This window comes from Streptomyces fuscichromogenes, assembly GCF_014645815.1.
GTDB classification, from domain to species: domain Bacteria; phylum Actinomycetota; class Actinomycetes; order Streptomycetales; family Streptomycetaceae; genus Streptomyces; species Streptomyces fuscichromogenes.
This window is the reverse complement of record NZ_BMML01000010.1, coordinates 170538-227754: the sequence shown is the minus strand read 5'-3', so window position 1 is coordinate 227754 and position 57217 is coordinate 170538. Positions and strand designations below refer to the sequence as shown.

The 57217-nt window shown below is 72.8% G+C and carries 48 protein-coding genes (2 of these 48 only partly in view); 25 read left to right on the top strand and 23 right to left on the bottom strand.

All coding sequences use genetic code 11. The features are described from left to right. The 3 genes from tatA to IEZ11_RS23320 form a co-directional block, all read left to right on the top strand. Window positions 1-141, top strand: the end of a protein-coding gene (gene tatA, locus IEZ11_RS23330) for a Sec-independent protein translocase subunit TatA (protein WP_189264790.1). The gene continues 144 nt to the left of window position 1, outside the view; 141 of the gene's 285 nt are visible here — the last part of the coding sequence; its start codon lies off the left edge, out of view; the stop codon is at window positions 139-141. A 47-nt stretch (window positions 142-188) separates the two neighbouring features. After that, entirely contained in the window at window positions 189-1133 is a 945-nt protein-coding gene (gene tatC / locus IEZ11_RS23325; RefSeq protein ID WP_189264789.1) for a twin-arginine translocase subunit TatC, read from the top strand. An 83-nt stretch (window positions 1134-1216) separates the two neighbouring features. Next, window positions 1217-4069, top strand: a complete 2853-nt coding sequence (locus IEZ11_RS23320; RefSeq protein WP_189264788.1) for a DEAD/DEAH box helicase — start codon at window positions 1217-1219, stop codon at window positions 4067-4069. A gap of 72 nt (window positions 4070-4141) precedes the next feature. On the opposite strand, the gene IEZ11_RS23315 is transcribed toward IEZ11_RS23320, so the two are convergent. The 5 genes from IEZ11_RS23315 to IEZ11_RS23295 form a co-directional block, all read right to left on the bottom strand. Continuing rightward, window positions 4142-4690 (bottom strand): DUF1062 domain-containing protein, encoded by a 549-nt coding sequence (locus tag IEZ11_RS23315; RefSeq protein ID WP_189264787.1) that lies wholly within the window; start codon window positions 4688-4690, stop codon window positions 4142-4144. 229 nt (window positions 4691-4919) lie between these two features. Beyond that, window positions 4920-6590 carry an allophanate hydrolase gene (atzF, locus tag IEZ11_RS23310; RefSeq protein WP_189264786.1) on the bottom strand — a complete coding sequence of 557 codons (1671 nt, stop codon included), beginning with the start codon at window positions 6588-6590 and terminating at the stop codon, window positions 4920-4922. 17 nt (window positions 6591-6607) lie between these two features. Beyond that, on the bottom strand, window positions 6608-10117 hold the full coding sequence (locus IEZ11_RS23305) for a 5-oxoprolinase/urea amidolyase family protein (protein ID WP_189264785.1): 3510 nt from the start codon (window positions 10115-10117) through the stop codon (window positions 6608-6610). Next, a complete protein-coding gene (locus tag IEZ11_RS23300; protein WP_189264784.1) occupies window positions 10114-10752 on the bottom strand; it encodes an urea amidolyase associated protein UAAP2 in 639 nt (212 codons plus the stop codon). Before IEZ11_RS23300 ends, IEZ11_RS23305 begins: the two co-directional genes overlap by 4 nt. Beyond that, window positions 10749-11573, bottom strand: coding sequence for an urea amidolyase associated protein UAAP1 (locus IEZ11_RS23295; RefSeq protein WP_189264783.1), 825 nt, complete (start codon window positions 11571-11573; stop codon window positions 10749-10751). The genes IEZ11_RS23300 and IEZ11_RS23295 overlap by 4 nt, the downstream gene beginning before the upstream one ends. Before the next feature lie 220 nt (window positions 11574-11793). Here IEZ11_RS23295 and IEZ11_RS23290 point away from each other — a divergent pair, with 220 nt between their 5' ends. The 6 genes from IEZ11_RS23290 (at window position 11794) to IEZ11_RS23265 (ending at window position 17308) form a co-directional block, all read left to right on the top strand. Continuing rightward, the gene (locus IEZ11_RS23290; protein ID WP_189264782.1) at window positions 11794-12420 is read left to right on the top strand and encodes a TetR/AcrR family transcriptional regulator; all 627 of its coding nucleotides are present in this window, start codon (window positions 11794-11796) and stop codon (window positions 12418-12420) included. A gap of 323 nt (window positions 12421-12743) precedes the next feature. Then, on the top strand, window positions 12744-14366 hold the full coding sequence (locus IEZ11_RS23285) for an ATP-binding protein (RefSeq protein WP_189264781.1): 1623 nt from the start codon (window positions 12744-12746) through the stop codon (window positions 14364-14366). Continuing rightward, window positions 14363-14770, top strand: a complete 408-nt coding sequence (locus IEZ11_RS23280) for a roadblock/LC7 domain-containing protein (protein ID WP_046726726.1) — start codon at window positions 14363-14365, stop codon at window positions 14768-14770. Before IEZ11_RS23285 ends, IEZ11_RS23280 begins: the two co-directional genes overlap by 4 nt. After that, window positions 14767-15195 (top strand): DUF742 domain-containing protein, encoded by a 429-nt coding sequence (locus IEZ11_RS23275; protein ID WP_189264780.1) that lies wholly within the window; start codon window positions 14767-14769, stop codon window positions 15193-15195. Before IEZ11_RS23280 ends, IEZ11_RS23275 begins: the two co-directional genes overlap by 4 nt. Beyond that, the gene (locus tag IEZ11_RS23270; protein WP_189264779.1) at window positions 15176-15796 is read left to right on the top strand and encodes a GTP-binding protein; all 621 of its coding nucleotides are present in this window, start codon (window positions 15176-15178) and stop codon (window positions 15794-15796) included. Before IEZ11_RS23275 ends, IEZ11_RS23270 begins: the two co-directional genes overlap by 20 nt. A 33-nt stretch (window positions 15797-15829) precedes the next feature. Next, the gene (locus tag IEZ11_RS23265; RefSeq protein WP_189264778.1) at window positions 15830-17308 is read left to right on the top strand and encodes a cytochrome P450; all 1479 of its coding nucleotides are present in this window, start codon (window positions 15830-15832) and stop codon (window positions 17306-17308) included. Window positions 17309-17407: 99 nt separating this feature from the next. Here IEZ11_RS23265 and IEZ11_RS23260 read toward each other — a convergent pair whose 3' ends face one another. Both IEZ11_RS23260 and IEZ11_RS23255 read right to left on the bottom strand, forming a co-directional pair. Then, window positions 17408-18361, bottom strand: coding sequence for an RluA family pseudouridine synthase (locus IEZ11_RS23260; protein WP_189264777.1), 954 nt, complete (start codon window positions 18359-18361; stop codon window positions 17408-17410). A 105-nt stretch (window positions 18362-18466) separates the two neighbouring features. Beyond that, the gene (locus tag IEZ11_RS23255) at window positions 18467-19975 is read right to left on the bottom strand and encodes an amino acid permease (RefSeq protein WP_189264776.1); all 1509 of its coding nucleotides are present in this window, start codon (window positions 19973-19975) and stop codon (window positions 18467-18469) included. A 237-nt stretch (window positions 19976-20212) separates the two neighbouring features. Between IEZ11_RS23255 and IEZ11_RS23250 the strand changes: the two genes are divergently transcribed. From IEZ11_RS23250 to IEZ11_RS23240, 3 genes are all read left to right on the top strand, one after another. Beyond that, complete coding sequence (locus IEZ11_RS23250; RefSeq protein ID WP_189264775.1) at window positions 20213-20848, top strand: PadR family transcriptional regulator; 636 nt, start codon at window positions 20213-20215, stop codon at window positions 20846-20848. A gap of 198 nt (window positions 20849-21046) precedes the next feature. Continuing rightward, window positions 21047-22054 (top strand): ABC transporter ATP-binding protein, encoded by a 1008-nt coding sequence (locus IEZ11_RS23245; RefSeq protein WP_189264774.1) that lies wholly within the window; start codon window positions 21047-21049, stop codon window positions 22052-22054. Beyond that, window positions 22051-22827 carry an ABC transporter permease gene (locus IEZ11_RS23240; protein WP_189264773.1) on the top strand — a complete coding sequence of 259 codons (777 nt, stop codon included), beginning with the start codon at window positions 22051-22053 and terminating at the stop codon, window positions 22825-22827. Before IEZ11_RS23245 ends, IEZ11_RS23240 begins: the two co-directional genes overlap by 4 nt. A gap of 46 nt (window positions 22828-22873) precedes the next feature. On the opposite strand, the gene IEZ11_RS23235 is transcribed toward IEZ11_RS23240, so the two are convergent. Then, entirely contained in the window at window positions 22874-23719 is an 846-nt protein-coding gene (locus IEZ11_RS23235; protein WP_189264772.1) for a siderophore-interacting protein, read from the bottom strand. Between the two features lie 115 nt (window positions 23720-23834). Then, entirely contained in the window at window positions 23835-24764 is a 930-nt protein-coding gene (locus IEZ11_RS23230) for a 5'-3' exonuclease (RefSeq protein ID WP_229713309.1), read from the bottom strand. Between the two features lie 792 nt (window positions 24765-25556). Between IEZ11_RS23230 and IEZ11_RS23225 the strand changes: the two genes are divergently transcribed. Both IEZ11_RS23225 and IEZ11_RS23220 read left to right on the top strand, forming a co-directional pair. Further along, a complete protein-coding gene (locus IEZ11_RS23225) occupies window positions 25557-26129 on the top strand; it encodes a helix-turn-helix domain-containing protein (protein WP_189264771.1) in 573 nt (190 codons plus the stop codon). Window positions 26130-26163: 34 nt separating this feature from the next. Further along, window positions 26164-26937 carry a helical backbone metal receptor gene (locus IEZ11_RS23220; protein ID WP_189264770.1) on the top strand — a complete coding sequence of 258 codons (774 nt, stop codon included), beginning with the start codon at window positions 26164-26166 and terminating at the stop codon, window positions 26935-26937. Here IEZ11_RS23220 and IEZ11_RS23215 read toward each other — a convergent pair. Then, window positions 26849-27967, bottom strand: a complete 1119-nt coding sequence (locus IEZ11_RS23215; protein WP_189264769.1) for a TDT family transporter — start codon at window positions 27965-27967, stop codon at window positions 26849-26851. The genes IEZ11_RS23220 and IEZ11_RS23215 overlap by 89 nt on opposite strands. A gap of 71 nt (window positions 27968-28038) precedes the next feature. Between IEZ11_RS23215 and IEZ11_RS23210 the strand changes: the two genes are divergently transcribed. Further along, window positions 28039-28965 (top strand): LysR family transcriptional regulator, encoded by a 927-nt coding sequence (locus IEZ11_RS23210; RefSeq protein ID WP_189264768.1) that lies wholly within the window; start codon window positions 28039-28041, stop codon window positions 28963-28965. 265 nt (window positions 28966-29230) lie between these two features. Here the strand turns inward: IEZ11_RS23210 and IEZ11_RS23205 are convergent, their stop codons facing one another. Together IEZ11_RS23205 and IEZ11_RS23200 are read right to left on the bottom strand one after the other, a co-directional pair. After that, on the bottom strand, window positions 29231-29923 hold the full coding sequence (locus IEZ11_RS23205) for a gamma-glutamyl-gamma-aminobutyrate hydrolase family protein (RefSeq protein ID WP_189264767.1): 693 nt from the start codon (window positions 29921-29923) through the stop codon (window positions 29231-29233). Between the two features lie 71 nt (window positions 29924-29994). Then, complete coding sequence (locus IEZ11_RS23200; RefSeq protein ID WP_189264766.1) at window positions 29995-30729, bottom strand: FadR/GntR family transcriptional regulator; 735 nt, start codon at window positions 30727-30729, stop codon at window positions 29995-29997. A gap of 99 nt (window positions 30730-30828) precedes the next feature. Between IEZ11_RS23200 and IEZ11_RS23195 the strand changes: the two genes are divergently transcribed. From IEZ11_RS23195 to IEZ11_RS23180, 4 genes are read left to right on the top strand one after another with little or no spacing between them, the layout of a single operon-like run. Continuing rightward, complete coding sequence (locus tag IEZ11_RS23195) at window positions 30829-32193, top strand: glutamine synthetase family protein (protein ID WP_189264765.1); 1365 nt, start codon at window positions 30829-30831, stop codon at window positions 32191-32193. 8 nt (window positions 32194-32201) lie between these two features. Beyond that, window positions 32202-33593, top strand: a complete 1392-nt coding sequence (locus tag IEZ11_RS23190; protein ID WP_229713298.1) for an aldehyde dehydrogenase family protein — start codon at window positions 32202-32204, stop codon at window positions 33591-33593. Then, the gene (locus IEZ11_RS23185; RefSeq protein WP_189264764.1) at window positions 33590-34381 is read left to right on the top strand and encodes a 3-oxoacyl-ACP reductase; all 792 of its coding nucleotides are present in this window, start codon (window positions 33590-33592) and stop codon (window positions 34379-34381) included. The genes IEZ11_RS23190 and IEZ11_RS23185 overlap by 4 nt, the downstream gene beginning before the upstream one ends. A gap of 38 nt (window positions 34382-34419) precedes the next feature. Next, window positions 34420-35223, top strand: coding sequence for a DUF2510 domain-containing protein (locus tag IEZ11_RS23180; protein WP_189264913.1), 804 nt, complete (start codon window positions 34420-34422; stop codon window positions 35221-35223). A gap of 32 nt (window positions 35224-35255) precedes the next feature. Here the strand turns inward: IEZ11_RS23180 and IEZ11_RS23175 are convergent, their stop codons facing one another. Next, on the bottom strand, window positions 35256-36458 hold the full coding sequence (locus IEZ11_RS23175) for an amino acid deaminase/aldolase (RefSeq protein ID WP_189264763.1): 1203 nt from the start codon (window positions 36456-36458) through the stop codon (window positions 35256-35258). A 1428-nt stretch (window positions 36459-37886) separates the two neighbouring features. Between IEZ11_RS23175 and IEZ11_RS23170 the strand changes: the two genes are divergently transcribed. Both IEZ11_RS23170 and mycP read left to right on the top strand, forming a co-directional pair. Then, entirely contained in the window at window positions 37887-38990 is a 1104-nt protein-coding gene (locus IEZ11_RS23170) for a hypothetical protein (RefSeq protein ID WP_268239920.1), read from the top strand. Further along, window positions 38987-40150, top strand: coding sequence for a type VII secretion-associated serine protease mycosin (gene mycP / locus IEZ11_RS23165; protein ID WP_189264762.1), 1164 nt, complete (start codon window positions 38987-38989; stop codon window positions 40148-40150). Before IEZ11_RS23170 ends, mycP begins: the two co-directional genes overlap by 4 nt. A gap of 106 nt (window positions 40151-40256) precedes the next feature. On the opposite strand, the gene IEZ11_RS23160 is transcribed toward mycP, so the two are convergent. After that, window positions 40257-41249 carry a serine hydrolase gene (locus IEZ11_RS23160; RefSeq protein WP_189264761.1) on the bottom strand — a complete coding sequence of 331 codons (993 nt, stop codon included), beginning with the start codon at window positions 41247-41249 and terminating at the stop codon, window positions 40257-40259. Between the two features lie 150 nt (window positions 41250-41399). On the opposite strand from IEZ11_RS23160, the gene IEZ11_RS23155 reads away from it, so the two are divergent. Further along, window positions 41400-42164 carry an SseB family protein gene (locus tag IEZ11_RS23155; protein WP_189264760.1) on the top strand — a complete coding sequence of 255 codons (765 nt, stop codon included), beginning with the start codon at window positions 41400-41402 and terminating at the stop codon, window positions 42162-42164. On the opposite strand, the gene IEZ11_RS23150 is transcribed toward IEZ11_RS23155, so the two are convergent. Further along, window positions 42161-42535: a DUF1844 domain-containing protein gene (locus IEZ11_RS23150; protein WP_189264759.1), complete on the bottom strand. Its 375-nt coding sequence runs from the start codon at window positions 42533-42535 to the stop codon at window positions 42161-42163. The genes IEZ11_RS23155 and IEZ11_RS23150 overlap by 4 nt on opposite strands. A 374-nt stretch (window positions 42536-42909) precedes the next feature. Here IEZ11_RS23150 and infC point away from each other — a divergent pair, with 374 nt between their 5' ends. The 3 genes from infC (at window position 42910) to rplT (ending at window position 44419) form a co-directional block, all read left to right on the top strand. Next, window positions 42910-43605, top strand: coding sequence for a translation initiation factor IF-3 (infC, locus tag IEZ11_RS23145; protein WP_189264758.1), 696 nt, complete (start codon window positions 42910-42912; stop codon window positions 43603-43605). Between the two features lie 135 nt (window positions 43606-43740). Then, a complete protein-coding gene (gene rpmI / locus IEZ11_RS23140; RefSeq protein ID WP_189264757.1) occupies window positions 43741-43935 on the top strand; it encodes a 50S ribosomal protein L35 in 195 nt (64 codons plus the stop codon). Between the two features lie 100 nt (window positions 43936-44035). Then, complete coding sequence (rplT, locus tag IEZ11_RS23135; protein ID WP_020938960.1) at window positions 44036-44419, top strand: 50S ribosomal protein L20; 384 nt, start codon at window positions 44036-44038, stop codon at window positions 44417-44419. 132 nt (window positions 44420-44551) lie between these two features. Here rplT and IEZ11_RS23130 read toward each other — a convergent pair whose 3' ends face one another. The 8 genes from IEZ11_RS23130 to IEZ11_RS23095 all read right to left on the bottom strand — a co-directional run. Then, the gene (locus IEZ11_RS23130; RefSeq protein WP_229713297.1) at window positions 44552-47176 is read right to left on the bottom strand and encodes a family 78 glycoside hydrolase catalytic domain; all 2625 of its coding nucleotides are present in this window, start codon (window positions 47174-47176) and stop codon (window positions 44552-44554) included. Window positions 47177-47180: 4 nt separating this feature from the next. After that, window positions 47181-48785: a glycoside hydrolase family 140 protein gene (locus IEZ11_RS23125; protein WP_189264755.1), complete on the bottom strand. Its 1605-nt coding sequence runs from the start codon at window positions 48783-48785 to the stop codon at window positions 47181-47183. Next, window positions 48775-51297, bottom strand: a complete 2523-nt coding sequence (locus tag IEZ11_RS23120) for a beta-glucosidase family protein (protein ID WP_189264754.1) — start codon at window positions 51295-51297, stop codon at window positions 48775-48777. Before IEZ11_RS23120 ends, IEZ11_RS23125 begins: the two co-directional genes overlap by 11 nt. Before the next feature lie 65 nt (window positions 51298-51362). Beyond that, window positions 51363-52904, bottom strand: a complete 1542-nt coding sequence (locus tag IEZ11_RS23115; RefSeq protein ID WP_189264753.1) for a glycoside hydrolase family 43 protein — start codon at window positions 52902-52904, stop codon at window positions 51363-51365. Beyond that, window positions 52901-53884, bottom strand: a complete 984-nt coding sequence (locus IEZ11_RS23110; protein WP_189264752.1) for an ATP-binding cassette domain-containing protein — start codon at window positions 53882-53884, stop codon at window positions 52901-52903. Before IEZ11_RS23110 ends, IEZ11_RS23115 begins: the two co-directional genes overlap by 4 nt. After that, window positions 53881-56016 (bottom strand): dipeptide/oligopeptide/nickel ABC transporter permease/ATP-binding protein, encoded by a 2136-nt coding sequence (locus IEZ11_RS23105; RefSeq protein WP_189264751.1) that lies wholly within the window; start codon window positions 56014-56016, stop codon window positions 53881-53883. Before IEZ11_RS23105 ends, IEZ11_RS23110 begins: the two co-directional genes overlap by 4 nt. After that, the gene (locus IEZ11_RS23100; RefSeq protein WP_189264750.1) at window positions 56013-56954 is read right to left on the bottom strand and encodes an ABC transporter permease; all 942 of its coding nucleotides are present in this window, start codon (window positions 56952-56954) and stop codon (window positions 56013-56015) included. The genes IEZ11_RS23105 and IEZ11_RS23100 overlap by 4 nt, the downstream gene beginning before the upstream one ends. 49 nt (window positions 56955-57003) lie before the next feature. After that, a protein-coding gene (locus IEZ11_RS23095) for an ABC transporter substrate-binding protein (RefSeq protein ID WP_189264749.1) crosses the window boundary here: on the bottom strand, window positions 57004-57217 show its 3' portion. It continues 1316 nt past the right edge of the window; 214 of the gene's 1530 nt are visible here — the last part of the coding sequence; its start codon lies off the right edge, out of view; the stop codon is at window positions 57004-57006.

The window sequence follows — 57217 nt, the reverse complement described above, 5'->3', positions numbered from 1 at the left end:
GAAGAGGGAAACAGCACCACCTCCGCCCAGGCGCCCGCTTCCGGCGAGCAGTCCCAGGCCCAGCGCACCATCCAGGCTGCCCCCGGTGACGTGACCAGCTCCCGCCCGGTCAACGAGCCGTCGGACACCACCCAGCGCTGACGCAGGGCCGGTAGCCCCCGGCCTGCCGCACGAGATGAGGATGTGGGTTGCCCAAGTCCGCCCGCAAAGAGGAGAAGGATCCCGAGGGGCGGATGCCTCTCGCGGATCACCTTCGTGAGCTCCGCAACCGGCTCGCGAAGGCCATGCTGGCCATCGTCATCGTGACGGTCGTCGCCGCCTTCTTCTACAACGACATCATCAACTTCCTGACCAAACCGATCCTCGACTCGATCGGTTGCCATCAGACCTTCTCGGAGATCAACAGCGCGGGTGGCAGCGAGAAGTGCGCCACGATCACCATCGACGGCCTGCTCGCGCCCTTCACACTCGCCCTCCAGGTCTCCCTGACGGCCGGTGTGGTCTTCGCCTCTCCGATCTGGCTCTACCAGCTGTGGGCCTTCGTCGCCCCGGGTCTGCACAGGAACGAGAAGAAGTACGCCTACGCGTTCGTCTTCACCGGCGCCCCGCTGTTCCTCGCCGGTGCCTACTTCGCGTACGCGGTGCTGCCCACCACCGCCAAGGTGCTGATCGACTTCACTCCCAGCGGGAGCATCGCCAACCTGCTGCCCCTGGACGACCTGCTCCAGCTGGTCACCCGCATGGTGATCGTCTTCGGGCTCTCCTTCGAGCTGCCGCTGCTGCTGGTGATGCTCAACCTCACCGGGATCATCACCGGTAAGCGCATGCTCGGCTGGTGGCGGGCGATGATCCTCGGCATCACGGTCTTCGCGGCCGTGGCGACCCCGAGCACCGACCCGCTCTCCATGCTGGCGCTCGCCGGACCGATCTGGGTGCTGTACTTCGGCGCGGTCGCGTTCTCCCTCCTCAACGACCGGCGCAAGCGTCGCCGCGACGAGGACGGCCTCGACGACGACGAGGCCTCCGACCTCGACCTGACCCCCGAGGACATCGGCGAGATCGAGACCGTCTCCGCCAGCCGCGCGCTGCCCGAGGGCCCGGACCGGGTCAACGGCTACGACGACGTGACCTGACCGGACGGCCACCGTCACGAGGAGGTGCCCGCGTCCCACGACGCGGGCACCTCTTCGTCGTCCGTCGTCCCATGTTCCGGATAATGATCGTCCTGTTGTCAGTGGGGACCGGTACGCTCGAAAGCACGATGACAGAGGACCTCTCACCGGCCGAGCGGTATGCGGCGGCCCGCAGGCGGGCCGCCGAGCAGGCCACCGCGCTCGCGTCTTTCCGCGAGATGTACGACTTCGGCCTCGACCCCTTCCAGATCGAGGCCTGCCAGGCGCTCGAAGCCGGAAAGGGCGTTCTGGTCGCCGCCCCCACCGGCTCCGGCAAGACGATCGTGGGCGAGTTCGCCGTCCACCTCGCCCTCCGGCAGGGCAAGAAGTGCTTCTACACGACACCCATCAAGGCGCTGTCGAACCAGAAGTACGCCGACCTCTGCCGCCGCTACGGCGACGGCATGGTCGGCCTGCTCACCGGTGACAACAGCATCAACCCGGACGCCGCCGTGGTCGTCATGACCACCGAGGTCCTGCGGAACATGCTGTACGCGGGCTCCCAGACCCTCATCGGTCTCGGCTACGTGGTCATGGACGAGGTCCACTACCTCTCCGACCGCTTCCGCGGCGCCGTCTGGGAAGAGGTGATCATCCACCTCCCGGAGTCCGTGACCCTGGTCTCCCTGTCGGCCACCGTCTCCAACGCCGAGGAGTTCGGCGACTGGCTCGACACGGTCCGCGGCGACACCGAGGTCATCGTCTCCGAGCACCGGCCCGTCCCGCTGTTCCAGCACGTGCTCGCCGGACGCCGGATGTATGACCTGTTCGAGGAGGGCGAGGGCCACAAGAAGGCCGTCAACCCCGACCTCGCCCGGCTGGCCCGGACGGAGGCCACCAGACCGTCGTTCCAGGACCGCAGACGCGGCCGCGCCATGCGCGAGGCCGACCGGGAGCGGGAGCGCAGGCAGCGGTCCCGGGCCTGGACACCGGGCCGCCCCGAGGTGATCGAACGGCTCGACGCCGAGGGCCTGCTGCCCGCCATCACCTTCATCTTCAGCCGCGCCGCCTGCGAAGCCGCCGTCCAGCAGTGCCTGTACGCGGGACTGAGGCTCAACGACGACGAGGCGCGGGACAGGGTGCGCGCGCTCGTCGAGGAGCGCACCTCGTCGATCCCGTCGGAGGACCTCCACGTCCTCGGCTACTACGAGTGGCTGGAAGGTCTGGAGCGCGGCATCGCCGCCCATCACGCCGGCATGCTCCCGACCTTCAAGGAGGTCGTCGAGGAGCTGTTCGTACGCGGGCTGGTGAAGGCCGTGTTCGCCACCGAGACCCTCGCGCTCGGCATCAACATGCCCGCCCGCTCGGTCGTGCTGGAGAAGCTCGTCAAGTGGAACGGCGAGCAGCACGCCGACATCACCCCGGGCGAGTACACCCAGCTGACGGGCCGTGCGGGACGGCGCGGCATCGACGTCGAGGGCCACGCGGTGGTGCTCTGGCAGCGCGGCATGAGCCCCGAGCACCTGGCCGGGCTGGCCGGCACCCGTACGTATCCGCTGCGGTCCAGTTTCAAGCCGTCGTACAACATGGCGGTCAACCTGGTCGACCAGTTCGGGCGGCACCGCTCGCGGGAGCTGCTGGAGACGTCGTTCGCGCAGTTCCAGGCCGACAAGTCGGTCGTCGGGATCTCCCGTCAGGTGCAGCGCAACGAGGAAGGGCTCGCCGGCTACAAGGAGTCCATGACCTGCCACCTCGGCGACTTCGAGGAGTACGCGGGGCTGCGGCGGGAGTTGAAGGACCGGGAGACCGAACTGGCCCGGCAGGGCGTGTCCCAGCGGCGCGCCGAGGCCGCCGTGGCCCTGGAGAAGCTCAAGCCGGGCGACGTCATCCATGTGCCGACCGGCAAGTACGCCGGGCTTGCGCTGGTGCTGGACCCCGGGCTGCCCGCCGGGCGGTCCAACGGCCACCGCGGCTTCGAACAGCACGACGGACCGAGGCCGTTGGTGCTGACGGCCGAGCGGCAGGTCAAGCGGCTCGCCTCCATCGACTTCCCGGTGCCGGTCGAGGCGCTGGAGCGGATGCGGATCCCCAAGTCCTTCAACCCCCGCTCCCCGCAGTCCCGTCGGGACCTCGCCTCCGCGCTGCGGACCAAGGCCGGGCACATTCCGCCGGAGCGGGCCCGCAAGAAGCGGGCGCAGGCGGCCGACGACCGCGAGATCGCGCGGCTGCGCACCGCGATCCGGGCGCACCCCTGCCACGGTTGCAACGACCGTGAGGACCACGCCCGCTGGGCCGAGCGCTACCACCGGCTGATCCGGGACACCTCACAGCTGGAGCGGCGGATCGAGGGGCGGACCAACACCATCGCCCGGACCTTCGACCGGATCGTGGCGCTGCTGACCGAGCTGGACTACCTGCGCGGCGACGAGGTCACCGAACACGGCAAGCGGCTGGCGCGGCTGTACGGCGAACTCGATCTGCTCGCCAGCGAGTGCCTGCGCGCGGGTGTCTGGGAGGGGCTCGGCCCCGCCGAACTCGCCGCGTGCGTCTCGGCGCTGGTGTACGAGGCCCGGGTCGGCGACGACGCGATGGCACCGAAGCTGCCTTCTGGGAAGGCCAGGGCCGCGCTCGGCGAGATGGTGCGGATCTGGGGGCGCCTGGACGCCCTTGAGGAGGACTTCCGGATCACCCAGACCGAGGGGGTCGGGCAGCGGGAGCCGGACCTCGGTTTCGCCTGGCCCGCGTACATGTGGGCCTCGGGGATGGGGCTGGACGAGGTGCTGCGGGAGGCGGAGATGCCCGCCGGGGACTTCGTCCGGTGGTGCAAGCAGGTCATCGACGTGCTGGGACAGATCTCGGCCGCGGCCCCGGTGGCGGGGTCGGACGTGGCGAAGAACGCGCGCAAGGCGGTCGACCTGGTGCTGCGGGGAGTCGTGGCCTACTCGTCCGTGGGGTGAGCGACGGGCGCGAGCGGATGAGGGGCCGGTCCGGCGGATCCGCCGGACCGGCCCCCTGCTCTCGGTACGGGCTCAGCGTTTGAGCGTGAAGGTGAAGTCGTCGGAGAGTCTGCCGTTCAGCCGGACCGCCGACACGAGCTTCCCCTCCGCGACCAGCCGCTCGACCTCGGCCCGCGGCAGACCGCAGCCTTCGGCGATCAGCCGCACCGGCCGGACCGGGATCCGCGCCGCGAAGCGGACCGAGACGTCGATCACCTCGCGGTCCGGATCCACCGGTCCGCCGGTGTCGAGACGCCAGGCGCCGCCCCAGTCGAGGGCGATGCGGTTGCGGTGCCCCACGACCGGATCCCGCAGCAGCTCGGCGGTCAGGGCGGGGTCGTTGTCGTGCAGGCGTGCCAGCAGCTCGGGCCGTACGGAGCGCACGTTCGTCCGCTCCAGGAGCGTCAGCTTCGCCGTCTCCCCGCACCCGGTGCAGAGCACGAGCAGCCAGGCGTCGATGAGCTTGTGGTGGGCGTTGACGCGGAACCTGCCGCTCGCCCGGAAGCGTTCCGACGCGCACGTGTGGCAGCGGCGGCGGACAAGCGGCAGGCAGGTGGGCATGACCACCCAGTTGGTGAGCACAGAAGTACACCGGTTCCAGTGAGAAATCCGCAGCAAGAAGAGGCACGGCGCACAGCACAGGCGCGACGCGCGACCGATCAGCTCTCGGGAGGTCTCACAGGGTGTACAAGGCACGTCCTTGGTCAGACGACTGGGTCCGGCAGGACGGTAGCGGCGCACAGCGGCGCCGCTCCACTGGTTTTCCGGGTCTTCCGCGTGTTCCGGGGCTTTCGGCGGTCCGGCGCGGCGGTCAGTGCTCGGCCGGGTGGCGCTCCGCCAGGTAGGCCCGCCAGCCGCCGTGCCGCGTGATGTCCTCGGCGTCCGCCAACGCGCCCGGCTCGCACAGGAAGCCGGGGACGCCGGTGCCGTCGGCCAGCGCCACGCTGCCCAGGGCCATGGGGCGGGGGAGCGCGGCCAGCAGCCGGCCCAGGCCCTCGGCCGGCAGGCTCCACACCTCCGTCTCGATCGCCGCCCCGCCCTCGCCCACGTGCACCAGGCCCGGCTTGGGCGGAGTCGTCCACAGCGCGTGCAGGCGGTACGCCGGGGCCGTCGTCGTCGTCCGGTCCAGTACCGCCCCCAGCGCCAGGAGCTGGGCGTTGAGCGGCTGGCCGGTCAGGTGGGCGCCGACCACCGCCAGGCGCACCCGGGGTTCCAGGGCGCGGGCGATCGTGGCCAGACGGCCGTCGGTGAACGCCGGGCCGATCAGCATCACGCCGAACGGCAGCCCGCGCACCTCGCCCGCCGGTACCGCCACCGCCGCCAGGTCGAAGAGGTTCGTGGAGTTGGTGAAGCGGCCCAGGCGGGCGTTGGCGCCCAGCGGGTCGGCCGCCACCTCGGCGAGGGTGGGGTGGCCCGGAGCCGTGGGGAGCAGCAGGGCGTCGGCGTCGGCGAGTTCGGCCAGGGCGCGGGTGCGCAGTGCCGTCAGCCGCTCCTGGTCGGCGAAGAGCCGGTGGGCCGGGACGTCCCGGGCCCGGGTGATGATGCCGGCGACCGTGGGGTCGAGGCCCTCGCCGCCGGACGAGACCAGCTTGTCGATGAACGCGCCCACCGCCGTGTAGCGCTCGGCCACGAACCCGCCCTCGTAGAGCATCGCGGCCGCCTCCGTGAAGGGGGTGAGGTCGAGCGGGCGGATCGAGGCACCGGCGGCGGCCAGCCGGCCCACCGTCTCCTGATAGGCCTGCGCCCAGCCCTCGTCCAGCTCGCCGAGCTGGTCGAGCGGCGGGACGGCGATGCGCCAGGGGCCCGGGGCCCGCTGGGGGAGGGGCGGCAGGGGCCGGTCCGGCGGGGCCGCCAGGTACGACAGTGCCTGCTCCGCCTCCGGGAGGGTGCGGGCGAACACGGTCACGCAGTCGATGGACGCGCAGGCCGGCACCACCCCCGCCGTCGGCACCAGGCCACGGGTCGGCTTCAGGCCGACGATGCCGTTGAAGGCCGCCGGGATCCGGCCGGAGCCGGCCGTGTCGGTGCCGAGGGCGAGGTCGACGATGCCGAGGGCCACGGCGACGGCCGAGCCGGAGCTGGAGCCGCCGCTGATCCGGGTGGGGTCGATCGCGTTGCGGACCGCGCCGTGCGGGGACCGGGTGCCGACCAGGCCGGTCGCGAACTGGTCGAGGTTGGTGGTGCCGAGGGCGACCGCGCCGGCCGCGCGCAGGCGGGCCACCGCGGGAGCGTCGGCCCGCGGTTCGTACGCGTAGGCCGGGCAGCCCGCCGTCGTGGGCAGGCCGTGCACGTCGATGTTGCCCTTGGCGGCGAACAGCCGGCCCGCGAGGGGGAGGTGTTCCCCCGCGGCCACCCGCTCGTCGATCGCGCGGGCCTCCGCCTCCGCCTCCGCCGGCGGGCGCAGGTCGATCCAGATCTCGGGGCGGTCGACCGCTTCGATGCGCGCGTAGGCGGCACGGACACGGGAGACGGTGCTGGACATCCTCTTGCTCCTGTCGCTCAGTTCGCGGCCGGCGCCAGGACGAGCAGTGCCGTCCCCGCCTCCACCTGGTCGCCGGGCCGGGCCAGGATCTCCGTCACCACACCGGGCATCGGCGCGTGCACCCTGGACTCCATCTTCATCGCCTCCAGGGCGAGGAGCGGCTGGCCGGCCGTCACCTCGTCGCCCGGCGCGACGTTCAACTGCCATACCGAGGCCGCGAACTCGGCCTCCACCAGGCGGCCGCCCGGCGGGATCGACACCTCGGCCGGGGCGGCGGCCGGTGCGGCCGAGGCCTCCGCCCTCGCGAACTCGCCCGCCGCTTCCCACGCGTCCCGCTCCGCGCCGAAAGCCGCCTGCTGCCGTTCCCTGAACTCCGCTATGGAATCGGCGTGTTCGGCGAGAAACGCCTGATACGCGGCGAGCGAGAAGGTGCCCTCCTCGATACGCGGGACGAAGCGGCCGGAGGTGATGTCGGCGCGCAGGTCGAGGAGTTCCCCGGCGGAGACCGGATACCACTTGATGCGGTCGAAGAAGCGCAGCAGCCAGGGCGAGCCCGGCTCGAAGGCGCCGCGCTGCTGCCAGCCCGACCACACCTGGGTGGTACGGCCCACGAACTGGTAGCCGCCGGGGCCCTCCATGCCGTAGACGCAGAGGTAGGCGCCGCCGATGCCCACGGAGTTCTCGGCGGTCCAGGTGCGGGCCGGGTTGTACTTCGTCGTGACCAGGCGGTGGCGCGGGTCGAGGGGGGTGGCGACCGGGGCGCCCAGGTACACGTCACCGAGGCCCAGGACCAGGTACTCCGCGTCGAAGACGGTGCGGTGGACGTCGTCGACCGCGTCCAGGCCGTTGATCCGGCGGATGAACTCGATGTTCCACGGGCACCAGGGCGCGTCGTCGCGGACGCCCGCCATGTAGCGGGCGATCGCCTCACGGGTCGCCGGGTCGTCCCAGGACAGGGGGAGGTGGACCGTACGGGAGGGGACCACCAGTTCGTCGGTGGGCGGCAGTCCGAGGACGATCTCCCCCACCGCGCGCAGGAGTCCGGCCTGGGAGAGGACGCTCGGGTCGGTCCGGATCTGGAGCGAGCGGATGCCCGGAGTGAGGTCGGTGACCCCGGGCAGGTCCGCCGCCGTCACCGCCTCCATCAGGGCGTGGACACGCATCCGCAGGGCGAGGTCCAGCTGCATGGGGCCGAACTCGACCAGCAGGTTGTCGTCGCCGCTGCGCCGGTAGGTCACGTCACCGTCCCGGGCGAGGACGCCGCCGTCGACGATCTCCGGGCGCGGCGCGCCCGTCACGTCGACCGGGGTGAAGCGGACCGTGTCGCCGGGCCGGAGCTGGCCGAGCTTCCAGCGTTCGCCGCTCAGCACGGTCGCCGGGCACACGAACCCGCCCAGGGAGGGGCCGTCGGGGCCGAGCAGGACCGGCATGTCGCCGGTGTAGTCGACGGCGCCGACCGAGTACGGGGTGTCGTGGATGTTGGAGGGGTGCAGGCCGGCCTCACCGCCGTCGGTGCGCGCCCAGCGCGGCTTGGGGCCGACCAGGCGGACGCCGGTGCGCGCCGAGTTGAAGTGCACCTTCCACTCGGCCGCGTAGAAGTCGCGGATGTCGTCCTCGGTGAAGAACTCCGGGGCGGCATGCGGGCCTTCGACGGCCGCGAGGTGCCAGACGGTGGGGAAGTGCGGGCGGTCGGCGACCGGCTCGCCGTCCGTCACCGCTCCGCCGTGCAGGACGTCACCGGTGCGCAGGGTCCGGCCGCCGTGGCCGCCGAACCGGCCCAGGGTGAAGGTGCTCGCGCTGCCGAGGAAGGCGGGGACGTCCAGGCCGCCGCCGGCGAACAGGACGTAGGTGCGCAGGCCGGGTCCGGTGGGGGCGCCGATCTCCAGCAGGCCGCCGGCCGGGACCGTCACCGGCTCCCACTGGGCGACCGGGGTGCCGTCGACCGTCACGGGGGCGGGGGCGCCGGTCACGCAGACGGTGGTGGGGTGGGTGAAGCGCAGGGAGGGGCCCTGGAGGGTGCATTCGAGGCCGGGCGCGCTCTCCGGGTTGCCCAGGGCGCGGTTGCCGAGACGGAAGGAGCGGTCGTCCATCGGGCCGCTCGGGGGGACGCCGACCTGCCAGTAGCCGGTGCGGCCCGGCCAGTCCTGCACCGTGGTCAGCGTGCCGGCGGCGGTGACCTCGATCCGGGGGGTGGGGTCGGCGACCGTGGCGAGGGTCGCCGTGGAGTGCGCGGCGGCGCGGAACGCGGGGTCGGCGAGGGCCGCGCGCACCAGGCCGAGGTTGGTCTCGATGCCGTCGACGCGGCTGCCGGCCAGTGCCTCGTCCAGCCGGCGCAGCGCCTGGGCGCGGTCGGGGCCGTACGCGATCACCTTCGCGAGCATCGGGTCGTACGACGTGGTCACCTCGGTGCCGGTCTCCACCCAGCCGTCGACGCGTACGCCCTCCGGGAACTCCACCCGGGTCAACAGGCCCGCACTCGGCCGGTGTTCGCGGGACGGGTCCTCGGCGTAGACGCGGGCCTCGACGGCGTGGCCGCGCGGTGCGCCCGGGTCGCGGACGACGCCGGTCTCGCCCTGGGCGAGGCGCAGCATCCAGGCGACCAGGTCGACGCCGTAGATCTCCTCGGTGACCGGATGCTCCACCTGGAGGCGGGTGTTGACCTCCAGGAAGTAGGCCTCCTCGCGGGCCGCGTCGTACACGAACTCGACGGTGCCCGCGGAGCGGTAGCCGACCGAGGCGCACAGATCGCGGGCGGCGGTGGCGAGTCCGGCGCGCACATGCGGGGGCAGGCCGGGGGCCGGGGCCTCCTCGACCACCTTCTGGTTGCGGCGCTGGAGGGAGCAGTCCCGGTCGCCGAAGGTGACGACCCGGCCCGCGCCGTCGCCGAAGACCTGGACCTCGACATGGCGGGCGTGCTCGACCAGGCGCTCCAGGAAGACCCCGGCCAAGGAGAAGGAGGCGGCGGCGACCCGCTGCACGCGCTCCCAGGCCTCGGCGAGCTCGTCGTCCGACCGACATGCCGACATGCCGATGCCGCCACCGCCGCCGGTCGCCTTGAGCATGACGGGATAGCCGATGGCGGATGCCGCGCGGAGGGCTTCGGGCAGATCCGCCAGCAGGCCGGTGCCCGGTGCCAGCGGCACCCCGGCCGCCTCGGCCGCCGCCCGTGCGGTGTGCTTGGCGCCGAACAGCTCCAGTTGCTCCGGGGCCGGGCCGACGAAGACGATCCCGGCCTCCTCGCAGCGCCGGGCGAAGCCGGCGTCCTCGGAGAGGAAGCCGTAGCCGGGGTGGATCGCGCCCGCGCCGGTGTCCTTGGCGGCCTTCAGGACCAGGTCGGCGTCGAGGTACGACTCCTTCGCGGGGGCCGGGCCGAGGCGGACCGCCTCGTCGGCGAGGCGTACGTGCGGGGCCGAGCGGTCGGGGTCGGAGTAGACGGCGACCGTGCGCAGGCCCAGTTCGCGGGCGGTGCGGATGATGCGGACGGCTATCTCGCCGCGGTTGGCGATCAGCAGGGTGTCGAAGGTCATCCCGCGGCTCCGGTGATCGTCATCCGCACGGCCGTCGGGTCGAAGCCGTTGCAGGGGTTGTTGATCTGGGGGCAGTTGGAGACCAGGACGAGGACATCGCGTTCGGCGCGCAGGGCCAGCTTCCGGCCCGGGGCCGAGAGACCGTCGACGATGCCGAGGGTGCCGTCCTTCTCGACGGGCACGTTCATGTACCAGTTGATGTTGGAGACCAGGTCGCGCTTGCCGAGGCCGTGCCGGGCGCCCTCCGCGAGGAAGTTGTCCACGCAGGCGTGCTGGGACCAGGTGTGGTGGCCGTAGCGCAGGGTGTTGGACTCCTTGGAGCAGGCGCCGCCGACCGTGTCGTGGCGGCCGACCTCGTCCTCGGTCACGGTCATCAGCGCGGTGTGCTCGTTGGAGAGGAGCACGCTGCCGGTGGTGAGGAAGATGCCGCCCTGGGCGTGGACGGTGTCGGGCGCGCTGTAGCGGACGGCGGTGTCGTGGGCGTCGTAGACGAGGAAGTCGACGGCCTGGTTGCCGTGCAGGTCGGTGATGGTGAGGGTGTCGCCCGCGCGGATCACGGCGGACCAGGCGGCACGGGCCGGGACGACGACGGTCTGCGTGCTCGTGCTCGTGCTCGTGGTCGTGCTCGTGCTCATGCGAGCCCCCTCGCGGCGAGGAATCCGGCGGTGTTGAGGAAGGCGCGGCGGCCTTCGGGCGTGGCGTCCCAGAGCGGGTCACCGGGCGGGGTGGGGGCGGCGCGCCAGGCCAGCACCTCCAGGGGGGTGCTGACGTAGTCGGGGCGCGGGTCGGCCGGGTGCGGGACGTTGGCGATCAGCACGGTCAGGTCCTGCTCGGCGCGGAGCGTGACGCTGCCACCGGGGCCGGCCGAACCGGTGAAGTCCAGCGTGCCGTCGTCGCGCACCTCCACGCCCTGGAAGAACGACAGGGACGGCGGCAGGTCGCGCGGTTCCAGGCCGTTCTTCGCCGCCGCCAGCTTGAACAGCTCGCGGCCGGCGGGGGAGGGCGACTGCGGGGTGCCGTCGCCGTAGCGGTCGGTGTTGCGGACCAGGGTCGAGGTGCCGCACAGCGCGTCGTGCCGGCCGGAGGTGTCGGCGACGACCGAGGCCAGCACCCGGCCCTGGTCGGAGAGGAGCAGCACGCCCTCGCCGAGGTAGGCGTTCCACTGGACCTTGACCGTGTCGGCGACGTTCAGCCGCTCCCAGGGGCGGCCGTCGGCGTACAGCAGGAGGTGGGCGCAGGCGTCGCCGCGCAGGTCGGTCAGGCGCAGTTCGGTGCCGCGGGCCAGGACGCGGTGCGCGTAGTTGCCGCCGGCCACCGTCTCGGCCCACACCAGGTGGCCCGCCTCGCAGGGCGGGTCCGGCCAGTCGGCCGCCGGCACGACGGGCATGGCCTCGGCGCGGGTGCCCTCCTGGGCGCGGGCGTGTGCCCGGGCTCCGTACGTGGTCGCTGTCGCCATCGCTGACCTCCGGCTTCCTGGACTCGGCTGGGACTCGGGTGCGAGTCCGGCGCGACGCGGGGGAGATTTCTGTCGCCCGACAGAAATTAGGGGCGGGCCGGGTCGACGGCGTTGCCGCGGTGTTCCGGCCCGGTTACCGAGGGCTCACCGGGGGCCGGCGGCCCGGCGGGCGGGGCGTCGGCGTGATCGCCCTGCGACGTCGTGTGCGAGGATCGAACGCATGGGGACGAGCAGTGGCCGCCGGGTCGGCCGGCCGCGGGCCGCGCAGCGGCCGGACAGCGGGCTTGAGCCGCGGGCCGAACTGCTGACGGCCGCCGCCGAGTTGTTCACCACCCGCGGCTACGCGGCCACCACCACCCGGGCCGTCGCCGAGCGGGCGGGCATGCGGCAGGCGTCGATGTACCACTACGTCTCCGGTAAGGAGGACTTGCTCGCCGAGCTCCTTGAGTCCACCGTCACACCCTCCCTGGCCTGTGCGCGCGAGCTGCTCGCGGACGACGTGACCCCGGCCGAGGAGCGGCTGCGGGTGCTGTGCCGGGCCGACGTGGAGCTGCTGTGCGCCGGGCCGCACAACCTCGGCGTGCTCTACCTGCTGCCCGAGGTGCGGGCCGAGCGGTTCGCCGGCTTCCATGCCGTGCGGGCCGAACTCAAGGACGCCTACCGGCAGTTGATCGCCGCCACAGCGGTCGGCGGAGGGCTGGCCAAGGGGGAGCTGGAGCTGCGCACCGATCTCGTCTTCGGGTTGATCGAGGGCGTCATCCTGGTCCACCGCTCCGAACCGGAGCGCCCCGCCCGCGAGTTCGCCCGCGCCACGGCCGAGGCCGCGCTGCGGATCGTCGGGGTCTGAACCCGGCGGAGGGTTCGCCCGGGAACGCCGTTTCACCCATCACGGTGAGTCACTTTCGCATGCCCGTACGACATCACGGAACGTGTGCGAACAAGTGCTCTGTGTGCAAAACGATCGAGGGTACTCCACTCCTTTGGGCGTTTTCAGGCGCTTGCCGAATATGACACGGCGTTGATCCGGTCGGACTAAGCTCGCCCGCGGCGCACCGAGTTGGGATGAATTCGTGCGCTTGTTCCCAAACATACGGAAGATCCGGACTGCTCCATGAACCTTCCCCCCACGGACTCCTCCGACACCCAGCCGATTCGTCTCAGAAGGCATACATGGTGAGTGTGCAATCGCCTCCCGATGGCCGTGAACTTTCCCTGGCGCGCGTGCTGTTGCTGCCCGCCATACTGATGGCCGCGGTCACCGCCGCCGCCGTCGTCCTGGTGGCGGGGCCCGCCCGGACCGCCGTCGGCGTGTGCGGGACCGTCGGCACGCTGCTGGTGCTCGCGACGGCGGCGGAAGCGGTGCGCCGCGGCCGTGGGCTGCGGGACGCCCGGGCCGAGCACGCCCGTCACCGTGCGTATCTGGAACAGCGCCTCGCCACCAGCGACGAGGAGATCGACCGCCTCGGCCAGGAGGTCTTCCCGACCGCGCTCTACCGGCTGAAGGCCGGTGAGTCACCCAAAGAGGTGGTCCGCCAGGTCTTCGAGGTCGACCCGCGGATGCGGCACGCGCCCGAGTCGCAGCGCCGGCTGATCCGCATCATGCTCGACATCGTCGACGAGGAGGACCTCCAGCGCGACTCACTGGAGCGCTCGTTCGTCAGCATCGCCCGTCGCGTCCAGGCCATCGTCCACCAGCAGGCCCACGAACTGCGGGAGATGGAGGAGGACCACGGCCGCAACCCCGAGGTCTTCGACGACCTGCTGCGCATCGACCACGGCACCGCGCTGATCGGACGCCTCGCCGACTCGGTCTCCGTGCTCGGCGGCGGCCGGCCGGGCCGCCAGTGGCCCAACCCGGTCGCCCTCTACAGCGTGCTGCGCGGCGCCATGTCCCGGATCCTGGAGTACCGGCGCATCGAGCTGCACTCCATCTGCCAGGTCAACATCAAGGGCACCTCCGTCGAGCCGGTCATCCACGCGGCCGCCGAACTCCTCGACAACGCCACCCGCTACTCGCCGCCCTCCACCAAGGTGCACGTCACCGCCGTCGAGGTGCAGTCCGGGGTGTGCATCGAGATCGAGGACGCCGGCGTCATCCTCAACGAGGAGGCCCGCGACCGTCTGGAGGGCCTGCTGGAGAAGGCCAAGCAGGGCAAGGACATCCAGGTCCTCAGCGAGAACCCGCGGGTCGGTCTCTCGGTCGTGGGCCGCCTGTGCAGGACGTACAACATGGACGTCTCGCTGCGCGCCTCCGCGTACGGCGGCGTCCGGGCCGTCCTCATCGTGCCCAGCGACATGATGACCACCGACCCCGCCCCCGGCATCGCCCACGGCATCGGCGCCACCGGCATCCCCAAGCCTGAACTCGGCGCCCTCGAAGGCCCCAAGCGCCCGCCCAAGAAGCGCCGGCCCACCAGCCCCCGCATCCCCGCCGGGATCTCCATGGAGGACGACGTCCCCGAGGTCACCGAATGGACGGCGGGCGGGCTGCCGCAGCGCCGCAGCCGGATGAAGACCCCGCTCAGCCGGCGGCTCGCCGAACAGGCCGCCATCGACCGCGCCGAACGCGAGGGCAACCCGACCATCTGGTCGCAGCACAAGGAACCCGAGCCCGCGCAGCCGGAGCCGGAGCGCCGCGAGCCGGGCCTGTGGGTCGAGGCGTTCTGGGAGGGGCTCAAGAAGAACAACCCGGGTGTCCACCCCACCGACTTCACCCGGAACCCCACCAAGTACCTGCATCTGATCAATGATCCGGCCGGCACCGAGGCCGACGACGAGGGGGACCTCAAGTGATCCAGCAGCGAGGCAACTTCGACTGGATGCTCAAGCAACTCGCCGACGGCGTACCGGGCGTCGAGATGATCGTCGTGCTCTCCGCCGACGGCCTGCGCATCGCCCGGCACGGCGGCGACCCGGACGCCGCCGACCGGCTCGCCGCGGCCTGCGCCGGCGTGCAGAGCCTGGCCGGCGCCGTCGCCCAGGAACTCCCCATCAGCAACGGCGACATGAACCTCGTCCTGATCGAGATCGACAGAGGTTACTTCTACCTCATGTCCGCCGGTGCCAACGCCTACCTCGCCGTGCTCGCCGACGTGACCTGCGAACCGGGCCGGATGAGCGAGATGATGCGCGACCTCGTCGTGCGTATCGGCGCCCATCTCACCAGTCCGCCCCGGCGGAACGGGCAGACCGTATGACTCCTCCGCAACGCAAACGGCGCCGGCCCCGGCCGGAACACGTACCGCCGCCGCTCCCGTCCACGCCGCCGGCCGCCGAGGGCGGCGGTGAGGAGGGCGACAAGAAGAACCCCGAACGGCTCTACGTCATCAGCGGTGCCGACGGCGCCCGGGCCGAACTCGACCTGGTCACCTTAATCGTGGCGCGCGCCGCCGCACCGCCCTCCGTCACCCCGGAGCAGGCGGCGCTGCTCCGGCTCTGTCTCGCCCCGCTGTCCGTGGCAGAGCTCTCGGCCTACCTGGACCTGCCGTTCAGCGCGATGACGGCACTGATCACCGAGCTGATCACGGCCGAACTGGTACAGGCGCGCGCCCCGATCGTCCGCCAGGCGCTCCCCGACCGTTCACTTCTCGAAGCGGTGATGCATGGACTTCAAAAGCTCTGACACGGTCCCCGGCCCCCGCACCGAGGACCAGCTGCCGCACACCGCCCAGGCCGCCGTGAAGATCGTGATCGTGGGCGGTTTCGGGGTCGGCAAGACCACCATGGTCGGTTCCGTCAGCGAGATCAGACCGCTGACCACCGAGGAGACCATGACCCAGGCCGGCATCGGGGTCGACGACAACTACGGCTCCGAATCGAAGACCGCCACCACCGTCGCCATGGACTTCGGCCGGATCAGCATCACCGACCAACTCGTCCTCTACCTCTTCGGCACCCCCGGCCAGGAACGCTTCTGGTTCCTGTGGAACGGCCTGTTCGAAGGCGCCCTCGGCGCGGTCGTCCTCATCGACACCCGGCGCCTGGAGGTCAGCTTCGACGTCATGGGACGCCTGGAGGAGCGCGGGGTGCCGTTCGTCGTCGCCGTCAACTCCTTCCCGGACGGGCCCCGATACCCCATCGAGGAACTGCGCACCGCGCTGGACCTGTCCCCCGAGATCCCCATCATCGAGTGCGACGCCCGCCGCCGGGCCTCCAGCCGGGACGTCCTGATGACCCTGATGCGCTTCCTGCACTCGCTCGCCATGTCCGGCGCGCTCACCTGACACCTCTTCTCGGACCTTCCCGGAGCGATCACTGTGACGCCTGAATCCCCCTACCCGGCCGGCACCAGCACGGACCCGGTCCCGCCGCCCGGCTGTCCGGCGCACGACCGCGGCCCCGGCGGACTCCAGCGGCTCTACGGCGCCGACGCGGACCACCTGGGCGAGCTGTACGAGCGGCTGCGCGAGGAGCACGGGTCCGTGGCGCCCGTCCTGCTCCACGACGACGTACCGATCTGGGCGGTCCTCGGGCTCACCGAGAACCTCCAGATGGTCCGCACCCCCGCTGTCTTCACCCGGGACAGCCGTGTCTGGACCCCACTGCGCGAGGGCATGGTCAAGCCGGACCACCCGCTCATGCCGCACATCGCCTGGCAGCCCATCTGCTCGCACGCCGAGGGCGACGAGCACCTGCGGCTGCGCGCGGCGGTCCAGGGCGCCATGACCACCATCGACCACCGCAGCATCCGCCGCCTCATCGGCCGCTACACCCAGCTGCTGGTCAACGAGTTCTGCGAGCAGGGCCGTGCCGAACTGGTCTCCCAGTACTCCGAGCACCTGCCGATGGCGGTCATGTGCGAACTCCTCGGCATGCCCGAGGAGTACAACGACCGGATCACCGAAGCCGCCCGGGACGCGCTCAAGGGCACCGAGACCGCGATCGCCAGCAACGAGTACGTCATGGGCTGTCTGACCCGGCTCACCGCCCGCCGCCGGGCCCGCTCCGAGGACGACTTCACCAGCCACCTCGTCAACCACCCGGCCGGGCTCAACGACGACGAGGTCGCCCAGCACCTGCGGGTCGTCCTCTACGCCGCCTACGAGACCACCGCCAACCTCCTGGCCAACGCGCTGCGCATGGTCCTCACCGAGCCCGGCTTCCGCGCCCAGCTCAACGGCGGCCAGATGACCGTGCCCGAGGCGATCGAGCAGTCCCTGTGGGACGAGCCGCCGTTCAGCACCGTCTTCGCCTACTTCGCCAAGCAGGACACGGAGCTCGGCGGCCAGCGCATCCGCAAGGGCGACGGACTGCTCTACGCGCCCGCGCCGGGCAACGTCGACCCGCGCGTCCGGCCCGACCTCAACGCCAACATGCAGGGCAACCGCTCCCACCTGGCCTTCGGCGGCGGCCCGCACGAGTGCCCCGGCCAGGACATCGGCCGGGCCATCGCGGACGTCGGCGTCGACCAGCTGCTGACCCGTCTCTCCGACATCCAGCTCGACTGCGACGAGGACGAGTTGCGCTGGCGCGCCTCGATCGCCTCCCGGCACCTGGTGGAACTGCCGGTGCGCTTCGACCCGAAGCCGAAGCAGGATGTCACCCTCATGCCGAGCCCGGCCCTCGTGCCGCCGCAGCGCACCGACCGGCTGCCCGGCACGATGACCGGACCGGCACCGGCCGCCCCGCAGCCGGTGGCACCCCGCCCGGAACCCGTCGCCCCGGCCGCCCCGGAACCGGCGCCCGGGCCGCAGGGCATCTGGCCGCGGCTGCGCCGCTGGTGGCTGGGCCGCTAGGCGCTCCGCTGGAAGTGCCGCGATACGCGTCGGTCCGCCGCGGCGCCGTCGTGGCTGGGCGCGCAGTTCCCCGCGCCCCTTCGGGGCGCGGCCGAACCGCTACTCCCGCGGACCGGCCCAGTCCTGGTACGACTCCCAGGCCCGCAGCGTCCGTGCGCTGCGCAGCCGATGCTCCACCCCCGTGACCGGATCGGTGAACTCCAGCCGCCGTGCCAGCAGTTGCAGCGGACGCCGGAAGTCACCGTCCGGCACGGGGTCGGTCACCACCGGATACAGCGGATCGCCGAGAATCGGCACCCCCAACGCGCTCATGTGGACCCGCAGTTGATGTGTCTGCCCGGTGCGCGGGGTGAGCCGGTAGCGCCCCAGGTCGCCGCTGCGCCCGACCAGTTCGACGAGGGTCTCCGCATTGGGCTCCCCTTCGATCTCCCGGGCCGCGGGCACCCCGCGCTCCTTCAGGATGCGGCTGCGCACGGTCCGGGGAACGGCGAGCGTGGGATCGTACGGCGCGATCGCCTCGTACTCCTTGCGCACCTGCCGCTCGCCGAACAGCCGCTGGTACGCGCCGCGCTCCGCGGGCCGCACGACGAACAGCACGAGCCCGGCGGTGAGCCGGTCCAGCCGGTGTGCGGCCCCGAGCTCCGGCAGGTCCAGCTCCCGCCGCAGCCGGGCCAGCGCGGTCTCGGTGACGTGACTGCCGCGCGGGGTGGTGGCGAGGAAGTGCGGCTTGTCGGCGACGACGAGGTGCGCGTCACGGTGGACGACGTCGAGGGAGAAGGGGACGGGGACCTCGGGAGGCAGGTCGCGGTGGAAGAAGAGGTAGCGGCCGGGGACGTAGGGCGTACGGGCGCCGACGGGTTCTCCGTCGGCGCCCACGACGAGCCCCGAGTCCAGCATCCCCTCGACGACACCGGGCCCGGCTCCGGAGAGCCGGGCCACGAGATACTCGCCGACGGTGGCCCACTCCTCGCAGAAGGGCAACCGGATCCGCACGGGGTCCACCCCCTGGCGCTGGGGGAGAGGGGAGCGTGGGGCTGCGGTCTTACGTCTCATTTGCAGCCAAGGCTACGGGGAACGCCCTCTTCTTGGAGGCGCGGGGAACTGCTTGGGGGCGCGGGGAACCGCGCGACCAGCCCCCACCCACCCGCACCCGACCGACTACGCCACAGCCTCCTCCGGCACAGCGACCGCACTCCGCGACTCGGCCCGGGTGAGCCTCCAAACGCCGCCCACCACCAAAGTCCCGACCAGGAACAACACGGTGAACCACCGGAAGTACCAGTGACCCCCCGCCGGGTCGTACACCGCCGCCCTGGGCCATGCCAGATTCACGGTCATCACCAGCCCGTACAGCAGCGCGACCACGTTCACCGGCACCCCCCACCGTCCCAGCGAGAACAGCGGCGCCCCGGTCTCGTCCGTCCCCTCGACCCGGAACTCGCCCCGCAGCCGCCGTACCAGCAGCGGCCCGGTCACCATCGCGTAGGCGAGGTACAGCATCACGATGCACGTGGTCCCGATCGCCAGGAACGCGTCCGGCGAGGCGAAGTTGAGCAGCAGCAGCGCACCGGCGAGCACCCCGACCACCACGGCCGGCGCCCCGGGCATCCCGGTACGGGGATTCACCCGCGCCAGCCGGTCGGCGAACGGCAGCTGCCCGTCCCGGGCCATGGAGAACAGCATCCGGGAGGCCGCGGTCTGGATCGCCAGCGTCGCCACCGCGATCGCCACCACCACGTCGGCCAGCAGCGCCCGGCCCACCCCGTCCCCGAGGCTGCTGGTCAGGACGTAGCTCAGCCCGTCGACCCCCAGGTGCCCGTCGGTCAGGCTGGGCGCGGCCAACAGGCCGCCCAGGACGACCAGGCCGCCGAGCAGGCCCGCGGCGGACAGCGCCGTGAGGATCGTGCGCGGCGCGGTCCGTCGCGGCTGGTGCGTCTCCTCGCTCATCTCGCCCGCGCTGTCGAAGCCGATCATCACGTACGCGGCCGTGAACGAACCGACCAGCAGGGCGCCCAGCAGCCCGCCCTCGGCGGCCGTACCGGTGTGGAACGTGATACCCGGGGAGCGCCTGGAGTGGGTGAGCAGCAGCACGATGATCAGCACCGCACCGATGATCTCGGCGGTCACCCCGACCCGGTTGATCACGGACATCACCCGGTTGTCCAGGACGTTGACGAGGGTGGTCAGTACCAGCAGGACGACACCCAGCACGGCGGCGTTGGCGGCTCCGTCGGCCGAGACCGGCGAGGCGTCCGTGCCGATCAGCTGGAAGCCGGACCACAGTGCGGGCAGCACCATCTGGAGCGCGAGCGCGGCCGCCGCGACCACCACGATCTGCCCGATCACCATGATCCAGCCGGCGAACCAGCCGAAGGACGGGTTCGAGAGGCGTGAGGACCACTGGTAGATGGCGCCGGAGATGGGGTAGCGCCCGGCCAGTTCGGCGAAGCACGCGGCCACCAGCAGCTGGCCGACCAGCACGGCCGGCCAGGCCAAGAAGAAGACCGGGCCGCCGAACGCGTACCCGAAGGCGAAGAACTGGAAGACGGTCGTCAGTACGGAGATGAAGGAGAACCCGGCGGCGAACGAGGCGTACCGGCCGAGGCTGCGGTGCAGCTCCTGGCGGTAGCCGAACTCCTCCAGGGAGTGGTCGTCGAGAGTCGTCACGGCGGCACCTGCCTGTCAGGCGGACTTCCTGTCGGGCGACAGAAATTCCTGTCGGGCGACAGAAATTAGGGATGCGCTGTTTCGGACGCGTCACGTGGCCGTGTCCGGGGCGGGCCCAAGTCCTCACGCCCTTGCGGACTCCCTCGAAACGCGATACATCGTGTGTATTGACGGCCTCGACGCAGTCGCGATATGTTCGGGTACGGATATTCGGAGGCGAGGAGTTCGGAGGTCGGGATGGCGGCGAAGCGGCGCAAGCTCGGCAATCCTCTGGCGCTCGTCGTGCTGACGACCCTCTGGCAGAAGCCGATGCATCCGTACGAGATCGCCCAGACCATGCGCCGTCAGGGCAAGGACACCAGCACCCGCATCAACTACGGCTCGCTCTACACGGTCATGCAGAACCTGGAGAAGCACGGCTTCGTCGAGGTGGCCGACGTGGAGCGGCAGGGCAACCGCCCGGAGCGCACGGTCTACGGCATCACCGAGGCCGGACGCGAGGAGATGGTCCACTGGCTGTCCGACCTGATGGCCGTCCCGGCGAAGGAGTACCCGATCTTCGAGACGGCGCTCTCGTTGATGGGCGCCCTGCCTCCGGACGAGGTCGAGCGCCTGCTGGCGGAGCGGTTGAGCTCCCTGGAGGTGGAGGTCGCCGGCGGCCGGGCCGTACTGGAGAAGCTGCACGAGACGCTGCCCCGGCTCTTCGTCGTCGAGGTCGAGTACCACCTGCACATGCTGGAGGCGCAGACCGAATGGGTCCGCGGCTTCGTGCGGGAGATACGGGACGGTTCACTGCCGGGCGTCGAGGGCTGGCGCCGGTTCCACGAGACCGGCGAGTTCCCGTCGGAGTTCACGGAGGTGGAGCAGCAGTAGAAGGAGCTGCGAGAGAAAACAGACCCCGGCAGAGCTGTTGCAGCAGCTCCGCCAGGGTCTCGAACCCCGAGCTGAATCCGCCGTGAGGCAGATCCGGGCGACCGAGGTGCGGCACATCCAGGATAGCCCGGCGCTCCTCAGGCGGATCAGCTGTCATCCCCTGTCATCTGTCATCCGCTCGATCAGGAGAGCCCTGTCATGAACACCCGTGCGCCCGCAGTGCAGGCGCGCCAGCTGGTCAAGACCTACCCCGGTGACGTCACCGCGCTGAACGGCATGGACGTCACCGTCGAACCCGGCACCGTCTTCGGGCTCCTCGGGCCCAACGGCGCCGGCAAGTCCACCACCGTCAAGATCCTCACCACCCTGGCCCGCCCCGACTCGGGCACCGCCACCGTGGCCGGGCACGACGTGCTGCGCCACCCCGACCGGGTGCGCCGCGCGATCGGCGTGGTCGCCCAGAACTCCGGCGCCGACCCGGTCGCCACCGGCCGGGAGAACCTCCGGCTCCAGGGCAGGCTCTACGGCCTGCGCGGGGCCGCGCTGAACCGCCGGGTCGACGAGCTGCTGGACCGCTTCACCCTCACCGAGGCGGCCGGCCGCCAGGTCAAGGGGTACTCCGGCGGGATGCGGCGCCGACTCGACGTGGCGCTCGGCCTGGTCCACCGCCCCGAGGTGCTCTTCCTCGACGAGCCCACCACCGGCCTGGACCCGGAGGCCCGCACCGCGATGTGGGACGAGATCGGCCGGCTGGCCGGCGAGGAGGGCCTGACCATCCTGCTCACCACGCACTACCTGGAGGAGGCCGACCGGCTCGCCGAGCGGGTCGCGATCGTCGACCGCGGCCGGGTCGTGGTCGAGGGCACCCCGGACTCCCTCAAGGGCGAACTGCGCGGCGACGCCGTCCACGTGGAGCTGCGCGAGGCGCCCGGGGAGGCCGGCCGCACCCTGCTCGCCGGGGCCCTGACCGGGCTGCCGGGCGTGCACGAGGCGCTGTTCGACGGACGCCGGATCAGCGCCCGCGCCGACGACGGAGCCGCCGCGATGCCGGCGCTGCTGGCCGCCCTGGAGCGGGCCGGGGTGACGGTGGCGGCCGCGACCGTCGCCCGGCCCTCCCTCGACGACGTCTACCTGCGCTACGCGGGCCGCCGTTACGCGGAGGCCGACACCACCGACTCCCTCGCCCTGGCCGGAGGTGCCCGATGAGCAACGCGATGTCCCAGACCTGGTACATGACCCAGCGTCAGCTGCTGGTCTTCGCCCGGCAGCCCGCGTTCGCCGTGATCACCCTGATCCAGCCGGTGATCTGGCTGTTCCTGTTCGGCAACCTCTTCAAGAAGGTCATCGAGCTGGGCGGCTTCGGTACCACGTCCTACCTCGACTACCTGGTGCCGGGCGTGGTCGTGATGAGCGCCCTCAGCTCCAACATGTGGGCGGGCATGGGCACCTTGGAGGAGATACAGCGCGGCACCCTCAACCGCTTCCTCACCACCCCGGTCAGCAGGGCCGCGCTGATGAACGGCAACGTGGTGAACAACGGCCTGGTCACCGCCGGCCAGTCGCTGATCATCGTGCTGCTCGGCCTGCTGGGCGGTGCCGACTACCCGGGCGGGATCGCGGGCACGGCCGTCCTGGTGGTGGCCGCCGTGCTGCTCGGCACCGTCTTCGGCGCGCTCTCCAACGCGCTCGGCATGCTGGTGCGCGAGCGGGAGTCGATCATCGGGATCAACACCTTCCTGCTGCTCCCGCTGACGTTCCTGTCCAGCGCCTTCATGGCACCGTCCCAGATGCCCGGCTGGATGCGGCACATCGCCGACTTCAACCCGCTCAACTGGGCGATGGTGGCGGGCCGTTCGGCGATGTCGGCGGACCCCGACTGGGGTGCGGTGCTCGGCCGCGGCGGGGCGCTGCTCGCGCTGGCGGTCGCGGCCGTGTGGCTGTCGATCAGGACCTTCAGGTCGTATCAGCGGTCGGTGTGACCGACGCGGGGCGGCGGCATCTCCTGGTGAGGTGCCGCCGGTCCGCTCAGGCCGCGGCCGCGCCGCCCTCCTGCTCGGCCTCGATCCGGGCGTTCCACTCGCGCTTGGAGGCCTGCCAGCCGTCCTCGTTGTGCCCGAGCCGCCAGTAGCCGGAGATGGAGAGGTCCTCGCGCGGGATCTGGCGCTCGACGCGCAGCAGCGCCCGCAGCTCCTTCACGAAGCTCGCCTCGCCGTGCACGAAGGCATGCACCCGGCCCTCCGGGAACTCCAGCTCCCGTACCGCCGCGACCAGGGCCTCGCCGACCGGCCGCGTGCCCCGGTGCAGCCAGACGACCTCCACGTCGGAGTCGACCTTCTGCTCCTCCTCGGGGCCGGGGATCTCCACGAAGGCGAACGTCCTGGCCCCGGCCGGCAGGGACTCCAGGGCGCGGGCGATCGCGGGCAGCGCGCTCTCATCACCGACGAGCAGGTGCCAGTCGGCGCTCGCGTCGGGGGCGTAGGCGCCGCCGGGGCCCATGAAGCGCACCGTCTCGCCGGGCTGGACCCGGCAGGCCCACGGTCCGGCCAGGCCCTCGTCGCCGTGCACCACGAAGTCCAGGGTCAGCTCCTGGTGTTCGGGATCCCAGGAGCGCACGGTGTAGGTCCGGGTCACCGGCCACTGCTCACGGGGGAACTCGGCGCGGATCCGCTCCAGGTCGAAGGGCTCCGGGTAGGTGACGCCCGCAGGGCCGAAGAGGAGTTTCACGTAGTGATCGGTGCAGGTGTCCGCGGCGAAACCGGCGAGTCCGTCACCCCCGAGCACCACACGCTGCATGTGCGGGCTCAATCGTTCGGTGCGCACCACCTGAGCGGAATGGGGCTTACGCGGCTTACGTCCCGAGCGCTCCGCCATGACCGGCCTCCCTGCTCCATTGGTTAGGTTTACCTAAGTTAGCATCTCCTTCCCAGTTAACACCTCCTCCATGAACACTCGATGAGCGTGTTTTGCGCAAACAATTCCTTCGGGATCAGGCCTCCAGCGTCACCAGCAGGCGGTTCAGCGAGCCGCCCAGCCCCCAGCGGGCGGCCAGGGCGTCCAACCCCGCCTGGTCACGAGGGGCCTTGGGCAGCACGGTGTCGACGTCCGGCAGCGGCACGTCACCGGCGACCCTGACCACCTTCGGCGCCACGGCGACATACGGCCGGGCCTCGTCCAGCCGCTTGCGCTGCGACGGCGTGAGCTTCGCCTTCGGGTCGTCGACCGCGGCCATGATCCCCGCCAGGTCACCGAACTCGGCGAGCAGCTTCGCGGCCGTCTTCTCGCCGATGCCCGGCACCCCCGGCAGGCCGTCGCTCGGATCCCCGCGCAGCAGCGCCAGATCCGCGTACCCGCTTCCGTCCACCCCGTACTTCTCGCGCAGCCACGCCTCGTCGGTCGTCTGCAGTGTCCCGACACCCTTCAGCGGGTACAGCACCCGCACCCCGCGCGCGTCGTCCACCAGCTGGTAGAGGTCCCGGTCGCCGGTCACGATGTCCACCGGCCCCCCGGCCCGCGCGGTGAAGGTGCCGATCACGTCGTCGGCCTCGTACCCGGCGACGCCGACCCGGGCGATGCCGAGCGCGTCCAGCACCTCCTCGATGACCGGCACCTGCGGGGAGAGGGTGTCCGGCACCTCCTCCTGGTCCGGTCCCGTCGCGCGCTCCTCGGCGACCCGGTGCGCCTTGTAGGAGGGGATGAGGTCGACCCGCCACTGCGGCCGCCAGTCGGCGTCCATGCAGGCCACCAGGAGGTCCGGGCGGTGGTCCCTGACCAGCCGGTCGATGAAGTCCAGCAGCCCGCGCACGGCGTTGACCGGCGTGCCGTCCGGTGCCCTCACGGAGTCCGGGACGCCGAAGTAGGCGCGGAAGTACAGCGAGGCGGTGTCGAGAAGCATCAGTCGTGCGGTCACGCCACGCATCATGCCGTACGGCACCGACGGCAGCCGGGTGCCGATCGTGCCGACGGCGCCGGCAGCCGGGTCCCCGCCTACGAAAAGGATCCGGCCAACCACATAGCGCTACGGCCCTGCCCAAGCCTTTCCGCCTGCCGGCCGGAGCGGCCGACCACCCGTTCGACGCGCAACCATCCGGTCCCGCTGTGCCGGTGTCACCCCGACGGCATCGCGGTGCACGGCGACACCGCGGAACCGCCCGGCCACCGCACCGCCGGCTGCGCCACCGGTCGCCGACTCCGAGCCGCCCCACGGGACTTCACCCTTCCGGCCGCTCCGCCCGGAGCACCGCCTCGACCAGGCACTCCGGGTCTCGGGCGCGCGGCGAACACCGGTGCCCGCCCACGCGCCGAACTCCTGGGAAGGCCCCTCGTCCTGATCGAGGATCGGCGCTCGCGGAGCGGCCTCGGGAGCCGGTCGGCGGATCCCCGCGCCCCGGCCTCCGGCCGAGTCCCCGCATCCGCCGCCGCGGCCGGTCCTGCGCCCGCCCCGGGCCGCGCCGATCAGCGCGCCGACGGCCGTCCGGCCCCCCGGTCAGCGTGTTCGCCCCGAAGGGGGAGGCCGCGCCCGGAGGGTACGGCGAGCTCGCGCACTGGCGCGAACTGTGAGGGTCGCGCTCGCCGGACGTGACAGGGATGTGACGGCCGCCTGAAACGGTTTGCCGAACATGCGTAGGGTGCAGAGAACCCGTCAGGAGGGGCCCGGCCGTGGCGGGGCTCCCGAAGGACGGAACGACGAGCGAAGGAGGGAGCCGGAGCGATGGGCGACCACAAAGACCAGCAGCCCGTGCGGGTGGGCGCGGCAGTCCGGCGGCGCCGCCGTGCGCTGGAGCTCACCCTCGCCGTCGTGGCCGAGCGCAGCGGCCTGTCGGTGCCCTTCCTGAGCCAGGTCGAGAACGACAGAGCCCGCCCCAGCCGCACCTCCCTGGAGAAGCTCGCAGACGCCCTGCGCACCACGGCCGTCGAACTCCTCGCCGCCGCCGACCCGGCGTGCAGCGTCGACGTCGTACGGGCCGACGACGCCACCGAGCCGGACTTCACGCCCCGGGTACGGTCCCTGGTCCGCGGTCACCACCAGCTGCACGCCTCGGAGTTCACCGGCGACCACGATGCCGGCCGCGAATTCCAGCACCGCAACGACGAGTTGATGTACGTCGCGGACGGCGCCGTGGAGATCGAGGCGGAGGGCCGCGCCTACCGCCTCGGCCGCGGCGACACCCTCTACCTCACCGGCGGGGTCCGCCACCGCTGGCGCGCGACGGTCCCGGACACGAGGGTGATCGTGGTGGCGGTCGCGGAACACATCGAGGCGGTCCAGGATCGCCCCCGCTGAGGCGCCCCGAAAGGGGCGCGGGGCCGTATCCGACATGCGGCTGACGCCGCGTGGGCGCGACCAGCCGCAACGCACCCGCAGAGCACCACGGCGGGTGGTGTCCCTCGTCCCCTCCCTCACCGAGGCGATCGCGGAGACGCTCCCCGGAGTCCTCGTCGGCGCCACGGACTGGTGCACCCGTCCGGCCGACCTCGACGTCCCCCGCATCGGCGGTACCAAGAACCCCGACCTCGCCCGGATCCTCGCCCTCACCCCGGACCTGGTGATCGCCAACGAGGAGGAGAACCGCGCCCCCGACCTCGACGCCCTGCGCACCGCCGGCGTGCAGGTGCTGGTCACGGAGGTGCGGAACGTGCCGCAGGCCTTCCGTGAGCTGGACGGGGTCCTGACCGCGTGCGGCGCGAGCGGCCGCCCGCGCTGGCTGGACGAGGCGGAGCGGGCCTGGTCCGCACCGCTGCCCGCCGGCCCCCGCGCGACGGCGGTCGTACCGATCTGGCGGCGGCCCTGGATGGTCCTGGGCCGGGACACGTTCGCGGGGGACGTACTGGCGCGGCTCGGCGTGTCCAACCACTTCGAGGGCCACCCCGAGCGCTACCCGCGCATCCCCCTCGGGGAACTGCTCGACGCGGCCCCCGACCTGGTCGTCCTCCCGGACGAGCCCTACCGCTTCACCGCCGGCGACGGCCCGGAGGCGTTCCCCGGGCTGCCCTGCGCACTGGTCAGCGGACGGCACCTGACGTGGTACGGACCGTCACTGGCCGAGGCGCCACGGGTGCTGGGCGAGGCCCTGCGAGCAGCTCACCGCTGAGCAGCCCGCGCACCGTCCCGGCGGCGGCCGCGAGCCAGCCGGTGACGAGGACCGCGTACAGACCCACCGCCAGCCAGTGGTACACGGTGAGCCCGGTGTGCCGCCCCAGCGCGGCGGCGCCCGTGACACACGTCCCCACGGGGAAGGTGAACGCCCACCACGTCATGGCGAACCGCATCCCCTGCCGCCACGCCCGCGTCACGTGCGCGGCCGCCAGCGCCAGCCACAGCAGCGCGAACCCCATCACCGGAACGCCGTACAGCACGGCCAGCAGTCCGAAACCGGCGGCGTACGGCGTCGGTACGGCTCCGGGGGCGAGGTCCGCGAAGGCGCCCGCCGCCGTTGTCGACTGCCCGAGCGGGCCCAGCACCAGGAAGACCGTGGGGGTCAGCGCGAGCGGCAGCGGACCGCCGGTGACCAGCCGGCCGAAGACGAGCGTCAGCATCAGCAGGGTGGCCAGCAGACTCAGCCCGAAGAGCGCGACGCAGCCGTAGAGCAGGGTCGCGCGCGGCTGCCCGGCCGGCAGGTGCGGGACGAGCTGTGGCCCGAGCGCGGCCGACACCATCGGCGCGACCAGCGGCAGCAGCCACACCGGGGAGGCCTGACCCGGCTCGACCCGGTGCCGTACGGCCAGCAGGTACGGCACCGCGACGGCGGCCGCGAGCCCCACGGCGGTACCGGCGACGAAGAGCACGGAGTCGAGTGCGACGGCGGCCGGTTCGCCGATCCAGTCCCGCCCGAGGGCGAGGGCACCGCCGCCGACCGCGAGCAGGGCCATGGCGAGGCAGCCGTAGAAGGGGGCCACGGCGGGGTCGTGGAGGTGGGCGCGGGCCTGGTCGCAGTGGCGGCCCCAGTGCAGGGCCCGGGCGGACAGCAGCACCACGAGCTGCAGCAGGGACAGCGCCCAGACGCCGACGAAGAGCTCGCGCAGGCCGTCGACACCGAGCGCGGCGCCGCCCAGGGCGAGGGCGGCGGTGCCCATGACGGAGGCGTACCAGTTGGGGCCGAGATGACGGACAGCGGTGACCATGGCCCCCACGCTGCCGCTGCCGCGCGCCGCCGACCAGGGACTCCGTCCCTATGAGGGCATAAGCTGGTCTTATGAGCGAGAAGGAGGAACGGGAGCGGACGGCCGGGGGCACGCTCGCGCACCGGGTGCCGGACCTCGGCGCGCTGGAGCTGCTGCTGGCGGTGGCACGGCTGGGCAGCCTCGGGGCGGCGGCGCGGGAGGTCGGCATCACCCAGCCGGCGGCCAGCAGCCGGATCCGCTCCATGGAACGGCAGCTGGGCGTGGCCCTGGTCGACCGTTCGCCGCGCGGGTCCCGGCTGACGGACGCGGGGGCGCTGGTGACCGACTGGGCGCGGCGGGTGGTGGAGGCGGCGGAGGCCTTCGACGCGGGTGCGCAGGCGCTCCGGGACCGGCGGGACTCGCGGCTGCGGGTCGCGGCGAGCATGACCATCGCGGAGTACCTCCTGCCCGGTTGGCTGCTCGCGCTGCGCGCCCAGCGCCCCGACACGGCGGTGTCCCTGCTCGCCGGGAACTCGGCGGCGGTGGCGGAGCGGCTGCTCGCCGACGAGGCGGACCTGGGCTTCGTGGAGGGGCTGACGGTGCCGCACGGTCTGGACTCGGCGGTGATAGCCCATGACCGCCTGATCGTCGTGGTCGCCCCCGCCCACCCCTGGGCCCGCCGCCGGCGCCCGCTGGCGGCGGAGGAGCTGGCGGCGACCCCGCTGATCCTGCGCGAACGCGGCTCCGGCACCCGCCAGGTCCTCGACGCGGCGCTGGGCGGCCTGGCCCGGCCGCTGATCGAACTGTCGTCGACCACGGCGGTGAAGGCGTCGGCGGTGAGCGCCGCGGGTCCGGCGGTCCTCAGCGAGCTGGCGGTGCGGGAGGAGTTGGCGATACGACGCCTGGTCAGCATCCCCGTCGACGGCGTCGCCCTGCGCCGCGACCTTCGGGCGGTATGGCCGACAGGCCACCGCCCGACCGGCCCGGCCCGCGAACTCCTCTCCCTTACCCGCGGCTGACCGACCCAGGGGGTTCCGCCCCCTGAACCCCCGAATCCCTCGCCCACCCACCACCCGCCTCGGTCACTTGAAGAGGAGAGGTCTGAAAGACAGCCCTTCCGGCCGGCGAGCGGCGGTCCGAAAACCAGCCCGTCCGGCGTTTGAGGACGAGGCCGTTCAGGCCGAAGCGGGGGTCCGGGGGCGGCAGCCCCCGGAGCGGGCGGTCGAAGGGGGGCCACCCCCTGGAGGATGGGACGGGTAGGGGCGGCGGGGGCGAGAAACCGGCTCAGGACCCCGATGCGGCGGTGACCAGCGCCCGCATCACCCGCAGGTCCTCGCCCATCTCCGGATGCCACTGCACCCCGAGGACCCAGCCGCGTTCGGCGGGGAGTTCGACCGCCTCGACCGTGCCGTCGGCCGCGTACGCGGACGGCAGCAGACCGGTCCCGAGGCGGTCCACCGCCTGGTGGTGGAAGGTCGGGACCGAGGTCTCCTCCGGGACCGTGGCGGCGTAACGGGTCCCGGGGACCGGCTTGACCGAGTGGCTCCCGAAGACGCCCGGCACCTCCGCGTGGCCGTCGACGTGCTGGACGAGGGTGCCGCCCAGCGCGACGTTCAGGAGCTGCAGGCCCCGGCAGATGCCGAGCAGCGGCACGCCCGCGGCCAGCGCCGCGTCGATGAGGGCCAGTTCCCAGGCGTCCCGGGCGCGGGCGGGAGGTCCGGTGCGGGGGTCGGGCTCGGCGCCGTAGCGGACCGGCTCCACGTCCGGGCCGCCCGCGATCACCAGGCCGTCGAGCCGGGCCACCGTCGCCGCCGCGTGCTCCGGTGCGTCCGGCGGCAGCATCGCCGCCAGGCCGCCGGCCCGCTGGACGAGACGCGGGTAGCCCGCCGGCAGCAGGGCCGCCTCCAGCTCCCAGACGCCCCAGCGTGTCCCGGCCTCCAGGTATGTGCTCACGCCGATCAGCGGCCGTCCGGTCATGGACCCTCCCCTGCGATAAAGGTGTGCGTGCACACCTTTATCGCACACCTTGGTGACACGCCGGAGGGGTGTCAGGCCAGGAAGCCCCGCAGCAGTGCCGCCGTCCCCGCGCAGTGCTCCCGCATCATCTCCCGCGCGCCGTCCGCGTCCCCGTCCAGTACCGCCTCCACCAGGGCGATGTGCTGGCGCTGCGAGTGCTCCAGGTTGCGGACCAGGAGCGGGATGCAGTCGAGGAGGTCGTTGACCGTGGCCCGTACCGCCGCGTACTGCGCGGTGAGGGTGGGGGAGCCGCACAGCTCGGCGATCGTCAGGTGCAGCAGGGTGTCCAGGCGGCGGTAGTCCGCCAGCGGCGCCTCGTGGGTGCGGGCCAGCGCCTCGCGGAGACGGAGCGCCTGCTCGCCGGTCAGGCCGTGCGTCGCGCACAGACCCGCCGCGCCGACCTCCAGGACCTCCCGGAAGCGCAGCACGTCCTCGATGTCGACCTCGGTGCTGCGGCGCCGCAGCTCGTCCTCGCCGCCCGCGTCCGCGCGCGGCAGCACGAACGTCCCACCGTACCGGCCGCGCCGGGACTCCACCAGGCCCTGGTCCTGGAGCACCTTCAGCACCTCGCGCAGCGTCACCCGGCTGATCCCCAGCCGCTCCGCCAGCTCCCGCTCCGCGGGCAGCCGCTCGCCACCCGGAACCAGGCCCAGCCGGACCACCTGCAGGATCTGCTCCAGCGCCTCCTCGAAGCCGTTGCCCGCCCGCACCGGCCGCAGCACCGGAGTCAACGGGTCGTCGAGGGCGCCGTCCGCGTCCAACGACATATGGCCGTACCCCCTTCCCAAGCAATGGTTCTCTTCAATACCTTAGAGCTTCCCGATCGGCCCCAGAAGCGCTGCGTGAAAGAAGCCCAAGGAGCTCCCGTGGCAGACCGCACACCCCCGTTGAGCGTCGAGGAACTGCACACCCTCGTCGCCGGCGGTGAGATCGACACTGTCGTCCTGGCCTTCCCCGACATGCAAGGGCGGTTGCAGGGCAAGCGGTTCGCCGCCCGCTTCTTCCTCGACGAGGTCCTGCGGCACGGCACCGAGGGCTGCAACTACCTCCTCGCCGTCGACACCGAGATGAACACCGTCGACGGCTACGCCATGTCCTCCTGGGACCGTGGCTACGGCGACTTCGCCATGCACCCCGACCTCTCCACCCTCCGCCGCGTGCCCTGGAACGCGGGCACCGCCATGCTCGTCGCCGACCTCGCCTGGAACGACGGCTCCCCGGTCGTCGCCGCACCCCGGCAGATCCTCCGCCGCCAGCTGGAGCGCCTCGCCGAACTCGGCTACACCGCACAGGTCGGTACGGAGCTGGAGTTCATCGTGTTCAAGGACACCTACGAGGCGGCCTGGGACGCGAACTACCGGGGGCTGACCCCGGTCAACCAGTACAACATCGACTACTCGGTGCTGGGCACGGGGCGGATCGAGCCGCTCCTGCGCCGGATCCGGAACGAGATGGCGGGCGCGGGCCTGACCGTCGAGTCCGCCAAGGGCGAGTGCAACCCCGGCCAGCACGAGATCGCCTTCCGCTACGACGAGGCCCTCGTCACCTGCGACCAGCACGCCATCTACAAGACCGGCGCCAAGGAGATCGCCGCCCAGGAGGGCGTCTCCCTCACCTTCATGGCCAAGTACAACGAGCGCGAGGGCAACTCCTGCCACATCCACCTGTCGGTCACGGACACGGACGGCCACAACGTCTTCGCCGCCCCCGACGGGACCGGGATGTCCGACGTGATGCGGCACTTCCTCGCGGGGCAGCTGGCGGCCCTCCGCGACTTCTCGCTGCTCTACGCGCCCAACATCAACAGCTACAAGCGGTTCCAGCCGGGCTCCTTCGCCCCGACCGCCGTCGCCTGGGGCCAGGACAACCGCACCTGTGCGCTGCGCGTCGTCGGCCACGGCCGCTCGCTGCGCTTCGAGAACCGGCTGCCCGGCGGCGACGTCAACCCGCACCTCGCCGTCGCCGGCCTGGTCGCGGCCGGACTGTACGGCATCGAGCAGCAGCTGGAGCTGCCCGAGGCCTGCGCCGGCAACGCCTACACCGCCGACTTCGCCCATGTCCCCACCACCCTCCGCGAGGCCGCCGAACTCTGGGAGAACAGCCCCGTCGCCAAGGCCGCCTTCGGCGACGAGGTGGTCGCGCACTACCGCAACATGGCCCGCGTCGAACTGGAGGCCTTCGACGCCGCGGTGACCGACTGGGAGCTGCGCCGCTCCTTCGAACGCATGTGAGGCACGCCTTGTCGCAACAGCAAGAGCAGGAGTACGAACTCGACATCCTCGACCCGGCCACCGAGCAGGTCATCGCGACCGTCCCGGGGGCCGTGGCGCAGGACGTCGACACCGCCGTACGACGGGCCGCCCAGGCCCAGCAGCGGTGGGCCGCGCTCGCGCCCGGCGAACGGGCCCGGCTGCTGCGCCGGTTCGCCGTCGTCGTCGACGAACACCGCGAGGAACTCGCCCAGTCGGAGGTCCGCGAGGCCGGACACACCGTCGGCAACGCCCGCTGGGAGGCGGGCAACGTCCGGGACCTGCTCGACTACGCGGCCGGGGGAGTGGAGCGGCTGACCGGCCGGCAGATCCCGGTCCCCGGCGGCCTCGACGTCACCCTTCTCGAACCCCTCGGGGTCGTCGGCGTCATCGCCCCCTGGAACTTCCCCATGCCCATCGCGGCCTGGGGCACCGCTCCCGCCCTCGCCGCCGGTAACGCGGTCATCCTCAAGCCCGCCGAGACCACCCCGCTCACCGCGCTCCGGCTCGCCGAACTCGCCCTGGTGGCAGGCCTTCCCGAGCACCTCTTCCAGGTGCTGCCCGGCCGCGGCGACATCGCGGGCGAGGCGCTCGTGAACCATCCGGGCGTCGCCAAGATCGTGTTCACGGGCTCCACCCGCGTCGGCAGGCGCATCATGGCGCTCTGCGCCGACCGGATGAAGCGCGTCACCCTCGAACTCGGCGGCAAGAGCCCCAACCTCGTCTTCGCCGACGCCGACATCGAGGCCGCCGCGGCCGCCGCCCCCATGTCCTTCCTGGACAACTCCGGCCAGGACTGCTGCGCCCGCACCCGCATCCTCGTCCAACGGTCCGTCCACGACCGCTTCCTGGAGCTCCTCGCCCCCGCGATCGAGTCCGTCACCGTCGGCGACCCGGCCGACGAGAAGACCGACATGGGGCCGCTGATCTCCAAGGCCCAGCTGGAACGCGTCCGTTCGTACGTCGACGCCGACGCGCCCGGCATCCGCGGCAAGGCCCCCGAGGGCCCCGGCTTCTGGTTCCCGCCGACCGTCCTCACCGGAGTCGACCCGCACGCGCGGGTGGCCGCCGAGGAGGTCTTCGGACCGGTCGCCGTCGTCATCCCCTTCGACGACGAGGCCGACGCGGTCCGGCTCGCCAACGACACCGAGTACGGCCTCTCCGGCTCGATCTGGACCCGGGACGTGGGCCGCGCCCTGCGCGTCTCCCAGGCCGTCAAGGCCGGCAACCTGTCCGTCAACTCCCACTCCAGCGTCCGCTACTGGACCCCCTTCGGCGGCTTCAAGCAGTCGGGGATCGGCCGTGAACTCGGCCCGGACGCGCTCACCGCCTTCACCGAAACCAAGAACGTCTTCATCAGCACGGAGGGCCCCGCACAGTGACCGCTGAGACCCCTGACATCGTCTGCCGCCGGCTCGTCGGCCGTACCGCCGTCATCACCGGAGCCGGCAGCGGCATCGGCCTCGCCACCGCCCGGCGGCTGGCCTCCGAGGGCGCCCACGTCGTCTGCGGCGACGTCGACGAGGCCCGCGGCAAGGCGGCCGCCGAGGAGGTGGGCGGCATCTTCGTGAAGGTCGACGTCACCGACGCCGACCAGGTCGAGGCCCTGTTCAAGACCGCCTTCGACACCTACGGCAGCGTCGACATCGCCTTCAACAACGCCGGTATCTCGCCCCCCGACGACGACTCCATCCTGGAGACCGGCCTGGAGGCCTGGAAGCGCGTCCAGGAGGTCAACCTCACCTCCGTCTACCTGTGCTGCAAGGCCGCCATCCCCTACATGCGGCAGCAGGGCAAGGGCTCCATCATCAACACGGCGTCCTTCGTGGCCCGGATGGGCGCGGCCACCTCGCAGATCTCCTACACCGCCTCCAAGGGCGGGGTGCTGGCCATGTCCCGCGAGCTGGGCGTGCAGTTCGCCCGGGAGGGCATCCGCGTCAACGCGCTCTGCCCCGGACCGGTCAACACCCCGCTGCTCCAGGAGCTGTTCGCCAAGGACCCGGAGCGGGCCGCCCGCCGCCTGGTGCACATCCCGCTCGGCCGGTTCGCCGAGGCCGAGGAGATCGCCGCCGCCGTCGCCTTCCTGGCCAGCGACGACTCCTCGTTCGTCAACGCCAGCGACTTCCTGGTGGACGGCGGGATCTCTGGGGCGTACGTCACACCCCTGTAGGAGCCCGTCAACTCCCGTCCTACAGTGCGGGAGTGAGCATGACGCCGCCCGGCTGGTACTCCGACCCGCAGGCTCCGCACCTGGAGCGCTGGTGGGACGGCGGAGCCTGGACCGAGCACCGGCGCACCCCGGCCGGCCACCCCGCGCCGCCGCCCCCGGCGGCCGGGGCGTCCGGCCGACGGGCCAGGGCCGTCGCGCTGCTGTCCGCCGGGGCCGTGCTCGCGGCGGCGATCGTCACCGGGGCGACCGGGCTGCGCACGGACGGGGTGCGCGGCACGGGCGACACCACGATCGACACCGCCCCCAGCGGCCCGTCTGCCCCGTCCCTGGTCGTCGACCAGCTCAACGGCATCGCCCTGCCGGTCCCGGCCGGCTGGACCAGCCCGTCGTCCGTCGCCCAGGACGACGTCGTGATGACGACCGACGGCACCTACGCCTGCCCCGCCGACACCGGCCGGTGCCGCCACGGCCAGGTCAGCAGCGGTACGGCCGGCCGCGCGGACGGCGCCTCCCCGCGCACCGTCGCCGAACGGGACGTACCCGACGCGGCCGAGGCTGCGTACGGCCACGATCCCGGCGGACGGCGGCCCTTCGGGGGCATCCGCTCCCACCAGGTCGTCAAGGCCGGGCGGGTCGCGGTGGCGGGCCGCGACGGCTATCTGGTGCGCTGGCGGGTACGGACGGCCGACGGACCGGGCGGCTACGTCCAGTCCCTGGCCTTCCCGTCCGCCGGCGGCGTCCCGGCCCCGGCCGTCGTCCGGTTCGTCTTCGACGCGGGCCCGGACGGACCGCCGCTGTCCGACATGGACGAGATCACGCGGGGCATCCGCCCCGCGCGCTAGCCGCTCGGGGGCCGGAGCCCGCAGGCCGACGGTCAGAGGAAGGTGTGGCCCTCGCCGCGGTACGTCGGTACGGTCGCCGTCACCCGGTCGCCCTCGACCAGCTGGAGCTCGGCGAACCGCTCGCACAGCTCGCCCGCCTTGGCGTGCCGGAACCACACCTTGTCGCCGATCAGCAGGTCGTCCGCGGCGGCCCCGAGCAGCGGGGTCTGCACCTCGCCGGGCCCCTCCTGGGCGTCGTACGACAGCCCCTCCGGCAGGTACGGCACCGGAAGCCGGTCCGGGCCCGCGACGCCCGAGGCCGGGTAGCCGCCGCCGAGGACCGTGACGACCCCGACACCGGGCCGCCGCACCACCGGCATGGCGAAGAGGGCGGCCGGGCGGCCGGTGAACGACGTGTAGTTGTCGAAGAGGCGCGGCACGTACAGACCCGAGCCCGCCGCTATCTCGGTGACCGCGTCCTCCGCCGCCGTGGTCTGCACACTGCCCGTGCCGCCGCCGTTGACGAACTCCAGGCCCGGCACCACCGCCCGGACCGCCCGCACCACCGCGGCGCGCCGCTCGGCCAGCTCACGGCGGGCGGTGGCCTGCATCAGACGCACCGCGCGCGAGCGCAGCGGCCGGCCGGCGACATCGTCCCCGACCCCGGCGATGTGCCCCTCGTACCCCATGATGCCGACCAGCTCGAAGCCCGGCCGCCGGGCCACGGTCCGGGCGAGCTCGGCGAGCTGGGCGGGGGAGTACAGCGGCGAGCGCCGGGCCCCGACCCGCACCCGCCCCCCGAACAGCTTCAGCGAGGTGTCCAGCTCCAGACAGACCCGGACCACCTCGCTCCCGCCGTCGCGGGCGGCGTCGATCAGGTCGAGGTGTGCCGGGTCGTCGATCATCACGGTCACGGCGGCGGCCAGCTTCGGATCGGCCGCCAGTTCGGCGAACGCGCTCCGGTCGGCGGACGGGTACGCCAGCAGGATGTCGTCGAACCCCGACCTCGCGAGCCACAGCGACTCCGCGAGCGTGAACGACATGATCCCCGCGAAGCCCTCCTTCGCGAGGACCCGCTCCAGCAGGTGGCGACAGCGCACCGACTTGCTGGCGACCCGGACCGGCTTGCCGCCGGCCCGGCGCACGAGATCGTCCGCGTTGGCGTCGAAGGCCTCCAGATCCACGATCGCGAGAGGTGCGTCCAGGTGGGCTGTGGCCCGGTCGTAACGGGCCCGGTCGGCGGCGCGCGCAGTCATGAAGGAAGCCTGCCAGACAGGATTACCGCAGGGTAGGGGGACGATCCGGGCAGATGCCGCGGGGGCGCGGACTGGTTCCCGTTCGGCCTCCGACAACCCGTAGAGTGACGCGCACGTACGGCGGAACGAACCCGGCCGCCTGACCCGCGCCGGGATGCGGGTCCGCGCGTGCGGGTATGCGTGCCCGGGGGTGGACGACCCCGCGCGGCGGAGCACGACGGCCCGTACGAGAAGTTGGCCCGGGTACGAGGAAACGGGGGGCGCATGAGCAGTGAAGCGCAGCACGCCCCGATCCCACGGCGCCCCTCACCCGGCCCCATCCCGGCGGACCCCATGGGGGAGCCCGCGCAGGCGGCCGACGGGGCCCTGCCGGGGAACGCCGGGACCGGCGGCAACGGCGCGAACACCCGAGGCGATGTCCCGCAGGCGGCCGACGCGTCCCGCCGGGCGGACCGGCCGGGGTTCTTCGACCGGCCGAACCGGGTGAACCGCACGCAGCGGCCGCACGTATCCACTGGCGGGGCCGACACCACCGGGCAGGACCAGCTGCCGGGACGGCCCGACGGGCAGCAGAGTCGTGATGACCGGACGAGTCGGGGCGGTGCGGTGGCGCAGGGCGAACAGAGCACGGGGGACCGGACCACAGGCCGCCCGGCGTCCGCCGAACGCGTCGTCAGGCCCCGCTATCCCAACTTCCGGCCGCCGCAGGGCCCGCCGCCTTCCGACCGGGAGACCGGCCGGGGTGTGCCGCAGGCGCCCTCGGGCCGGGAGCCCGGCCGACCGGTGCCGCCCGGGGCCTCCGGGCGCACCGCGCCGTTCCGGCTGTCGTACGGTCCGGGGCCCTCGGCACGGCGGGTGCGGACCGGGGCGGAACCGACCGCTCCGCCGCGCCCCGTCCGCGCGGCGGAGGACGCGGAGCCGACGCCGGACGAGCGACGGGGACCCGCGGGACCGTCGGCCACGCCGTCGAGCGACACGTCTGGCACCACCAGACCCAGACGGCTCGAACGACCCCGCGGCGACTTCCCGGCCACCGGCATCGGCATGCCCGACTCGGGCAGCGCGTGGAGCCCCCACATGCGGACGTTCCCGGTCCCGACGGCCCCACCCCGCCCCACGACACCCCCCAGGCCCCCGGCCGACGCCACTCCGCCACGCCCGCCCCACCCCCCGAAGCCCGGCACGGCACCGCGTCCGCCGGAGCCCACCACACCACCGCGCCCCTCGACCCCTCCGCCCTCGGACACCCCACCGCGCCCGGCGGAGGCCACGACGCCCCGTACTCCCTCACGACCGAGGGGCGTTCCGGCGGCCGGTATGCCGCCGCGGCCGGTCCGTCCTTCGGGGCCCGGTGCTTCGCCGCGGCCGGCCGAGCCCTCGGTGGCCGGTGGCCCGGCGGCCGGTGGTCCGTCGCGTCCGGCGGAGTCGGTGGCTCGTTTCGGTGGGGTGCCGGGGGCCGAGTCGGAGGACTGGTCGGCCGACCCGGTGCGTTCCGTGGCTTCGGCGGCGGCCGGTGCGGTGTTTCCGGTCGTGGACGGGGTGGCGGGGGCGCCGCCGCGGCCCTCGGTCGCGCCGGAGCGTGCGGACTCCGGTGCCGTGCCGTATCCCGCCGCCGCGTCCGATTCCCGTCACGACACCGCACAGGGCCCCGGGCCCGGCCCCGACCCCGCGATGTCCTGGAGTTCCCTGGGAACTCCCGGCCGGGACCGGCCCGTTGTGACCTTCGGTGAGCCGGAGGGGTACGACGAGCGTGGGCGGGGGCTGTCGTTGGTCGGTCGCGTGGCGCCTCGTACCGTCGTCGCCGCCGCCTGCATGGTGCTGGGCCTCGGCCTCATCGGCGGCGCGGTGACCGGGGGCTGGCTCGTCGACGACGGCGACGACACGGGCACGGCGACCAGCTTCAGCTCCGCCGCCGGCCTGTGGCACGACGTGCCCGTCGACGAACTGTTCCCGCGCACCGTGCAGGGCACCGGTGCCGGCCCCGGCGGAGCCGACCGCTCCTGGACCAGGATCGCCGTCGCCCCGGCCACCGGCTGCACCGGCGCCTTCGACCCGCTGCTGCGCAAGGCACTCGCCCCCGTCGGCTGCCAGCGCCTGATCCGCGCCACCTACACCGACGCCACCCAGAGCTACGTGACCACCGTCGGCCTGCTGTTCACGAAGGCCGACCCGGCCGGGATGACCGCCCTCGCCAAGCGGTTCACGGCCGAGCGCCTGGACCGCCGTACCGACCTGCTGCCCCTCCCGTACGCCGCGAAGGACACCGCCGCCGAGCGGTTCGGCCCGCACCAGCGCGCCTCCTGGACGATCTCCGTGCTCACCGACGCCCCGGTCGTCGCCTACGCCGTCTCCGGCTGGGCCGACGGCCGTACCGTCGACACCCCGCAGCCCGCCGCCGACGCCGAGGTGTCGGGCGCCACCACGGCCGCGGCCCAGGCCGGTCTCGGCAACGAGGCACAGGGCCTGGCCGACCGCATCGAACGGCGACTGCGCCAGAACATCACCGGCCCGGCAACGGAGAAGCCCTCATGAAGCGCCGCGCAACCGGAGCCGCGGTGAGCCTGCTGCTGGCCGGCTCGCTCGCCCTGCTGCCGTCCACCACCGCCTACGCGGACAGCATCCGCGCCCAGCAGTGGGGCCTGTCCGCCCTGCACCTCGACGAGGCCTGGCGGACCACCAAGGGCAAGGGCATCACCGTCGCCGTCCTGGACACCGGCGTCGAGGCCGACCACCCGGACCTCGTCGGCAACGTCCTGGCCGCCAAGGACATGATCGGCTTCGGGGCCAGTCCCGGCGACCGCACCTGGGCCCGGCACGGCACCGCCATGGCCGGCATCATCGCCGGTCACGGCCATGGGGTGGGCAACCAGGACGGTGTGATGGGGGTCGCCCCTGAGGCCAGGATCCTCCCCGTCCGGGTCATCCTCGAAGACGGCGACAGCGCCCGCAGCAAGGCCCGCTCCACCCGGGGCAACGCCCTCGCCGAGGGCATCCGCTGGGCCGCCGACCACGGCGCCGACGTCATCAACCTCTCCCTCGGCGACGACTCCGCCTCCGCGCACCCCGAGCCCAGCGAGGACGAGGCCATCCAGTACGCCCTGCAGAAGGACGTCGTGGTCGTCGCCTCGGCCGGCAACGGCGGCGACAAGGGCGACCACATCTCCTACCCGGCGGCCTACCCGGGCGTCATCGCCGCCACCGCGGTCGACAAGTTCGGCACCCGTGCCGACTTCTCCACCCGCCGCTGGTACGCCACGGTCAGCGCGCCCGGCGTCGACATCGTCATCGCCGACCCGGACCACAAGTACTACGAGGGCTGGGGCACCAGCGCCGCCTCCGCCTTCGTCTCCGGCGCCGTGGCCCTGGTCAAGGCCGCCCACCCGGGTCTCAACCCGGCCCAGATCAAGAAGCTCCTGGAGGACACCGCCCGCGACGCCCCGGCCGGCGGCCGTGACGACTCCCGAGGCTTCGGCATGATCGACCCGGCGGCGGCGATCAAGGCCGCGGCCAAGCTGAGGACGCAGAACCTGGCGTCGGCGTCCTACGGCAAGGAGTACTTCGGCTCCGGCCCGGACCCGAAGGAGGAGCCGGCCGGTGCGACGGACTGGGCGGCCCCGCTGGCGGGCGGCACGGGCGGGGTGCTGGCGGTGGCGGCGGTGGTGCTGTGGCGAGGCCGCCGCAGATCCGTCTGAAGAGCCCTGGCTCTTGCAGCGCCCCGGGATACAGCGCCCCGAAAGGGGCGCGGGGAACTGCGCGACCGGCCCCCACCGGGCCCGCACCCGCCGGCGAACCCTCCCCCTACTGCGAAGCCGAGGCAGACGCGGACGCATCAGCTCCGGTGAAGGAACTCACCGCCGCCTTCGCGGCCGCCTCCACCAGCGAGATCCCCCTCGCCTGGCTCACGGTCCCCTTCGACAGCACGGCGACCAGGTAGTCCGTCCCCGCCACCGTCACCCGCCCGATGCTGTTGACGTCCCACAGCCCCGTCGTGCTCCGCGCCAGCCACCCGTTCTTCAGCGCGAACGCCGAACCGTCGGCGGCCGCCGAGACCCCCCACCGCTGGTCCGACTCGACCGTCCTCATCAGCCCCTGGAGGTACGTCCGGGAGGCCTCGCTCAGCTTCGAATCGTCCCCGAACACCTGCTGGAGCAGGGTGAGTTGATCGGCCGCGGTGGTCTGTGTGAGCCCCCACAGCGCCCCGTCGCCGCCCTCTGTCCCGGTCAGCCCGAAGCGCTTGTTCGCCGCGTCCAGCCCGGATGCCTTGCCGATGATGTCCCACAGCTCGGACGCCGACGTGTTGTCGCTGTTCTCGATCATCTTCGTGGCGTACGCCTTCTCCGTCGCCGTCAGATGCCGGCCGGCGTCTTGCGCCTGCAGCAGCAGCGTCGCCAGGATGTCGACCTTGACGATGCTCGCGGTGTCGAAGGCCGAGTCGCCGTAGGCCGCGCTGTCGCCGGAGTCCAGGTCGAGGACGGCCGCCGAGACCTTCGCCCCGGACGGCACGGTCACCTTCCCCATCGCCGAGCTCAGCAGCGCGTCCCGGTCCACGGCCGGCTCCGTCACGGGTTCCACCGATGCCTCCTCATGGGCCGAGGCCGAGGAGGACGGCGACGGCGACGGCGCCGAGGATACGGCGTTCTCGCGCGCGTGCGCCTTCACGTACACGGTCCCCGCCGCCGTGACACCGACGACGGCGACCGCGGCGAGGCAGACGTAGAGAAGGGCCCGGCGCCGGGGCCGACCGCGGCGCCGGGCCCGGCGGGATCCTGAGGTGGCTCTGGGGGACTCCATGCCCGCGATGCTCGGGCCGCGGACTGTGTGAGCCGTTTGCTGGACGTTAGAACCAGGTCAGGGAAATCTGAGATTCCCGTGAAACCCGTGTCCAGGCGGTTTCGGGGGCCGCACAACCGCAGCAGCATCCCACCGATAGGGTCGGGGACCGTGGCGAACAAGAACATTCCCGACTCCGGCTACTCCGACGACGACGGCTCCGCCGACCCCCGGCTGACCGCCGCGCTGGCCGCCTGGGCCGCGGACCGCGGTGCCGTCGGACCGGTCCTGGAGGCGCTGAAGGGCGCCCGGCTGCTGGTCCCGGTGGTCGCCGTGCTCGGCGAGGTGGAGGAGGACGAGAACGGGCTGCGCCGCGAGAAGACCAGCGACATGGCCGTCCCCACCCTGAAGGCGGGCCACCGCACCGCGCTGCCGGCCTTCACCTCCACCGCCTCGCTGGCCCGCTGGGACCCGGCGGCCCGGCCCGTCGCCGTACCCCTGCACCAGGCGCTGCGGGCCGCCGCGCACGAGAAGGCCGACACCGTGGTGCTCGACCTGGCGGGGCCGGTGCCGTTCGAGCTGACCGGCGCCGCGCTGCTCGCCCTCGCCGAGGGGCGGACGACCACCGACCCGCTCGCCGATCCGGCCGTGGTCGGGGCGGTCCGGGCCGCCTTGGCCGCCGAGCCCGCCGTGCTCCGCGCCCACCTCGGGCCCGGGGCCGCCGACGGGACGCTGGCGCTGGTCCTCGATCCGGCCGCCGCGCCGCCCGCCGAGGCCGCGCGGGCCGTCGCCGAGCGGCTCGCCGCCGACGGGACGCTCCGGGCCCGGCTGGTGCGCGGCCTCGACCTGGCACTGCTGCCGGCCGGGACCACGCCGCCGGGCGAGCCCCTGTACGTCAGGGACCGACCGCCGTACACGAAGGGGAGCGACCGCTAGCCGTAGACCGGGCCGGTGTACTTCTCGCCGGGGCCCTGGCCGGGTTCGTCGGGGACGATCGAGGCCTCGCGGAAGGCCAGCTGGAGCGACTTCAGGCCGTCCCGCAGCGGGGCCGCGTGGAAGGAGCTGATCTCGGTCGCGGACGCGTCGAGCAGCCCGGCGAGGGCGGTGACCAGCTTGCGGGCCTCGTCCAGGTCCTTGTACTTGTCGCCCTCCTCGGTCAGACCGAGCTTCACGGCCGCGGCGCTCATCAGGTTGACGGCGACCGTCACGATCACCTCGACCGCGGGGACCTCGGCGATGTCGCGGGTCATCTCGTCGAAGTCGGGCTGCTCGGCGTCGCCGGGGCCGGTAAGGGGCGTCTCACTCATGCCCCACACGATAGGCGCAGGGCGCGGGGGGCTCTTACATAGCCCCAGGCCGTCTCAATTAGCCCTGTCCCGGCTTTGCTGCTAGCCTTGTGTGACGACCGGCCGGACAGGTATGCCTCACAGCTAGCTGAACCGGCCCACAAGTGGAGGCTTCGAACTCCCACCTGACTGCCCCTCGGGCGGCGGGTCACCGGTCAGACGGTCGCTTCGCCGTTACGGCGACGGCGTGCCGTCCGATTCTGCGCCCCGCGATCCCCGCGGCGGTGTTCCGGTAGTTCGAGGAACCCGCCTGTGATCGTCTGGGGCATTTTTTCTGCTTCGGTGCGGTTAGGTCTTACGAAAACAGACGTTACGCGGCTGTCCGCCAGACCGCCGTGTGGTGCTACCGAGGAGGATCCATCAGCACCGAGCCCCGCATCAACGACCGGATTCGCGTTCCCGAGGTGCGACTTGTCGGTCCCAGCGGCGAGCAGGTCGGGATTGTTCCGCTTGCCAAGGCGCTGGAGCTTGCGCAGGAGTACGACCTCGACCTGGTTGAGGTGGCGGCGAGCGCGCGTCCGCCGGTCTGCAAGCTCATGGACTACGGGAAGTTCAAGTACGAGTCGGCCATGAAGGCCCGTGAGGCGCGCAAGAACCAGGCGCACACGGTCATCAAGGAAATGAAGCTCCGGCCGAAGATCGACCCGCACGACTATGACACCAAGAAGGGTCACGTCGTCCGGTTCCTCAAGCAGGGCGACAAGGTCAAGATCACGATCATGTTCCGTGGTCGCGAGCAGTCCCGGCCCGAGCTGGGCTACCGACTGCTCCAGCGGCTCGCGGAGGACGTCCAGGACCTCGGTTTCGTCGAGTCGAACCCGAAGCAGGACGGCCGAAACATGATCATGGTGCTCGGTCCGCACAAGAAGAAGACCGAGGCCATGGCCGAGGCCCGGCAGGCGCAGGAAGCCCGCAAGGCGGACGCGAAGGCCAACCCCGGCCGCTCGCAGAACGCCGCGGAGTTCGACGCCGCCGAGGTCGAGGGTGAGGTCGAGGCCGAGGTGCCTGCCGAGGAGCCCGCGGAGGCGTGATCCCGGGGGTCAACGCCCCAGGTCAGCACCAGGGGGCGCAAGCCCCAGGATGTAACCGATACAAGTACGACGTTCCACCGTGCCCGGTTTCACGACCGGGCACCGGAGCGCCACCGACGAGGAGATAACGGCGCTATGCCGAAGAACAAGACGCACAGCGGTGCCAGCAAGCGCTTCAAGATCACCGGTTCCGGCAAGGTCCTGCGTGAGCGTGCCGGCAAGCGCCACCTGCTCGAGCACAAGTCGTCCCGCGTGACGCGCCGCCTCACCGGCAACGCCGAGATGGCCCCGGGCGACACCGCGAAGATCAAGAAGCTTCTCGGCAAGTGACCCGAGGGCGCCGGTCGGCGCCCTGAGTCAGAAGTACCGGGACCCAAGTCGTTTCCGGGCCGCGTGAGTCCAACCGCGGCCCCGCTACAAGGAGTAAAAAGTGGCACGCGTCAAGCGGGCAGTCAACGCCCACAAGAAGCGCCGGGCGATCCTCGAGGCGGCCTCCGGCTACCGCGGTCAGCGTTCGCGCCTGTACCGCAAGGCCAAGGAGCAGGTCACCCACTCGCTGGTCTACAACTACAACGACCGCAAGAAGCGCAAGGGCGACTTCCGTCAGCTGTGGATCCAGCGCATCAACGCCGCTGCCCGCGCCAACGGCATCACCTACAACCGCTTCATCCAGGGTCTGAAGGCCGCGAACGTCGAGGTCGACCGCAAGATCCTGGCGGAGCTGGCCGTCAACGACGCCAACGCCTTCGCGGCGCTCGTCGAGGTGGCCCAGAAGGCGCTGCCGTCGGACGTGAACGCCCCCAAGGCGGCGTGACGCTGCGCTGGCTTCGGCCGACGTGACGCGAGGACCCGCAGGCTTCAAGCCTGCGGGTCCTGTTGTTGAGGCCCGGGGGTTTCCTGTCCGGCCGCGGGCCGGTGGGGGCTGGTCGCGCAGTTCCCCGCGCCCCTAGGGGGTCACTGTCACCGGTGGTGTCCAGGTGTGCCGGAACGTGTGGTGGCCTGAGCCGATCTCCTTTGGGGGTTCGCCGCCCGGGAGGTGGACCTCGGCGCTGGTGCCCGGTGGAATCAGGGCCTCGACCACCAGCACGCGCCCCCCGGGCGTCTCCTCGATGCGCCAGCCCGCCTCCGCCCTGCCGTACGGGGTGAGGTGCGCCGCCTTCGCCCAGGTCAGGTCCCCTCCCGGTACCGGGGCGATGCGCAGGCGTCGCCAGCCCGGTCCGGCGGCCGCCAGACCCGCCACCGTGCGGTGCAGCCAGTCGGCGACCGCGCCCAGCGCGTAGTGGTTGAACGAGGTCATCTCACCCGGATTGACGCTGCCGTCGGGCAGCATCGAGTCCCAGCGCTCCCAGATGGTGGTGGCGCCCATGGTCACCGGATACAGCCAGGACGGGCACTCCTTCTCCAGCAGCATCCGGTAGGCCAGCCGCGGCTCGCCCGCCGCGCACAGGGCGTCGCAGATCAGCGGCGTACCCGCGAAACCCGTGGCGATCCGGAAGGAAGCGCGCCGCACGACCTCGGCCAGCCGTTTCGCCGCGCCCCGCCGCTGCCGCTGCGTCGGCAGCAGCGCGAACTCCAGGGCCAGCGCGTACGCCGTCTGCGCGTCGGAGGAGAGCAGGCCGTCCGGCGTGACGAAACGGTCGGTGAACCGCTCCCGCACCGCCCGCGCGTGCGCCCGGAAGCGGGCCGCGTCGTCCTCGTGACCGAGCAGCGCGGCGGTGTCGGCCAGCACCTCGGCCGAGCGGACGACATAGGCGTTCGCCACCAGGTCGCCGTCGGTGCGGGCGTCGCCCGGCCGGTCCGGCGGGGCCGCCGGGTCCAGCCAGTCCCCGAGCTGGAACTCCTGCCGCCACAGGCCGCCGCCCGCCGCGACCAGCCGGATCGTGGCCTCGCCCCAGGCCAGCATGCTCGGGTACTGGTCGCGCAGCACCCCCAGGTCCCCGAACCGCTGGTACAGCGTCCACGGCAGCAGCACCGCGACATCGCCCCACACCGCCTGCGCGGTCGGCGGGAACATGTCCGGCAGCACGTCGGGCACGACCAGCGGCGGCACCCCGTCCGGCCGGGCCAGCTGTTCGGCGGCCAGGTCGCGCAGCCAGCCGGCCAGCATGCCGGAGCAGTCGTGGAGGAAGGACGCGGTCGGGGCGAAGACCTGGAGGTCGCCGGTCCAGCCCATGCGCTCGTCACGCTGCGGGCAGTCCGTGGGGACGTCCAGGAAGTTGCCGCGCATGCCCCACACGACGTTCTCGTGCAGCCGGTTCACCAGCGGGTCGGAGCACTCGAACCAGCCGGTGCGTTCCAGGTCCGTGTGCAGGACCACCGCCTCGACGTCGGCGGGGTCCAACACACCCGGCCAGCCGCCCACCTCGGCGTAGCGGAAGCCGTGGAACGTGAAGTGCGGCTCGTAGGTCTCCACGCCCTCGCCGCGCAGTACGTAGGTGTCCGTGGCGCGGGCGTGCCGCAGCGGGCGGACGCTCAGCTCACCGTTCTCCAGGACCTCGGCGTGCCGCAGGGTCACCTGGTGGCCGGCCGGACCCGACACCCGGATCCGCAGTCGCCCGACCAGGTTCTGGCCGAAGTCCAGGACGGTCCGCCCGGAGGGCGTGGTGATCACCTCGGCCGGGCGCAGGGTCTGCGTGCGCCGGACCGGCGGACCGGTCGGGGCCACCAGTTCGGCCGTGGGCGCGGGGAGTTCGGCGACCGGGTGCCAGGCGGACGCCTCGAACTCCGGTGTGGACCAGCCCGGTTGCTCCAGCCGGGCGTCACAGGCCTCGCCGTCGTAGATCTCCGAGCGCAGCACGGGCCCGGTCGCCGTGCGCCACCGCTCGTCGGTGCCGACGACCGCCGTCGTGCCGTCGGCGTACTCGATCTCCAACTGGGCCAGGAGCGCCCGGCGTTCACCGTAGAGGTGCCGGCTGCCGCCGCCGAAGCCGAGGCGACCGGTGTACCAGCCCTCGCCGAGCAGCGCGCCGAGGGTGTTGCGGCCGGGCCGCAGCAGGGAGGTCACGTCGAAGGTCTGGTAGCGCAGCCGGTGTCGGTAGGAGGTCCAGCCGGGGGACAGGACATGGTCGCCGACCGCCGTGCCGTTGACCTCGGCCGTGTAGACGCCATAGGCGGTGATGTACAGGCGGGCCGAGGCGACCGGACCGGTCAGGTCGAAGTCATGGCGCAGCAGCGCCGCGGGCAGCGGCCCGTCGGGGGATCCGGAGTCGGGGGTGACGGGCCGGGCCGTCCAGTCGGCGGGCGCCAGGAGACCGGTCTCCGCGTAGGCGACCGGCGACCAGGGCGAGGGGTCGCTCTCCCCCTCGCCCCACACCCGGACGCTTACGCCGACCCGCTCGCGCGAGCCGAGCCGCCCGCCGGGCCACGGGACGAGGACGGACTCGGCGGACTCGACGCGCCCGGTGTCCGCGGTGACGGCGCCTTCGGCATCGGTGATCCGCACCTGGTGGGCGCTCTGCCGCCAGCCCGGGACGTCGGTCTCCGTCCGCCAGCTCAGCCGGGGTGTGGGCTCGCCGATGCCCAGGGGCTCACGATGGTGCTCGAAGACAGGGGTACCGACAGTGCTCGGCACGAGGTCAACTCCGATCCGGGTCATGGCAGATGTACACGCGGGGGGCTCCGCCCTCGTCGGGCACCCAGTCGGCGGCGTCGGCGCGGACGCCCTCGCGGACCGTCTCGCCGGTGCGGGGGTCGACCACGCGGTAGGGCAGCGGCACGTCCGGGGCGATGCCCCTCAGCGGGCCGCCCTCCTCCGCGTAGCAGACGTACAGCACCCCGGGGACGGACAGGCCGCGCGGCGCCAGGCTGGCGCACCAGTCCGGGCGCATGTCGGTGAGGGGGAGGCCGTCGAGGATCCGGCCCACCAGGCCGACGTACCGAGAACCCTCGAAGTCCAGCGCCTCCCGCCACCCCGCGTCCTTCGCCAGGAAGAACTCCGTGTGCCCGGACTCGGCCGGGTGCAGCCGCCACTGCCACAGGCTCGCGGCGCCGTAGACGACGCCCATCGTGCCGCCCGCGCAGAGGTTGCTCCACGCCTCGTGCCCCTGCCACCAGCCGGTGGCCCGATCGGCGCCGGGATCCTCGTAGGTCGGTTCGCCGTTGGCGACCGCCTTGGCCGGGGTGTTGCGCCACATGTCGGCGACCCGCTCCTGGACGTGCCCGCCCATGTGCCCGGTCTGGCACCACTGGAAGTGCAGCCACGGCTCGCCCTGGTGGGCGCGGTTGGCGGAGTGCGGCCGGTAGTGGATGCCGCAGGGCTGGCCGTACGCGTCCCACCGCCCCACCTCGGCGCCGCCCGCCGCGATCTGCGGCTCGCCGCCCTCGCCGTCGGCGCCCACCAGGTAGACCACCGGCGCGGCGCCGTAACGGGCGACCAGGTAGCGGCAGTAACGCGCGTACTCCTGCGGCGGCACCACCGGGCCGGCCGTCCGCAGGCCCTTCCAGCCGAAGCCGTGGAACAGCGGCTGGAGCACGGGCACGATCCCGTGGTCCCGCAGGATGCCGGTCAGCCGGTCGAGGTACTGGAAGTACGCCGGGTTCAGCACGTTGACGTGTCCGGTGGGAAGGTCCTCGAAGCCGACGTCGAAGCCCTCGTCGGCGGTGCGGTCGCGCGGCCCGCGCGCGTCCATGTCGGGCTGGACGCTCATCAGCAGGGCCGCGTTGAAGCCCTTGGCCCGCCGGTCGGCGGCGTAGTGCGCGGTCTGCTCCGCGGTGGCCCGCCAGGGCAGGGCCCAGGCGGTGTCGCCGACCAGTAGCGCGGGCGTCCCGTCGGCGTGCACCAGGCTGCGACCGCCGGGGGACATCTGCCAGAAACCGTGCCGGTGGAACGGGTTGCCGTCGGCACCGGCACCGGCAGAGGCATCGGCGTCGGTATCGGCGTCGGTATCGGCGTCGGCCGGGCGGACCGTCAGGGTGCCGGTCCGCCCGGCGAGTCCGGGGTCCCCGTCCGAGGCGCCGGAGCGCCAGGTCCAGCGGCCGGCCGGCTCCGGGGAGGCGAAGCGGATCCGCCAGGTGCGTCCGCCGTCCCAGAAGGCCGGGCGGCGCAGCACCCGCCCGGACTCGTGGGTGAACTCGGCCCACACGTCCACGTCGGTGTAGGGGTTGGCGTGGTCGCGCGTGCCGGTGAGGACGATCTCGGTCTGCCGCCACGCGGTGATCTCCGTGGCCCGGTCAGCGCTCATCGTCGGCTCCCGCCACCGTGACCCGGGCGGCCAGCGGCAGCCGCAGCGACGACGGGCCCGCCCGCAGCGTGAAGTCACCGGGTTCGTACGCCCAGGTGTGAGCCGCGGTGTCCCAGTGCCGGAAGACCCGCGCGTCCACGGCCACCGTCGCCACCGCCTCCTCGCCGGCCGCCGCCTCGACCACGGCGAACCCGGCCAGCCAGTGCGCCGGGCGGTCCACGGCGCCGTCCGGCCGCTCCGCGTACACCTGCACGACCTCCTTGCCCTGCCGGGTACCGGTGTTGCGGACCCGCACCGTCACGGTGCCGCCCTCGCCGGCCGGCACCGCGCCGGGCGCCTCGACCGCGACGTACTCCCAGCTGGTGTAGCCCAGGCCGTGCCCGAAGCCGTAGCGCGGCGGCGTCCGGTCCGGGCGGCCCTGCCCCCGGTGGCCGACGAACAGCCCCTCGTCGTAGCGGAGCACGCCGTCGACCGGCTGGGTGGACGGCAGCCCCGCCTCGGCGGCGGGCCACTCGGTGGGCAGCCGGCCGCCCGGTTCCGCCGTGCCCAGCAGGACGTCGGCGAGCGCGTCGCCGAACTCCTGCCCGGGGAACCAGGCCAGCAGCACCGCCGCCACCTCGTCGGCCCACGGAAGCAGCACCGGGGCACCGGAGTTGACCACCACGACCGTGCGCGGGTTGGCCGCGGCGACCCGGCGGACCAGCTCGTCCTGGCGGCCGGGCAGGGCAAGGCCGGTACGGTCGAAGCCCTCGCTCTCGACCTCCTCGGTGGTGCCGACCACGACCACGGCGACCTCGGCGGCACGGGCGAGTGCCACGGCCCGCTCGATCTCCTCGTCGTCGCTGCCCCGCGGCGGCATGAGGTTGAGCTGCAGCGCGGTGACCCCTGCCGCTATGCCCTCGTCGGCCGCGGGGGCGTCGTGCACGAGGACGACCTCGGTCTCCTCGCCCTCGGCCAGCTCGACGTCGTGGAGGTGCTGCGGCGGGCTGAGCAGTCCCTCCACCAGGTCGGCACCCGGCGGCAGCGCCAGCTGTACGTCGAACACCTCCGTCCCGGCCACGGACATCCGGAAGCGTCCGAGGCCCGAGGCGCCGATCCCGTACCGGCCGGCCCCCGCCGCCGCGCGCAGCACCGTGCGCACCTCGATCCGGGCGACCGCCTCGGACGCGATCCCGGGCCCGTACGACCCCATCCAGGTGTACGCCGCCGCGGCGCGCGGCTCGGAGCCCAGCACGGTTCCGTCGGCGGCCAGGTAGCGCACCTCCACGCCGTCGCCGGAACCGTCGGGACGGCCCAGGAACGGCAGGCCCGCCACCGGTGTACGGGTCTGCGGGGTGACCCCGACGCCGTGCGTGACCTCGACCGAGTCCCCGAGCGCGGCCCGCAGACCGGCGAGCGGCGAGACGGTGTACGGCGGGAAGACGGTGGCGCTGCCACCGCCGAGGGTCCGTGCCACCGCCGCGTTCGGGCCCAGCACGGCCACCCGGCGCAGCGCGGCGCGGTCCAGCGGCAGCACGGCCTCCTCGTTGCGGGCGAGGACGAAACCGGCGGCGGCCGTCTCCCGCAGCAGACCCGCCACCGACGCCGCGTCGTACGTCGGCGCCGGGGCGGCGGCGGGCAGACCGTCCAGCGCGCCGACCCGGGCGGCCAGGCGCAGGATTCGCAGCACCTTGTCGTCCACCAGCGCCTCGTCCACCTTGCCCTCCTGCACGGCGGTGACCAGCGCCTCGCCCCACGGCCCCAGCGGGCCCGGCATCACCAGGTCGAGGGCGGCGCGCGCGGACGGCTCGGTGGTGCGGGTGGCGAACCAGTCGGACATCACCACCCCGTCGAAGCCCCACTCGTCGTGCAGCACCTCGCGCAGCAGCGGGCTCTCGGTCATCGAGTGTCCGTTGACGCCGTTGTACGCGGCCATCACCGCCCAGACCCGGGCCTCGCGGACGATCACCTCGAACGGCGCGAGGTACAGCTCCCGCAGGACGCGCTCGTCGATCCGCGCGTCCACGGTCATCCGCTGGGTCTCGGAGTCGTTGCCGACGAAGTGCTTCACGGTGGCGGCCACACCGCCGTGCTGCACGCCGCGCACGTAGGCCGCCCCGATCCGGCCGGTGAGCAGCGGGTCCTCGCTGAAGCACTCGAAGTGCCGGCCGCCGTACGGGGTGCGGTGCAGATTCACGGTGGGGGCGAGCAGGACGTCCACGCCCTTGCCGCGCGCCTCGTGGGCGAGCAGTCCGCCCAGCCGCTCGACGCGCGCCTCGTCCCAGGTGGCGGCGAGGGCGGTGGGCGACGGGACGTTCGCGGACGGCGTGCGCTCGTCCCAGAGTTCGCCGCGCACCCCGGCGGGGCCGTCCGAGACCACCAGCCTGCGCAGACCGGCGTCGGGCTCCGGAAGCAGGGACCAGAAGTCCCCGCCGGTGAGCAGCCGCACCTTCTGTTCCAGGGTGAGCGCGGCGACACGCCGCTCCAACTCGGCTTCGGTGTCGGGGGCGGGGTGGGCGGACTGCCGGGTCACGGAGTTCTCCTCGGAGCAGGGGGAGGGGAGCAAGGGGGGAAGCGCGGGGGAGGAGCGGGCGGGTGTCAGGGCCGCGGGGCCGGGGCCGCCGGGTCCTGGCCCCGGTAACGGAACCGGTCGAAGGCGACGACGCCCTCGGCGGCGTACACGCCCACGACCCGGCCGGTGAACGCGGCGGCGGTCTCGGCGGACACGTAACGGCCGTCCAGCACGGCCAGTTCCACCGGGCCCGCGGGTGTCCAGGCGGAGAGCCGGACCAGGTCCGGGCCGAGTGCGTCGGGTCCCGTCCCCTCGGCCGGCTCGACCACGATCCGTACCGTCACCTCGTCCGCCGGACCGGGCAGCGGCTGTTCCCACACCTGCCGCAGGCCGCCCACCCGGGCTCGGGCCCGGACCACGCCGGCCGCCGCCTCGATGTCGTAGTGGTGGTGTTCGTCGATGCGCAGGCTCAGTCCGCCGGTGCCGCCGGAGCAGTCCATCCGTACCGAGAACTCGGCCGCCTGGTGCTGCTGACGGCGTCCGACGAAGCGCGGCCGGGGGTCGTCCATCGTGGAGCCGTCGGCGTGCACCACGAGCCGGCCGGGCCGTTCGGTCAGCGAGGACCAGTCGGCGGCCGGGGTGCGCACCGAGATCCACTGCGGGCCGAGCTCGGTACCGGTGAAGTCGTCCTCGTACCCGACCGGTTGGGGGGCCGGGCCCGGTTCGACCGGGCGCACCACGGGCCAGCCGTCGACCCACTCCAGGGCGGTGCCGAACGTCTCCCGGCCCATGGGGGAGAAGGCGCGGGTCAGTCCGCGCGGCCGCATGCCCAGCATGACGAGCGCCCAGCCGCCGTCGGGGGTGCGCACCAGGTCGGCGTGGCCGGTGTTCTGCACGGGCCGGTCGGTGCTGCGGGCGCTGAGCACCGGGTTGGCCGGGCAGCCCTCGAAGGGGCCGTCCGGGCGGTCGGAGCGGGCGATGCTCACGGAGTGGCCGCGCTCGGTGCCGCCCTCGGCGATCATCAGGTACCAGACCCCGTCGATCTCGTAGAGGTGCGGGGCCTCCGGGAACATCAGCCCGGTCCCCGACCACAGCGACCGGGGCTCTTCCAGGGCCCGGCCGGTCTCGGGGTCCATGCGGACCTGCTGGATGCCCAGGTGCTCGCCGGCCCGGTCGCCGTCGAGGCGCAGACCCGAGTACGTGACGAAGCAGGTGCCGTCGGCGTCCCAGGCGATGTCCGGGTCGATGCCGGACACCCCCTGCATGACGATGCCGTCGGACCACGGGCCCTCGGCCCGGTCGGCGGTGAAGACGAGACTGCCGCGTCCCATCGCGTCGGTGACGACCAGCCAGAAGCGGCCGTCACGGAAGCGGATGGTGGGCGCCCAGGCGCCGCCGAGCAGCGGTGTCTTCTCCAGCGCGAGCTGTCCCGGCCGGGTCACCGCGTTGCCGATCTGCCGCCAGTTCACCAGGTCGTGGCTGTGGAAGAGCGGGATGCCGGGGAAGTACTCGAAGCTGGAGCAGGCGAGGTAGTAGTCGTCGCCGACCCGGGTGACGCTGGGGTCGGGGTGGAATCCGGGGACGAGCGGGTTGGCCGGGGCGGCGGGCCGGGCCGGCGGCGGGGTCATTCCGTGCCTCCTGTCGTGGCTGCCTGCGAGGGCGAGGGCGAGGGCGAGGTCGGGGTCGAGGCCGTGGCTGCCTGCGAGGTCGGGGTCGGGGCCGAAGCCGGGGCTGTGGCCGCCAGCCGCCGCCGCTCGGCCCGGCGTTGCGCCTGCCGTTCGGGGTCGGGCACCGGCGCCGCCAGCAACAGCCGCTGGGTGTAGGGGTGTTCGGGCGTGGCGGTGACCTTCGCCGCGTCCCCGGACTCGACGATCTCGCCGCGGTACATGACCGCCACCCGATGGCTGATGTGCCGCACCACGGAGAGGTCGTGGGTGATGAACAGATAGGCGACGCCGGTGCGTTCCTGGATCTCCACGAACAGGTCGAGGACCCGTGCCTGGGTCGACAGGTCCAGCGCGCTGACCGGTTCGTCGCAGACCACGATCCGCGGGTCCCGGGACAGCGCGCGGGCGATGGCGACGCGCTGCCGCTGTCCGCCGGAGAACTCCCGGGGCAGCCGCTGTCCGGCGTCGGCGGGCAGCCGTACCTGGTCCAGCAGGTCCTTCACCCGCCGTTCGGCCTCGGCGCGCGAGGTCCCGGCGACGGTCAGCGGCTCGCTGAGGATGTCGTTCACCGTCATCGCCGGGTTCAGCGAGGTGTACGGATCCTGGAACACCACCTGGATCTCGCTGCTCAGCGCCCGGCGCTCCCTGCGGCCCAGGCCGGAGATGACCCGGCCGTCGTAGCGGACGCTGCCGGCGGTGACCGGGGCGAGGCCGAGGATGGCGCGGCCCAGGGTCGTCTTCCCGGATCCCGACTCGCCGACAAGACCGAGGGTCTCGCCCGCGCCGATGGTGAGCGACACCCCCTTCAGGACCCGGAAGGGCGGCTTGCGCCAGCCCTTCGCCGGGTACTCCACGACCACCTCGTCGGCGACCAGCAACGGATCCGCCGGGGCTGGCGCGGGGGCCGGTGCCGGACGGTCCTTGTCCAGTGTCCCGGTCATGCCCGGCCCTCCTGACGTGCGGTGTGCATGGTTCCGGCGGCCGTCCGCGCGGTGGCGTGGCCGAGTGCGGAGCGCGGTTCGGCGTCCTCCAGCGTCGATGCCAGGAGCATGCGGGTGTACGGGTGCCGGGGTGCGGCGAACAGCTCACGAGCGGGAGCGGACTCCACCACGGTGCCGGTCTGCATCACCGTGACGCGGTCGCAGATGTCGGCCACCACACCGAAGTCGTGGGTCACCAGGATCATCCCCATGTTCCGTTCGCGCTGCAGCGATCGCATCAGGTCCAGCACCTCGGCCTGCACGGTCACGTCCAGCGCCGTGGTGGGCTCGTCGGCGATCAGCAGGTCGGGATCGCAGGAGACCGCCCCGGCGATGAGGACGCGCTGGGCCATGCCGCCGGAGATCTGGTGCGGGTAGGAGGCGAAGACCCGCTCGGGGTCGGCGATGCCCACCCGTTCCAGCAGGCCCAGGGTCTTCGTCCGCGCCTGAGACGCCGGGAGCCGCAGGTGCCGGCGGACCGGCTCGACCAGCTGGGCTCCGATCCGGAAGGACGGATCGAGGTTGGACATCGGCTCCTGGGGCACGTACGCGATCCGACGGCCGCGCAGCCGGTTCATCTCCGAACGGTTCAGCCGGCCGAGTTCCGTCCCGTCGAACACGAGGCGGTCGGCGGAGGCCAGCGCCTCCGGCGGCAGCAGGCCGAGCACGGCGAACGCGGTCTGGCTCTTGCCCGACCCGGACTCTCCGACCAGCCCGAGCACCTCGCCCTTGCGGACGGTCAGGGACACCCCGTCGACGACGGCCTTCTCCCCGTCCTCGGCCGGGTAGGAGACGCGCAGACCGTCCAGGACGAGCAAGGGGGCGTCGTCGTCCTTCGCGGAGGCGACCGCCGCCTTCGGCTGCCGCGCGCCGTCGGCATCCGCGGAACTCTTCGTGTCTTCCGGGCTCCCCGGGCTCTCGGCCCCCGCCACGGACTCGGTCACGGACTCGGCCACGGACTCGGGCACGGGCTCGGGCACGGACTCGGGCACGGGCTCGGGCACGGGCACGGGCACGGGCACGGGCACGGTGCTCGGCCCGGCGCCGATGCCCTCGGCGGGCGCGGAGTCCACAGCCTTCCCGGCCTTCCCGGCCTTTACGGCCGTCACGGACTTCTCCGCCTGCTCCGCTTCCTCCGCCTTCCTGGCCCGCTCCGCCTTCCTGGCCCTCGCGGCGTTCCTGACAGCCCTGCGCGCCCGCCGCCCGCTCACCGCGCTCGCGTCCAGCGCGTCCCGCAGCGCGTTGCCCAGCAGACCGAACGCGGCGACGGTGAGCGCGAGCGCGCCTCCGGGCCACAGCATCAGGACCGGCTTGGTGTAGATGTTGGCGAAGGCGTCGTTGAGCATCGAGCCCCAGCTGGCCTGGGTCGCCGAGCCCAGCCCCAGGAACTCCAGGCCGGACTGGATGACGATGGCCAGCCCGAGCATCTGGGCGGCCTGGATGATGGTCGGCGCCTGCACCACGGGCAGGATGTGCCGGCGCACGATCCTGCCGTCGGTCAGCCCGGAGACCCGGGCCGCGTCCACGTACAGCTCCTCGCGCACGGAGATCGCCGAGGCCCGGATCAGCCGGAACACGCCCGGCGACATCAGCACGCCGAAGACCGCCATGGCGACGTAGGTGTTCTGGCCCACCGCGGACATCACGACCAGCAGCACGACGATGGCCGGTACCGCCATCAGGATGTTGGCCAGCCAACTGCTCACGGCGTCGAACCACTTGCGGTAGTAACCGGCCAGCAGGCCGGAGGGAACGCCGATCACGAGCGCGACGGACACGGCGAGCAGGGCGCCGAGCAGGCTGGTGCGACCGCCGTAGAGCAGCCGGGCCAGCACGTCGCGGCCGACGCCGTCGCCGCCCAGCGGATGCGCTCCGCCGGCCGGGGCGAGGGTCTCGGTGAGCGAGGAGTGCGCCGGGTCCTGGTCGGTCAGCAGCGGAGCGAACAGGCTCGCCAGCGCGATGAGCGCGAGGACGGCGAGACAGCCGACGGCCACCGGGTTGCGCAGCAGCCGCCGCACGAGGCCCGCGCGTACCGGCGCCGGTGCCGCCGCGGTGCCGGGGGCGAGGCCCGCTTCGGACTGGGGGAGGGTCATCCGACACGCACCTTCGGGTTGAGCCAGCCGTACGCCACGTCGAGCGCGATGTTGACGATCACGACGATGGCGACCATGACCACGACGACGCCCATGACGACCGGGGTGTCGCCCTGGGACCCGGCGCCGGTCGCCTGCGAGCCGATCCCGTTGAGCCCGAACACCTTCTCCACCACCACCGCGCCGCCGACCAGGCCGATGAACTGCAGGGCGAGCACGGTCAGGGCGGCGGGGGCGGCGTTGCGCAGGGCGTGCCGGAACAGCAGGCTGCGCTCGCTGATGCCACGGGCGCGCAGGGTACGGACGTAGTCGGCGCGCAGCACGTCCACCATGGAGCCGCGGACCTGCTGGGCGGTGGCGGCGACCGCGCCGACGGCGAGCGACAGCGCGGGCAGGGTGATCGACTTCAGCCAGCCGCTCGCCGAGGTCGCCAGCGGGACGTAGCCGGTCGCGGGCAGCCAGCCCAGGTCGACGCCGACCACCACGGCGAGCACCAGGGCGACCAGGAAGCTGGGCACCGCGAAGCCCACCACGGCGAGCAGCTGTACGAGCTGGTCAAGCGCGCCGCGCCGGACCGCGGCGGCCACTCCCAGCACCGTGCTGAGCACCGCTGAGACCAGCAGGGCGGCCAGCACGATCGACAGGGTGACCGGCAGCCGGTTGGTGAGCGAGTCCGTCACGGACTCGCCGCTGAACCACGAGGTGCCGAGGTTGCCCTGCACCGCGTCCGTCAGCCAGTGCCAGTAGCGCTCGGCCATCGGCTGGTCGAGCCCCAGTTCGTGGGACTTGGCCGCCACCTGCTGCTGGGTGGCGGTCTGCCCGACGATCTGGCGCGCCGGGTCGGAGCCGGTCAGGCCCATCAGCGCGAAGGTCGTGGTCGCGATCACCACGACCAGCACCAGTCCGGCGGCGATGCGCCGGGCCAGGAAAACGATCACTGGTCTCTCCTCCTTCCTTGTCCCTGACGGGCGTGCACCGGGTACCGGGTCAGCCGGCGGGCTTGAAGTTGTAGATGGGCGGTACGGCGGCGTAGGTCTGCGGGGTGAAGGTGACGTTCTTGTTGGTCGCGTAGGCGTTCTGCACCGAGTCCCAGGGGGCGTTCCAGGCCTGGTCGACGAGGTAGGTGTTGATCTCCTTGAACAGGGCGTCCTGGGTGCTGCCGGTCGCCTTCTGCGCCTTGGCGATCAGGGCGGTGACCTTG

Excerpts from the sequence above, each read along its gene's own strand:
- IEZ11_RS23320 (WP_189264788.1), top strand. The coding sequence starts at position 1,217 with ATGATCGTCCTGTTGTCAGTGGGGACCGGTACGCTCGAAAGCACGATG.
- atzF (WP_189264786.1), bottom strand. The coding sequence starts at position 6,590 with ATGTCCAGCACCGTCTCCCGTGTCCGTGCCGCCTACGCGCGCATCGAA.
- IEZ11_RS23305 (WP_189264785.1), bottom strand. The coding sequence starts at position 10,117 with ATGACCTTCGACACCCTGCTGATCGCCAACCGCGGCGAGATAGCCGTC.
- IEZ11_RS23300 (WP_189264784.1), bottom strand. The coding sequence starts at position 10,752 with ATGAGCACGAGCACGACCACGAGCACGAGCACGAGCACGCAGACCGTC.
- IEZ11_RS23295 (WP_189264783.1), bottom strand. The coding sequence starts at position 11,573 with ATGGCGACAGCGACCACGTACGGAGCCCGGGCACACGCCCGCGCCCAG.
- IEZ11_RS23290 (WP_189264782.1), top strand. The coding sequence starts at position 11,794 with ATGGGGACGAGCAGTGGCCGCCGGGTCGGCCGGCCGCGGGCCGCGCAG.
- IEZ11_RS23285 (WP_189264781.1), top strand. The coding sequence starts at position 12,744 with ATGGTGAGTGTGCAATCGCCTCCCGATGGCCGTGAACTTTCCCTGGCG.
- IEZ11_RS23275 (WP_189264780.1), top strand. The coding sequence starts at position 14,767 with ATGACTCCTCCGCAACGCAAACGGCGCCGGCCCCGGCCGGAACACGTA.
- IEZ11_RS23270 (WP_189264779.1), top strand. The coding sequence starts at position 15,176 with ATGGACTTCAAAAGCTCTGACACGGTCCCCGGCCCCCGCACCGAGGAC.
- IEZ11_RS23260 (WP_189264777.1), bottom strand. The coding sequence starts at position 18,361 with ATGAGACGTAAGACCGCAGCCCCACGCTCCCCTCTCCCCCAGCGCCAG.
- IEZ11_RS23250 (WP_189264775.1), top strand. The coding sequence starts at position 20,213 with ATGGCGGCGAAGCGGCGCAAGCTCGGCAATCCTCTGGCGCTCGTCGTG.
- IEZ11_RS23245 (WP_189264774.1), top strand. The coding sequence starts at position 21,047 with ATGAACACCCGTGCGCCCGCAGTGCAGGCGCGCCAGCTGGTCAAGACC.
- IEZ11_RS23240 (WP_189264773.1), top strand. The coding sequence starts at position 22,051 with ATGAGCAACGCGATGTCCCAGACCTGGTACATGACCCAGCGTCAGCTG.
- IEZ11_RS23235 (WP_189264772.1), bottom strand. The coding sequence starts at position 23,719 with ATGGCGGAGCGCTCGGGACGTAAGCCGCGTAAGCCCCATTCCGCTCAG.
- IEZ11_RS23230 (WP_229713309.1), bottom strand. The coding sequence starts at position 24,764 with ATGCGTGGCGTGACCGCACGACTGATGCTTCTCGACACCGCCTCGCTG.
- IEZ11_RS23225 (WP_189264771.1), top strand. The coding sequence starts at position 25,557 with ATGGGCGACCACAAAGACCAGCAGCCCGTGCGGGTGGGCGCGGCAGTC.
- IEZ11_RS23220 (WP_189264770.1), top strand. The coding sequence starts at position 26,164 with ATGCGGCTGACGCCGCGTGGGCGCGACCAGCCGCAACGCACCCGCAGA.
- IEZ11_RS23215 (WP_189264769.1), bottom strand. The coding sequence starts at position 27,967 with ATGGTCACCGCTGTCCGTCATCTCGGCCCCAACTGGTACGCCTCCGTC.
- IEZ11_RS23210 (WP_189264768.1), top strand. The coding sequence starts at position 28,039 with ATGAGCGAGAAGGAGGAACGGGAGCGGACGGCCGGGGGCACGCTCGCG.
- IEZ11_RS23205 (WP_189264767.1), bottom strand. The coding sequence starts at position 29,923 with ATGACCGGACGGCCGCTGATCGGCGTGAGCACATACCTGGAGGCCGGG.
- IEZ11_RS23200 (WP_189264766.1), bottom strand. The coding sequence starts at position 30,729 with ATGTCGTTGGACGCGGACGGCGCCCTCGACGACCCGTTGACTCCGGTG.
- IEZ11_RS23180 (WP_189264913.1), top strand. The coding sequence starts at position 34,420 with ATGACGCCGCCCGGCTGGTACTCCGACCCGCAGGCTCCGCACCTGGAG.
- IEZ11_RS23175 (WP_189264763.1), bottom strand. The coding sequence starts at position 36,458 with ATGACTGCGCGCGCCGCCGACCGGGCCCGTTACGACCGGGCCACAGCC.
- mycP (WP_189264762.1), top strand. The coding sequence starts at position 38,987 with ATGAAGCGCCGCGCAACCGGAGCCGCGGTGAGCCTGCTGCTGGCCGGC.
- IEZ11_RS23160 (WP_189264761.1), bottom strand. The coding sequence starts at position 41,249 with ATGGAGTCCCCCAGAGCCACCTCAGGATCCCGCCGGGCCCGGCGCCGC.
- IEZ11_RS23150 (WP_189264759.1), bottom strand. The coding sequence starts at position 42,535 with ATGAGTGAGACGCCCCTTACCGGCCCCGGCGACGCCGAGCAGCCCGAC.
- rpmI (WP_189264757.1), top strand. The coding sequence starts at position 43,741 with ATGCCGAAGAACAAGACGCACAGCGGTGCCAGCAAGCGCTTCAAGATC.
- IEZ11_RS23125 (WP_189264755.1), bottom strand. The coding sequence starts at position 48,785 with ATGAGCGCTGACCGGGCCACGGAGATCACCGCGTGGCGGCAGACCGAG.
- IEZ11_RS23115 (WP_189264753.1), bottom strand. The coding sequence starts at position 52,904 with ATGACCCCGCCGCCGGCCCGGCCCGCCGCCCCGGCCAACCCGCTCGTC.
- IEZ11_RS23110 (WP_189264752.1), bottom strand. The coding sequence starts at position 53,884 with ATGACCGGGACACTGGACAAGGACCGTCCGGCACCGGCCCCCGCGCCA.
- IEZ11_RS23105 (WP_189264751.1), bottom strand. The coding sequence starts at position 56,016 with ATGACCCTCCCCCAGTCCGAAGCGGGCCTCGCCCCCGGCACCGCGGCG.